This window comes from Faecalicatena contorta (genome assembly GCF_022835095.1).
Classification (GTDB): Bacteria; Bacillota; Clostridia; order Lachnospirales; family Lachnospiraceae; genus Faecalicatena; species Faecalicatena contorta.
On the sequence record NZ_BQNQ01000001.1, the window covers coordinates 3,630,910 to 3,688,580 of the forward strand.

General features: G+C 45.5%; 42 protein-coding genes, 1 tRNA gene and 3 rRNA genes (2 of these 46 only partly in view). 11 read left to right on the forward strand and 35 right to left on the reverse strand.

Annotated features, from left to right (window positions below; all coding sequences use genetic code 11):
* The 6 genes from MWG26_RS16345 to sstT form a co-directional block, all read right to left on the reverse strand.
* On the reverse strand, positions 1–2,553 hold the 5' portion of the coding sequence (locus tag MWG26_RS16345; protein WP_025656637.1) for an FtsX-like permease family protein. 75 nt of this gene lie to the left of the window's left edge; only the first 2,553 of its 2,628 coding nucleotides appear in the window; the start codon lies at positions 2,551–2,553; its stop codon lies off the left edge, out of view.
* Between the two features lie 13 nt (positions 2,554–2,566).
* The gene (locus tag MWG26_RS16350; RefSeq protein ID WP_025656636.1) at positions 2,567–3,232 is read right to left on the reverse strand and encodes an ABC transporter ATP-binding protein; all 666 of its coding nucleotides are present in this window, start codon (positions 3,230–3,232) and stop codon (positions 2,567–2,569) included.
* 308 nt (positions 3,233–3,540) lie between these two features.
* A complete protein-coding gene (locus tag MWG26_RS16355; RefSeq protein WP_025656635.1) occupies positions 3,541–4,572 on the reverse strand; it encodes a sensor histidine kinase in 1,032 nt (343 codons plus the stop codon).
* Positions 4,569–5,252, reverse strand: coding sequence for a response regulator transcription factor (locus tag MWG26_RS16360; protein ID WP_025656634.1), 684 nt, complete (start codon positions 5,250–5,252; stop codon positions 4,569–4,571). The genes MWG26_RS16355 and MWG26_RS16360 overlap by 4 nt, the downstream gene beginning before the upstream one ends.
* A 156-nt stretch (positions 5,253–5,408) precedes the next feature.
* On the reverse strand, positions 5,409–6,434 hold the full coding sequence (locus tag MWG26_RS16365; RefSeq protein WP_025656633.1) for an aldo/keto reductase: 1,026 nt from the start codon (positions 6,432–6,434) through the stop codon (positions 5,409–5,411).
* A gap of 110 nt (positions 6,435–6,544) precedes the next feature.
* Positions 6,545–7,768 (reverse strand): serine/threonine transporter SstT, encoded by a 1,224-nt coding sequence (gene sstT, locus MWG26_RS16370; protein WP_025656632.1) that lies wholly within the window; start codon positions 7,766–7,768, stop codon positions 6,545–6,547.
* 594 nt (positions 7,769–8,362) lie between these two features.
* On the opposite strand from sstT, the gene tsaA reads away from it, so the two are divergent.
* Complete coding sequence (gene tsaA, locus MWG26_RS16375; RefSeq protein ID WP_025656631.1) at positions 8,363–9,052, forward strand: tRNA (N6-threonylcarbamoyladenosine(37)-N6)-methyltransferase TrmO; 690 nt, start codon at positions 8,363–8,365, stop codon at positions 9,050–9,052.
* Between the two features lie 63 nt (positions 9,053–9,115).
* Here the strand turns inward: tsaA and MWG26_RS16380 are convergent, their stop codons facing one another.
* The 6 genes from MWG26_RS16380 to MWG26_RS16405 all read right to left on the reverse strand — a co-directional run bounded on the left by MWG26_RS16380 (position 9,116) and on the right by MWG26_RS16405 (position 14,333).
* Positions 9,116–10,285: a hypothetical protein gene (locus MWG26_RS16380; protein WP_025656630.1), complete on the reverse strand. Its 1,170-nt coding sequence runs from the start codon at positions 10,283–10,285 to the stop codon at positions 9,116–9,118.
* 11 nt (positions 10,286–10,296) lie between these two features.
* Complete coding sequence (locus tag MWG26_RS16385; protein ID WP_147324116.1) at positions 10,297–11,421, reverse strand: hypothetical protein; 1,125 nt, start codon at positions 11,419–11,421, stop codon at positions 10,297–10,299.
* 9 nt (positions 11,422–11,430) lie between these two features.
* Positions 11,431–12,285, reverse strand: coding sequence for an ABC transporter ATP-binding protein (locus MWG26_RS16390; RefSeq protein WP_025656628.1), 855 nt, complete (start codon positions 12,283–12,285; stop codon positions 11,431–11,433).
* The gene (locus MWG26_RS16395) at positions 12,272–13,045 is read right to left on the reverse strand and encodes a hypothetical protein (RefSeq protein WP_117441328.1); all 774 of its coding nucleotides are present in this window, start codon (positions 13,043–13,045) and stop codon (positions 12,272–12,274) included. Before MWG26_RS16395 ends, MWG26_RS16390 begins: the two co-directional genes overlap by 14 nt.
* Complete coding sequence (locus tag MWG26_RS16400) at positions 13,042–13,605, reverse strand: RNA polymerase sigma factor (protein WP_025656625.1); 564 nt, start codon at positions 13,603–13,605, stop codon at positions 13,042–13,044. The genes MWG26_RS16395 and MWG26_RS16400 overlap by 4 nt, the downstream gene beginning before the upstream one ends.
* 179 nt (positions 13,606–13,784) lie before the next feature.
* Positions 13,785–14,333, reverse strand: a complete 549-nt coding sequence (locus MWG26_RS16405; protein ID WP_025656624.1) for a PadR family transcriptional regulator — start codon at positions 14,331–14,333, stop codon at positions 13,785–13,787.
* 130 nt (positions 14,334–14,463) lie between these two features.
* Between MWG26_RS16405 and MWG26_RS16410 the strand changes: the two genes are divergently transcribed.
* Complete coding sequence (locus tag MWG26_RS16410) at positions 14,464–15,804, forward strand: MATE family efflux transporter (RefSeq protein WP_044927135.1); 1,341 nt, start codon at positions 14,464–14,466, stop codon at positions 15,802–15,804.
* Positions 15,805–15,985: 181 nt separating this feature from the next.
* Here the strand turns inward: MWG26_RS16410 and MWG26_RS16415 are convergent, their stop codons facing one another.
* Complete coding sequence (locus MWG26_RS16415) at positions 15,986–16,753, reverse strand: 4Fe-4S dicluster domain-containing protein (RefSeq protein WP_044927134.1); 768 nt, start codon at positions 16,751–16,753, stop codon at positions 15,986–15,988.
* Positions 16,743–17,129 (reverse strand): DUF3221 domain-containing protein, encoded by a 387-nt coding sequence (locus tag MWG26_RS16420; protein WP_025656623.1) that lies wholly within the window; start codon positions 17,127–17,129, stop codon positions 16,743–16,745. Before MWG26_RS16420 ends, MWG26_RS16415 begins: the two co-directional genes overlap by 11 nt.
* Before the next feature lie 1,247 nt (positions 17,130–18,376).
* On the opposite strand from MWG26_RS16420, the gene MWG26_RS16425 reads away from it, so the two are divergent.
* Positions 18,377–18,856 (forward strand): COG2426 family protein, encoded by a 480-nt coding sequence (locus MWG26_RS16425; RefSeq protein ID WP_025656622.1) that lies wholly within the window; start codon positions 18,377–18,379, stop codon positions 18,854–18,856.
* A gap of 431 nt (positions 18,857–19,287) precedes the next feature.
* Here MWG26_RS16425 and MWG26_RS16430 read toward each other — a convergent pair.
* The 4 genes from MWG26_RS16430 to MWG26_RS16445 all read right to left on the reverse strand — a co-directional run bounded on the left by MWG26_RS16430 (position 19,288) and on the right by MWG26_RS16445 (position 21,984).
* A tRNA-Trp gene (locus tag MWG26_RS16430) sits at positions 19,288–19,358 on the reverse strand.
* A gap of 419 nt (positions 19,359–19,777) precedes the next feature.
* Entirely contained in the window at positions 19,778–20,296 is a 519-nt protein-coding gene (locus MWG26_RS16435) for a methyltransferase family protein (RefSeq protein WP_025656621.1), read from the reverse strand.
* A 500-nt stretch (positions 20,297–20,796) separates the two neighbouring features.
* On the reverse strand, positions 20,797–21,459 hold the full coding sequence (locus MWG26_RS16440) for a hypothetical protein (RefSeq protein ID WP_025656620.1): 663 nt from the start codon (positions 21,457–21,459) through the stop codon (positions 20,797–20,799).
* Positions 21,460–21,558: 99 nt separating this feature from the next.
* Positions 21,559–21,984, reverse strand: a complete 426-nt coding sequence (locus tag MWG26_RS16445) for a DNA-binding domain-containing protein (protein ID WP_025656619.1) — start codon at positions 21,982–21,984, stop codon at positions 21,559–21,561.
* 296 nt (positions 21,985–22,280) lie between these two features.
* On the opposite strand from MWG26_RS16445, the gene MWG26_RS16450 reads away from it, so the two are divergent.
* Together MWG26_RS16450 and MWG26_RS16455 are read left to right on the forward strand one after the other, a co-directional pair.
* Positions 22,281–22,559 carry a CD3324 family protein gene (locus tag MWG26_RS16450; RefSeq protein ID WP_025656618.1) on the forward strand — a complete coding sequence of 93 codons (279 nt, stop codon included), beginning with the start codon at positions 22,281–22,283 and terminating at the stop codon, positions 22,557–22,559.
* A 219-nt stretch (positions 22,560–22,778) separates the two neighbouring features.
* Positions 22,779–23,351, forward strand: a complete 573-nt coding sequence (locus MWG26_RS16455) for a DUF1062 domain-containing protein (RefSeq protein WP_025656617.1) — start codon at positions 22,779–22,781, stop codon at positions 23,349–23,351.
* Positions 23,352–23,374: 23 nt separating this feature from the next.
* Here the strand turns inward: MWG26_RS16455 and MWG26_RS16460 are convergent, their stop codons facing one another.
* A complete protein-coding gene (locus MWG26_RS16460) occupies positions 23,375–24,838 on the reverse strand; it encodes a GntR family transcriptional regulator (protein ID WP_117441315.1) in 1,464 nt (487 codons plus the stop codon).
* Between the two features lie 334 nt (positions 24,839–25,172).
* On the opposite strand from MWG26_RS16460, the gene MWG26_RS16465 reads away from it, so the two are divergent.
* Positions 25,173–27,731 carry a hybrid sensor histidine kinase/response regulator gene (locus MWG26_RS16465; RefSeq protein WP_117441314.1) on the forward strand — a complete coding sequence of 853 codons (2,559 nt, stop codon included), beginning with the start codon at positions 25,173–25,175 and terminating at the stop codon, positions 27,729–27,731.
* 49 nt (positions 27,732–27,780) lie between these two features.
* On the opposite strand, the gene MWG26_RS16470 is transcribed toward MWG26_RS16465, so the two are convergent.
* Together MWG26_RS16470 and MWG26_RS16475 are read right to left on the reverse strand one after the other, a co-directional pair.
* A complete protein-coding gene (locus tag MWG26_RS16470) occupies positions 27,781–29,952 on the reverse strand; it encodes an RCC1 domain-containing protein (protein ID WP_117441313.1) in 2,172 nt (723 codons plus the stop codon).
* Entirely contained in the window at positions 29,949–31,577 is a 1,629-nt protein-coding gene (locus MWG26_RS16475; RefSeq protein ID WP_117441312.1) for a helix-turn-helix domain-containing protein, read from the reverse strand. Before MWG26_RS16475 ends, MWG26_RS16470 begins: the two co-directional genes overlap by 4 nt.
* 179 nt (positions 31,578–31,756) lie before the next feature.
* Here MWG26_RS16475 and MWG26_RS16480 point away from each other — a divergent pair, with 179 nt between their 5' ends.
* Positions 31,757–32,329, forward strand: a complete 573-nt coding sequence (locus tag MWG26_RS16480) for a TetR/AcrR family transcriptional regulator (RefSeq protein WP_044927123.1) — start codon at positions 31,757–31,759, stop codon at positions 32,327–32,329.
* Between the two features lie 99 nt (positions 32,330–32,428).
* Positions 32,429–34,150: a biosynthetic-type acetolactate synthase large subunit gene (gene ilvB, locus MWG26_RS16485; protein ID WP_025656613.1), complete on the forward strand. Its 1,722-nt coding sequence runs from the start codon at positions 32,429–32,431 to the stop codon at positions 34,148–34,150.
* A 6-nt stretch (positions 34,151–34,156) separates the two neighbouring features.
* On the opposite strand, the gene MWG26_RS16490 is transcribed toward ilvB, so the two are convergent.
* The 8 genes from MWG26_RS16490 to MWG26_RS16525 all read right to left on the reverse strand — a co-directional run bounded on the left by MWG26_RS16490 (position 34,157) and on the right by MWG26_RS16525 (position 43,717).
* Positions 34,157–35,089: a D-alanyl-D-alanine carboxypeptidase family protein gene (locus MWG26_RS16490; protein WP_044927131.1), complete on the reverse strand. Its 933-nt coding sequence runs from the start codon at positions 35,087–35,089 to the stop codon at positions 34,157–34,159.
* Between the two features lie 232 nt (positions 35,090–35,321).
* Positions 35,322–36,470 carry a sensor histidine kinase gene (locus MWG26_RS16495; protein ID WP_240285810.1) on the reverse strand — a complete coding sequence of 383 codons (1,149 nt, stop codon included), beginning with the start codon at positions 36,468–36,470 and terminating at the stop codon, positions 35,322–35,324.
* A complete protein-coding gene (gene vanR / locus MWG26_RS16500) occupies positions 36,460–37,155 on the reverse strand; it encodes a VanR-ABDEGLN family response regulator transcription factor (protein ID WP_025656610.1) in 696 nt (231 codons plus the stop codon). Before vanR ends, MWG26_RS16495 begins: the two co-directional genes overlap by 11 nt.
* A 476-nt stretch (positions 37,156–37,631) precedes the next feature.
* Entirely contained in the window at positions 37,632–38,945 is a 1,314-nt protein-coding gene (locus tag MWG26_RS16505; protein ID WP_243002539.1) for a uroporphyrinogen decarboxylase family protein, read from the reverse strand.
* A gap of 12 nt (positions 38,946–38,957) precedes the next feature.
* Complete coding sequence (locus MWG26_RS16510) at positions 38,958–40,001, reverse strand: substrate-binding domain-containing protein (protein ID WP_025656608.1); 1,044 nt, start codon at positions 39,999–40,001, stop codon at positions 38,958–38,960.
* A 40-nt stretch (positions 40,002–40,041) separates the two neighbouring features.
* Entirely contained in the window at positions 40,042–41,187 is a 1,146-nt protein-coding gene (locus MWG26_RS16515) for a uroporphyrinogen decarboxylase family protein (RefSeq protein ID WP_181969611.1), read from the reverse strand.
* Positions 41,178–42,713, reverse strand: coding sequence for a sugar ABC transporter ATP-binding protein (locus MWG26_RS16520; protein WP_117441310.1), 1,536 nt, complete (start codon positions 42,711–42,713; stop codon positions 41,178–41,180). Before MWG26_RS16520 ends, MWG26_RS16515 begins: the two co-directional genes overlap by 10 nt.
* A gap of 17 nt (positions 42,714–42,730) precedes the next feature.
* On the reverse strand, positions 42,731–43,717 hold the full coding sequence (locus tag MWG26_RS16525; protein ID WP_025656605.1) for an ABC transporter permease: 987 nt from the start codon (positions 43,715–43,717) through the stop codon (positions 42,731–42,733).
* 328 nt (positions 43,718–44,045) lie between these two features.
* On the opposite strand from MWG26_RS16525, the gene MWG26_RS16530 reads away from it, so the two are divergent.
* Positions 44,046–45,482: a sensor histidine kinase gene (locus MWG26_RS16530; protein ID WP_025656604.1), complete on the forward strand. Its 1,437-nt coding sequence runs from the start codon at positions 44,046–44,048 to the stop codon at positions 45,480–45,482.
* The gene (locus MWG26_RS16535) at positions 45,467–47,038 is read left to right on the forward strand and encodes a response regulator transcription factor (protein ID WP_025656603.1); all 1,572 of its coding nucleotides are present in this window, start codon (positions 45,467–45,469) and stop codon (positions 47,036–47,038) included. Before MWG26_RS16530 ends, MWG26_RS16535 begins: the two co-directional genes overlap by 16 nt.
* Positions 47,039–47,285: 247 nt before the next feature.
* Here the strand turns inward: MWG26_RS16535 and MWG26_RS16540 are convergent, their stop codons facing one another.
* A complete protein-coding gene (locus MWG26_RS16540; RefSeq protein ID WP_025656602.1) occupies positions 47,286–49,442 on the reverse strand; it encodes an LPXTG cell wall anchor domain-containing protein in 2,157 nt (718 codons plus the stop codon).
* 329 nt (positions 49,443–49,771) lie between these two features.
* Here MWG26_RS16540 and MWG26_RS16545 point away from each other — a divergent pair, with 329 nt between their 5' ends.
* The gene (locus MWG26_RS16545) at positions 49,772–50,641 is read left to right on the forward strand and encodes an AraC family transcriptional regulator (protein WP_025656601.1); all 870 of its coding nucleotides are present in this window, start codon (positions 49,772–49,774) and stop codon (positions 50,639–50,641) included.
* A 15-nt stretch (positions 50,642–50,656) separates the two neighbouring features.
* On the opposite strand, the gene MWG26_RS16550 is transcribed toward MWG26_RS16545, so the two are convergent.
* The 5 genes from MWG26_RS16550 to MWG26_RS16570 all read right to left on the reverse strand — a co-directional run.
* The gene (locus MWG26_RS16550) at positions 50,657–52,906 is read right to left on the reverse strand and encodes an alpha-galactosidase (RefSeq protein ID WP_025656600.1); all 2,250 of its coding nucleotides are present in this window, start codon (positions 52,904–52,906) and stop codon (positions 50,657–50,659) included.
* Positions 52,907–53,163: 257 nt separating this feature from the next.
* A 23S ribosomal RNA gene (locus MWG26_RS16555) occupies positions 53,164–56,060 on the reverse strand.
* A 180-nt stretch (positions 56,061–56,240) separates the two neighbouring features.
* Complete coding sequence (locus MWG26_RS16560) at positions 56,241–56,393, reverse strand: hypothetical protein (protein ID WP_244062757.1); 153 nt, start codon at positions 56,391–56,393, stop codon at positions 56,241–56,243.
* Between the two features lie 142 nt (positions 56,394–56,535).
* Positions 56,536–56,653 (reverse strand): 5S ribosomal RNA (rrf, locus tag MWG26_RS16565).
* An 87-nt stretch (positions 56,654–56,740) separates the two neighbouring features.
* Positions 56,741–57,671 (reverse strand): 16S ribosomal RNA (locus MWG26_RS16570) (it continues 697 nt past the right edge of the window).
* Together the 16S, 23S and 5S rRNA genes form the textbook arrangement of a ribosomal RNA operon.

Sequence of the window (57,671 nt, forward strand, 5' to 3'; positions counted from 1 at the left end):
AGATATCACAACCAGTATCATGCTCAGAATTATTGCCGGAAGGATCGTAATGCGATATGAGAAGGACCACATGGAAGGATTGGACAGAATCATTTTTAAAAGAGTCTGATCAACCGCTACTGAGAACACGATTCCCAGAACCGCTGCTCCTGCCGCATAAAGGCAGCCTTCCAGCATGAGCAGTTTTCTCAGCTGTTTTTTCGTCATTCCGATACTCTGCATTGTAGCAAATTCTCTCCGCCTTGCCAGAATACTGGTGCTCATCATGTTAATCAGATTCAGAATTCCTGTGATCCCAAAGATGAATGCAATGATTCCGCCGACCATATAGATCATGGTTTTTGAAGATTCTGCACTTGCCCTGGCCTTATCAGCCGACAGGTAGGTGAGGGACGGATTCTCCTGTATATAGGATTCCAGGAACTGTCTCATCTCGTCTTTACTCCCCTCTTCTACATCGAAAGTATACTTCATAACAGCCGGTTCCCGATAAAGCTCTTTCACTTCTTCCTGCGGGAGATACAGACAAGGCGCATCAATTCCCACATCAATCGAACTGCTTACACTGTATCCAAACCCTTCATCATCACTTGTAAGGGCTGCCTTTGCGATCACAGTATAGCTCTTTATTTCTTCCCCGTTTATACGGGCAGTTATGGTATCCCCTACGTTCATATAATTATAGTATTCTTCCAACACCTTTGTTTTTCTGTCAGCCTGCATTCCCAGAATGACACTTCCGCCCTCCATCAGCTTTTCATAAAGCTTATCAAAATCTTTTTCCCCCTCCGCAATCTGCAGATGTGCAAGCCCGGCCTTTTCCATTCCATATACATTGCAGATCGGATAATCATCTGCGCCCACCGAGACAAAGCGGCCATCCGGATCCAGGCCGGCCCTCTGCTCTGTTCCCTGCTCATCGAATACTTCAATATCCGAGATTTTCATGCCGTAATCATAAGTTACCTGCAGGTCTTCCAAAGTATTTTTATATACAACGCTTGCCCCCGTCACGCCTGGCATTTCCTTTACTGCCTGGACAGCCTCAGCGGGAACTGCCTGATCACGACGGATAAATCCTTTTAAATTGCTGCTTGTATCTACATGGGCAATCTCAAAGTCTGTACGTATCATCTCATTCACCTGACGCTCTACGTCCACACTTCCTGCTGCCGTACCCACCGTATTCAACATCACTACACTGAGCATCAACGAGACAACGATGAATGCGGAACGTCTTTTATTTCTTCCAAGATTCGCAAATGCCATCTGTCCGAGATTGATTCCTCTGGAATGTCTTTTCACCCTGGCATTTTTCCGTTTTTTCCCTTTTGTCTCCACATACCGGAATGCTTCCATGGGAGAGATATTGGATGCCATTCTTGCAGGCTTTCTCGTGCTGATGAATACAGTCAGCACGGCCAGGAACGCCGCTGCGATAAAGATTACCGGATTCGGGGAAACCGAAATCACAATGTTCTTATACTCCGTTGAAAGGATATCCATAATTTGGGGAAGTGTTACTTTTCCCACAAAGAATCCGATCAGCAGGCCCAGCGGGATTCCCATGCAGGACACCCATGCCGCCTGCCTGTTGATCAGCTGTTTTACCTGTTTTTTTGACATACCGATGGTCCGGTACAGGCCATACCGCCTTACTTCCTGCATGACAGCAATATCAAAAACATTATAGATCAGCAGATACCCGCAAAAGATAAACAAAACCACCAGTACTGCGAAAGCAGCACTCATTTTGGTGTCCATCCCCGGATTCGTTTCCTGGTTGATCACCGCCGGGATACTGTTTGGGGCGCCGATTTCCCTGGATCCGCCTATGGATTCTACGAACTCATCCAGCTGTTCTTCCATATTCGTTCTATCCGCCATCATAAAATCGGCCCAATATGTCCCTGCCAGTTCCGCATCTTCCCGGTAAGTATAAGCAAAAATCTCCGGATGCTCCTGCTTGAATGCCTCTGACACAGTCATGATACTCAGTTCGTCATGGGAACTTTCATACCATCCCGATACAACCATAGGAAGCTGATAATCCCTTCTGTGTACGGTGAATTCAATGACCACCTCTGCTCCCACTTCCGGTTTTACCCCCAGTTCCTCCAAAGCTCTATCGGATGCCACAATTTCATTGGCTTTCACAGGTTCTTCCCCGTGAGTCGGCTGGCAGAAGGTCAATTCCCGTTGTACGGAATTTTCCAGATCCAGCTCTATCTCATGTCTCACTGTATTTGTAAGAAAGCCTATCGGCATACGAAGTCCTAATTCACTGGCAATCCCGCTTTCTTTCAGTTTTTCATACTGTTCCTCTGTCAGATTCCGGATATCCGCATCCGCCTTGCTCATTTTCATAATCTGCTGGGTCATCTGCATGGACTCCATCGTTCCCAATGCAATCGTGGTAACGGAAGTAAACAAAACGGCCGTTAGTGCAATCGCCAGCACTGCCACCAGATTGCGGAAACGGCTTGCCAAGAAACTTCTTTTTGACAGCGTCTTCATGATCTTCAAATTGTCATTTTCAAAAGGTAATACCATCTCTCATGCCCTCCTATGCTGTGATTCTGCCGTCTTCGATCCTTATAATCCGGTCTGCCATCTGGGCCAGCTGGTCATTGTGGGTGATCATGACAATTGTCTGGTTCAGCTCATAACAGGTTCGTTTTAACAGCCCGATTACATCGGCGCTTGTTCTGCTGTCCAGGTTCCCGGTCGGCTCATCGGCCAGTACAATGGCCGGTTTTGATACCAGGGCGCGCGCAATCGCCACTCTCTGCTGCTGCCCGCCCGAGAGACTGCCGGGCATGTATTCGAGTCTGTCTTTTAGGCTCAAAAGTCCTGCCACTTCCTCCACGTAGCGTGCATTCACCCGGTTCCCGTCCAATTCCACCGGCATAATAATATTTTCATAAGCGTTTAGAATCGGAATGAGATTATAGTTCTGGAAAATAAATCCGATATTTCTTCTTCGGAAGACCGTAAGCTGTTCATCGTTCATTTTAGACAGCTCTTTTCCTCTCACCACCACGCTGCCGGATGTCGGTACATCCAGGCCGCCCATCATATTCAAAAGCGTAGATTTCCCGCTTCCGCTTGTTCCGACAATTGCCGCGAATTCACCCTCTTCCACACAAAGATCCACTCCATCCAGCGCCTTTGTAATATTTGGCTCCTCCCCATAATATTTTTTTAATCCAGTCACCTGTAATATGTTCATTTTGTTTTCCTCCTCTGACTTACTAAAGCCTATTATAATTGGCAATTGTCCGGGAATCCTCCTGGCTCTATGTATAATTTTGATTAATTTTACAGAAAAAGTCCCGGTTTCGGGACTTTTCATATCAAACAAAGCCGCTTGAACTTTTGAGGCTCAAACGACTTGATGCTACAATTTTTATTAAATTGCAATACTTGCTGCTGTTATAAAATATGTTACTTCCACCTCTTGTTGAGTCAAATTGTATATTAATCGAATTACACCTTTTCAACTATCAATAATTTTTATTATTCTATGCTTTTTATTCTTCATTCATTTGGTAAAAATACAGAAAAAACTGAACCGTTCCCCTGCCGTGAGCTAACCTTCACATAGCCTCCCTGAAGGGAAATGATCTCCCGCGTCAGATACAGTCCGATCCCTACGCCCTCCTCGTCATGCACCTCTTCCTCCCTGTAAAAGCGCTGGAAAATCAGGGCATACTGTTCTTCCGGGATCCCCTTTCCGGTGTCTGCAATGTCAATCTTCACATAGGCCTCCCAGCGTTCCACCGATACACTGATCATCCCCCCCGGAGGCGTATACTTCACCGCATTGTCAAGAATATTAAAGATGGCTTCCGTCGTCCATTTCCGGTCGTGGGACACCAGAAATGTCTCCGGGCAGTCCACCCGCACATCCATCTGCTTCTGTGCCGCCTTTGTAAATATGCCTCCCACAGCCTCTGCCAGCGTATCGTACAGATTCTGTGTTTTCTTCGTAAGCATAATAACTCCGGTTTCCAGCCGCGACGTCTTTACCATGGCCTGCACAAGAAAATCCAGCTTGTCAATCTGAGAAGCTAAAGCTTCGAGAAATTCGTTTCTCTCGCTTTCCGTAAGGCTGCCGTCATGCAGGGTCTCCTGGATCATCTTCAGGTTTGTAACAGGAGTCCTCGTCTGGTGTGAAATATCCGATACTAGGGACTGAAGCTCCTCCCTGGCCCTGACATTCTGCTCCTTCTGCTTTTGCATGACCTTGTAGAGCTGCCTGAGCCTGTGTACAATCCTGGCTAAAAGTGTCTCCTCCTCCATATAAGGTTTTTCCTGCAGGTTGTCCTCCGCCATTTCTTCTAAAGTGACACAGATCTCTGCTGTAAACGCAGATAATTTCTTCTGAAAAACAGCGGTTAGAGCAATTCCCCAGCAGACAGTGGCGGCTGCCGCGGCTGCTGAGCCAAACAAGGCGGTGCGGCTCCCGGTCAGAGCATAAACCGCAGTCAGGATCACTACATCTGTCAATATCACCCCACAGCTGATATAACGGACAATTCTGCCAAGGGACAGGCTGTGATAATTCATCTTGCTTCACCGCCCTTCCACATATAACCCATTCCGTATATCGTCTGAATATAGGTATGTTCTTTATTCTCAATCTTCTTTCTCAGCGCACTCAATGTGGTTGTCAGTGTATGGTCATCCACAAAGTTGCCATCTATATCCCACAGCCTGTCCAGCAGGATCTGTCTGGTAAGAACCTGCTTCCCGCTCTTGGCAAAAATTTTCAGCAGCTTCCATTCTTTTGGTGTAAGAGCCACAGGCACCTGTCCTGCCGTGCAGGTGTTCTCTGTGAAATCAATTGCCAGATACCCGTCATCGAACACATCCGATACCTGCTTTTTCTCTATGCGGCTCAGAATCGCAGCCACTTTCTTCTGAAATACTGCCACGGAAAAGGGTTTTGTCACATAATCGTCTGCTCCGCATTCGTAGCCCTTGAGCATATCGCTCTCCATATCCTGCGCCGTTACAAATATCACGGCTGCATCCTGCTTTTCTTTTATGGCCCGGCACACCTCGTACCCGTTCCCGTCCGGCAGGTTCACATCCAGCACAACCAGTGCAAATTGGTGTTCCACGGCAATTGCCTTTGCATCCGCCGCATTCATAACCGATTCCACCTCATATCCTGCACTTTTCAGGTTATAACTCAGGGTCATATTTAAAATCCTGTCGTCTTCCACGACCAATATTCTCTCCATTTTAACGCTGCTCCTTCATATCTCTATTCTATTCACCGTCAAGCTGTTTCTTATTATACATGTTTTCGTACCATAACAAAAGCGGAAGATCCCTCTCTGTTCTAGAAAGATTCCTCCGCTTTTTTGATTTTTAATTTTATAATCATTCAAATCATATCAAACTGTTATCTCGCCCGCCAATATCTTCTTATAATCTTCGTAGTTCTTTCTCAAAAGATTCGGCGTGTCCAACTCGTAGGGGCATTTTTTCCTGCACTGCCCGCACTGCATACACCCCTCTATTTTTTTCATCTTTTCCTGCCATTCCTCACTCAGCCACCCTGCCGAAGGAGCACGCCTTACCATAAGCGACATCCTTGCACAATTATTGATGACAATACCAGCCGGACATGGCATACAATAGCCGCATCCGCGGCAGAAATCTCCGTTCAGTTCTTTTTTCTCCTTCTCAATAAACGCCGCCAGCTCTTCATCCAGCACAGGGGCCTCTTCCATATATCCCAGCCATTCCTCCAGCTCTTCCATCCGCTGGACGCCCCAGATCGGAAGCACATGATCAAACTGTGACATAAACGCAGAAGCAGCGCGGGAGTTCGTAAGCAGACCACCTGCCAGCCCTTTCATCGCAATAAAACCCATATTGTTTTCCCTGCACAGCTCCACCAGTTCCAGCTCTTTTTCTGCGGACAGATAGCTAAGCGGATACTGCAGCGTCTCATAAAGCCCGGATTCAATACACTCCTTTGCAACATCCATTTTGTGCGCAGTCACTCCGATATGACGGATCTTTCCCTGCTCCTTAGCCTTTTGCATACACTCATACATTCCTGTGCCATCGCCGGGACGGTAACAAACATCCACGCAGTGGAACTGGTAAATATCTATGTAATCGGTCTGCAGCTGCTTTAAAGAAAGATCCAGCTGCTTCTCTACCTCTTCCGGCGTGCGCGCCATTGTCTTGCTTGCTATGTAAATTTCCCCGCGAATACCGGCAAAAGCGTTCCCCAGCTTTTCCTCACTGTCGCTGTATGCGCGTGCCGTGTCAAAAAATGTCATACCGCCTTCAAAAGCCCTCCTGAGAATCTTTACCGCATTCTCCATGTCCACCCGCTGAACCGGCAGAGCGCCAAATGCATTTTGCAAAACAGTGATCCCAGTCGTACCTAATGTAATCTGTTTCATCTTCATAGCCCGTTCCCTCCTCACATCTTCTTCATACGTCTATCATACATTTTTTCGCATAACCAAATACACACAGCATAGAAATTAAGACCTGCTGTCAAACAAATTTGTTAGAAATTAATTTCCCGTCCTTCCTTTCTCCACTGTCTGAGTTCTGCTGATGCAGAAAGCAGCAGATCCGAAGAAGAATTAAGTGCAGTCTCTACCGAGTCCTGTACAACCCCTATGATAAATCCCACACCCACTACCTGCATGGAGATATCGTCTGATATCCCGAAAAGGGAGCATGCCATAGGTATCAGTAACAGAGATCCCCCCGCTACCCCGGATGCTCCGCAGGCCGACAGGGCAGCCAGTACACTTAGAATTATGGCTGTAGGGATATCCACCGGAACCCCCATCGTGTGGGCAGCCGCCATCGTCATAACAGTAATCGTAATAGCGGCCCCGTCCATATTAATGGTAGCCCCCAGGGGGATAGAGACCGAGTAAGTATCCTTGTCCAGCCCCATCTCTTCGCACGCCGCCATATTCACAGGGATATTGGCGGCAGAACTCCTTGTAAAGAATGCCGTAATGGCGCTGCGCTTTAAGCATCTGAAAATCAGTGGGTATGGGTTCTTCCTGATGCACCAGTATACAAGAATCGGATTCGTAATAAAGGTAATGGCCAGCATGGACCCTACCAAAAGAACAAGAAGCTTTCCATATTCCGTAAAAATATTTAACCCACTGGTAGAAATCGTACGGAACACAAGGCCCAGAATCCCAAACGGAGCAAGATTGATAATCCATGTCACCAACGTAGAAACAGCGCCTGAAATATCCCTGAGCATGTTTTTCGTCGTCTCCGCCGCTCCCCGGAATGCAAGCCCCAGCAGTACTGCCCAGAATAATATCCCCAGGTAATTTGCATCTGCCAGCGAACTCACCGGATTGGAAACAACATTTAACAGCAGCGTTTGAAGTACTTCCGCCACTCCGCTTGGAGGCGCGGTATCCGTCACCGCCTTTGTCAGTGTCAGCGTGCACGGAAAAGCCATGCTCGCAAATACTGCAATGACTGCCGCAAGCAAGGTGCTGAACATATAAAGAATAATAACCGTCTTAATCACGCCTCCATGTGATTTTCCTGCATTGCAAAGCGAGCTCATGACAAGGAAAAATACCAGGATTGGCGCAACCGCTTTTAATCCCCCTACAAAAAGATCCCCCAGTATTCCGATTGCTGTTACGGACGGAATCAAAAGCCCCAGGGCCGCTCCTATGATCAGACCTCCCAGAATTCGCTTAACAAGGCTGATCTCCATCCATTTCTCAAACACTTTTTTCATCTTACTGCCACCTTCTTTAGAATACATTAAGTATAGCGCAGGAAAAGGTATATGGCAAACCTAAAATCAGGATTTAGTGACGAGCTTTAGTCTCGGCACGGATGGGCTTGCCGCTTACAGTCCGCTTGGCTGGTTCATCCGACTGGTAGGCAAAGACTCGTTCCTAAGGTGGAGCCCGAGACGGGGGAGGCGGATGGAATTGGCTATGCGTATCATGCATCTTGATTAAATGGATTTTAAGGCTTTTATGTATGGGAGCTTTGGGACTGTTTTTGAAGAAATCTATTTATTTAGTAACGATTATCGTGTGTAACTCCATATGTTTTTTTATTAATGAACCATACAATTTTTTAAATCCAGTATATTTACGGGTAACAAGGCGATCTAACACTTACACTTATATAAACGAATCACCAATTCTGTTCCATCCGTTGCTACCGTACGAGGGCCCCGCTAGCTCCCGGACTCACCTCGTCATTCGCGTCCGCCATCCGTCAACGAGTCTAAAGCTCGTTAACTAACTCCCGATTGACTGCGCCCCCTGCTTTATGTTACATTTTCTAATAGAAAAGCTATTGAAAGCGGGGCATATTCATGACTTCTCCTTATACCTTAAAAACAATTGCACATATCCAAAGCGATTTCCCGGAAAAATTCGGCATCCCCCGACAGAGCGGTCTCGTGGAATCCCTGAAGGCAAAGCTCATCTTTGAACCGGACTACCGCAATCCGGATGCCCTGCGCGGCCTGGAAGATTACTCCCATATCTGGCTTATCTGGGGGTTTTCCGAGGCCATCCGTGATGAATGGAGTCCTACTGTGCGTCCGCCAAGGCTTGGCGGCAATCAGAGAATGGGGGTGTTTGCCACACGTTCCCCATTCCGGCCCAATCCGGTTGGACTGTCCTGCGTCCGTCTGGAGGGCATCAGCACCACCCCTGATTTTGGCCCGGTTCTCCATATTTCCGGAGCCGACCTGATGGATGGAACCCCGGTCTTTGATATTAAGCCCTATCTGCCCTATGCGGACAGCCACCCTGACGCACAAGGCGGCTTCGGCAGCCGGCACGCGGGCTACAGCCTGAAGGTAGAATGCCCGCCTGCATGCCTGAAGCTTATCCCAGAGCAATGCCAGCCTGCGCTGATGGAAATCCTGGCGCAGGATCCCAGGCCTTCTTATCAGGAAGATCCGGCGCGCATCTACGGAATGAAGTACGCTGGTATGAATATACGGTTTTATGTTGAAAATGATGTGCTTCATATATGTGGGATTGAACAATTGTAAATTTCTATTCACGCGGTCATGCACAGGAACGATTGTAAGGCTGACCGGAAGCTTCATTTTCGTTCAGTTTATATTTCTTTTCTTCTCTGCCATATACTGTACCAGATTGGCAAGGACCCCCAGGCCCAGCACCACGGCAGAGATCATTGGCGCCATGTATTTTCCTCTGGTTATCTCTGCAAAATCCAATATAAAAAAGGTTCCGTAACATCCCGCCAGGATGACCAGCGGCAGAGACAGGGCAATGGCTGATATATAGTTTCTGCAGTATCTGGTAACGGCGAATAAGATCATTCCTGCTCCTGCTGCCATCATGGCTGTAAACAAAATACTCATGATACTCATAGTTCCTATAGACCATGGGAACCATCCAATGTAGCCGCTCGAAAAGGAAGACGCCGATGCATTCCAAAAATCTGTTACACGGTTAATTTTTGCGGTTATCAAATAAAATACGCTGGATATTCCGATCACCGCTAAAGAAGAAATCAGGCCAGCCGCCAGCTTACGGAGGTAATAGCCCCGCCCTTTCCTGCAGCAGTATTGAAGTGACGGCATTTCATTTTGATTCTCCTGTACCATATAGGGAAGAATCATAAATATCACTCCGATAATTACAAAAACTGACCAAAACTGAAGAACCTCAAAATTATCTTCCAATATTACAGATGGAAGGATCGTAAATACCTCCTGATTCCGTTCTAATACCCTCTGTCTCTGAAGACCGTCCAGTTCTTTATAAAAGGATGTTCCGTTTTCACTACCGTCCTCCTGCAGTGCCTCTGTCTTGTAAGCATCCAAAAACATATCATATACATTGATTTCTATTGTCTTGGTGAATTCCTCCGACACTTCGGCGTCACTGAAGGAATCATAGATTTCCATCCATAATGCCGTGTCCTCATCGGGAGTCAGACTTTCGCTCCCCAGGTTGAATTCCTGAAACGTATGGAAGCCATACTCCTGAAACAACGCATTCTCCGCTATCATCCGGTCAATGGCACTGGTTCCCTTTTCAGGAGCCTCACTTTTCATCTTTTCATATTCTTCCGGTGATATGGAAACCCCATATCTATCTGTAATAGCTTCTGCAATATCGGCAGTCTGATGGTAGCTACCCGGATGTATATTTACATACGGCCTTATAAACAGAAGAAAATACAGTATCCCAAAGCCCAGCAGACACAGCAGCTTCTTCCATGTCAGTATTTTTCTTATCTCCGTCCTTATCATATACACCCTCCTTATAAATCTTTCTTGAAAAACTGTCTCCGCACTCTGAAAGCTGCACATGCTATCAGAATGCCCCATAGAATAATCACAGTGGTTTCATAATATCTCGGCGAAAGAAAGGAGGCGCCATTTACCATCCAGTGCCCTGCTTTCCTGGCAAGATCAACGGGATTGTACTGCAGTATAAAATAAACGACGCTCCATTTTGGAAACAGAGATGTCACCGTATAGATACATGCACATCCAAACCCCAGCAGTATAAATGCCTTGAAACTATTTCTTCCCTTTGCCGAAAGCGTATACCCAATATAAGAAAAAAGCACCGCTGCGCAGACTGATATTAAAAATTCCAGGCCCAGGTATCCCGCAATATGAAGCGGGAACCAACTGATGACCGGAAAATAAGAATCCAACACCATCATGCTTCCAATGGGTGTCTTCCACAGTGGACCTAAAGGAAACATAAGAGCTGCCGCCAAGATCGTTACTCCCCATATGACAGCCGTAAAAGTGAGTCCGGCAAGTACCGCTGCCCTCCTCCTTTGATCCTGGCATTTTCTTCCCATTTTAGATGTATACTCAACGTATGCCGTCCCTGCCTGTAATGGTTCACTGACACGATGCAGCATAAAGAGAACGCCTGCCAGAATGCTTTCCAGCGTACAAGCCAGAGGAATCCATCTTGAAAATAATTCAAAAAAACCTCTGCTTCCCGGGACAAAGAAGTGTGCGGCAGCCTGATTCCGCCGATTTTCTGCCAGGATACCATCCAGCTTTTTATATTCTTCCTCCGCATATTTCTTTGCCCCGTCTTCCAGCATAAGGACAGAGGAAAAATTTTCTGCCAGATCGCTGCTGTTCAGTTCATTCGTCATATGCACTGTGCCATCCATTATCTGGCGCAGAGTGGGAATTCCCACTTCTTTCTTTTCCCCGGGTTCCAAAACTTTCAGGTATTGTTCTGCTGTATTTTCAACAACCGGCAGCCCCAGATCCTCCCATGCCTTCACACTCTTCTCCACAAGCTCCCTCTGGCCGCTGAAGTTTATCAGTATCCATGCATTTACTGCCATACTGCCAATGAGCAGCCCCCAGAAAATCGGGCTGAGCACTACGCGCATCCATTCTCTCCTCATATCTTCGCCTCATTCCTTGTAAGTGTATAAAAACACATCTTCCAAGCCAGCCTCACACTTTTTCCACTGCGGATTTCCCTGCTCCGCAATGAACCGCACCACAAAATGTCTTCCTTCCTGACGCTGGGAAAGAATTTGGTACTGTTTTTCCCAAAGATGCATCTGTTCCTCCCTGATTTCTGCCTCAAAGACTTTCCCATCCAGCATGGTGCAGAGATTTTCCGTAGTATCATTGGCGTATACCTGTTTCTCCTTCAGCATAATAATATGGTTGGCAATAAACTCCACATCCGAAACGATGTGTGTGGAGATCATAACAATCTTATCCCTGGAAAGGGAACTTAATATTTTTCGGAATCTCACACGTTCCTTGGGATCCAGGCCTGCCGTGGGCTCATCTAATATCAGGATCTCCGGATTTCCGAGTAGTGCCTGTGCGATCCCTACCCGCTGTATCATTCCACCGGAAAATTTCTTCATTTTCCTTTTTGATACCTCTGCAAGCCCCACCGTATCCAGCAGATGAGGAATCTCCCGCTGCAGTATTTTCCGGTCAATCCCTTTCAAAATACCGATATACTCCAGATAGCGCTCAGGTGTATAGTCCCTGTAATAGCCAAATTTCTGCGGCAGGAAACCGATCTTTTCCCGGTATGCTTCATCCAGCTTCTGTATCTCCCTGCCCTCCCACAGGATCGCCCCCTCTGTAGGAAAAAGAAGGGTAACCAGCAGTTTCATCAGCGTGGTCTTGCCGGCCCCGTTCGGCGCCAGAAGGCCATATATTCCAGGATGCAGCTCCAGATTAATATCTTTTAGCGCAGTAAAGTTTTGATATTTTTTTGTAACATGATTAACTTGCAGCATCTGCATACTCCTTTCTGAACGGCTGTCCTGTCATTACCAACAGCTGCCTGACGTGAACCACTGCCGCAACAGCACCAACAACAGCAAACAAAAGCACCGGAATCCCTTCCATCAGCCTTTCGTACCACGCAGCCGACATCTGAAAGAATACAAGATTGGCCAGAATCCAGCCGGCTCCCGCTGCTGCCCCCCATCCGGTTTTCTTCCCCCGTTCTATCCCCATGGCCAGGAGAAGGGAAAAAATCATCAGGGATGCAAAAGCCGTTGCCGCCAGCCGGAGAAAATCAGCCGAATACCGCACTGAGAGGACTGCCGCATAAATAAGGTTAAGGCCAATACCGATCAGGCTGTTTGAAAACATACGCGCTGTCATCAGGTGTAAAAAGGTATACTTGTAACTCATAAGCTGTTCATACGTCTGATTCTGCCGCTCTTTCACCAATGACAGATAGAACACCGAGGCATATAAGACAGGCGCCGCTGTAAATACGATGCTGCAGGCGCTGGCTAGGCCGGCGCCCACAATCCGTAATCCAATGTACATGAACGCTGCCGCAATGCAAAATGAGACAGACAGGATATCTCCCATGCCCGCGTACAGCTGCCCAAGTCCAATCCCCTGGAACAGATCCCACAGAAATGAATTTACTCCCTTATTTAGCGGCGTTTTAGTGAGCTCCTCCGCAAGCCTCATATTCTGTTCTTTTTCCTCTGCTTTTTTCCACATGGCATCTAAAAATTCTTTTTCCCTCTGTGTCATCCATTTTCCCTCCTTTTCCTCTGCAGCTTTTTCCTTGCTCTGTGCAATACTATTTTTATCTGCGCAATATTCTTTTCCATAACCGCTCCAATCTCCTGGTAGGACAGGCCCTCCACACAGAAAAGATAAAGTACACGCCTGTATTCTTCCGGCAGTTCCTCTATCCAATGTACCAGTTCGCAATACGCTTCTTTCTTCAAGTAAATATCCTCTGGCGTTGGCGGGGATTCCCCTGCACTCTCTGCCGTCCCCAGCTCCTCTGTTACATGGCGCCCTCTTCTCCTCAGTTCATCCAGCGATTTATGTTTGACTACTGCAAACAGATAGGTCCGAAACGTGCAGGCTTGGGGCAGGCGCTCCCTGTGCACATAAATATCGGCAAAACTGTCCTGTACAATATCCAAGGCAGTCTGCTCCTCTTTGGCATATTGTATGCAGAACCGTACAGCATCCCGATAATGCCTCAGCACCAGTACATCATAGGCCTGTTTCATATTTTCGTTTTTCACCAGCCCGATCAGCTGCCCATCCGTTTTTTTCTCCAGGTCTTTCAGATTCATTACGTTTTTCCTTCCGGTTGTAAAAATATCAAACAAGATTCGCTTTCTATCTATTAGTCGAATTAGATTTAGAAAAGTTACACTTTAGATCATAAAAATAAAAGTCCTGGTTCTATAAATTCAGGACTTTTATTTTTATTCTTTTTACAAGATTGATCATCACTTTTATTTCCACTCCTTTAGGAGGGCCTACTATCCTTTTCACTTATACTTATTTTTACAGATCCAATCCATGTTTCTATGGCCTGGGCCAGAATCATCTGCTGCCGAAGGACGGCTTTTCCGGTTTCAGGAATTTGGGGATTATCTTCTTTTTCTGTTATGTTTTCTTCAAGATAAGATTTCAATGTTTTTATGTTACTTTCTATACTGGTAAGACAGGCTTCCTGGTCTTGCAGGGAGAGGCTGTCCAGATTAACTATAACTGCATTGAAATCCAGAAATATGTTGACCGGCTGGGCGGCTATCTTATGCATTAGATTTTCGAATTCCGCTTCTCCGGACTCTGTCAATGAATAAACGGCTTTTTCCGCCATCTTTCCTTCCTTTACCATCGTGCCTTTGATATAGCCTTTCTGCTCCAGCTGTATGACTTTCTTATAGATTGAGGGCGTGCTGATCTTTACCCATTTGGATATGTTTCGGTATTCTACCAGTTTCTGAATGTCATATGCGCTTAACGGCTCCTTTTTTACCATCCCTAATACAATTAAATCTATTGTTGCCATAAATATCCTTCCTTTTCTTATTCGTCTTGACAATTACTATAAATTATAGTATTATCATTTTTATCGCTCGTTTGCTATAATTTATAGTACTTCATTTTACACTTTATGTCAAGTGGAAGGAGAATTTATTATGAAACAATATAACAAAAAAATGGAACTGCTTGGAAGCGCCCCTGTGTCAAAAGCGCTTTTCGCACTGGGGCTGCCCACCATGATTGGTATGATGGTGAATGCGCTTTATAATCTGGTGGATGCCTACTTTGTAGGAGGGCTGGGAACTACGCAGATGGGCGCCATTACTGTTGCATATCCCCTTGGCCAGGTTGTGGTGGGACTGGGACTGCTCTTTGGAAATGGCGCCGCTTCCTACCTTTCACGGCTGTTAGGGCGCGGGGAGAAAGAAGCAGCAGACAAAACCGCAAGCACTGCTATATACAGCAGTATCTTTGTAGGAGCGGCAGTCATTATATGCATCCTCATATTTCTGGAACCCATTCTGCGCCAGATAGGCGCCTCAGACAGTGTCATGCCTTTTGCGGTTACTTATACAAGTATCTACATTGCTTCCTCTATATTTAATGTCTTTAATGTCACCATGAACAATATTGTTTCCAGTGAAGGTGCTGCCAAAGCAACCATGTGCGTACTGCTGGCAGGAGCCGTGATCAATGTTATTTTAGACCCCGTCTTTATCTATGTTCTCGATCTGGGCGTAGGCGGAGCAGCGACCGCAACAGCCGTTTCGCAGTTTGTCTCTACTCTGATATATTTACTATATATATTCAGGAAAAAAAGTGTATTCAGTTTTAGTATCCGGAAATATTGTTTATCAAAAGATGTGATGTCAGAGATTTTGAAAATCGGGATTCCCACACTGGTATTCCAACTGCTGACCAGCCTTTCTATGACCATGATCAACGACGGGGCAAGGACCTATGGTGATTCTGCTCTGGCCGCGATGGGGCCTGTGACAAAGATTATGTCTGTGGGAAGTCTGATGGTATTCGGTTTTCTCAAAGGTCTGCAGCCCATCGCAGGCTACAGTTATGGCGCGAAAAAGTACGACCGCTTAAAAGAAGCCGTAAAGACTTCCATCCTGTGGGCAACTATCTTCTGCCTGATCTTTGGTCTTGCCGCCGCCATATTTTCTACAGCGATAATTTCTCTGTTTACAAAAAATGACCCGGAAATGATCCGGATCGGACAGGCGGCCTTAAGAGCAAACGGGCTTTCTTTTGTGCTCTTCGGTTTTTATACCGTATACTCCTTTCTGTTCCTTGCTATGGGAAAAGCAAAAGAAGGCTGCTTCCTCGGCGCCTGCCGGCAGGGCATATGCTTTGTTCCTGTTATCCTGATACTTCCAAGAGTTCTGGGACTGAACGGGATCCTCTATGCGCAGCCGGCTGCCGATGTAATCGCTGCAGCCATCACCATATTTATGGCTTTGCGCCTGCAAAAAGAATTGCAATAAAATGATGTTATACGATGTACTAGAGCGTATCTGAAAATTGCTTGTTGCAAGATGTTGTCCCAGTTTGTGGGATATTTACTGCCAAATACAGGAGGCGTAGTGGGCTGCGTTAACTGGATTTGGCAGTAAATAGACCGTGAAGCGGGGCGGCATATTGCGGCAATGAATTTTCAGACACGCTCTAGGATCCATGGGCCTGTGCGTGCCGAATTCCCTGTTCCGTAATGATGTCGTCTCCCCTGTACTTTTTGAGATCATCCCCCACAGGACAGACGTTCATACATACACCACAAGGCCAGTGATTTTCATTCTTAATGTCTACATGATGCTGCGTACAGGCGATTTTATCATAACTAAAGAGATTATTTTCTTTCTCTTCAAAGCAATGAACCGGACAAGCTTTCAGACATTTTTTACAGTGAATGCATAAATCCTTCTTCAACTGCGGATCTGGGCTGACTGGCGCGTCGGTCAACACGGAAACGATACGAAGGCGGGGACCGTATTCCTTTGTGATCAGATTGTGGCTGTCACCAAAGGTACCCATTCCCGCATAGTACGCTGCTACAACATGGGAAAAAGAAGCATTTGGGTTTTTCATAAGCACATCAATGGAGTAGTAACAGTCTCTCGGAAAGAACAACGCCCTGTATCCTAATTCTGTAGTAATATAATTAGTCAGCTTATATGCAATTTCATCCAGCACCCGGTTGCTGGTGTCATATAATTCCTGATATACCATGGAGGGGGTAGTGAACGTCATCGGGGCAAACAGCGGGATTCCCAGTACAATTACATTTTTAACCCAGGGCCAGGAATTCTGCGGCCAATATTCCGGATGCTGGATCGGTTCCGTTTCCCATTTATCAACGGAACAAACGCTCACCAGATTTGCGCCAAGATCTTTTGCTTTGTCAACGATTTGTTTTTTTATTAATTCATCTTTCATCGTCAGCTTCCCCTTCCTTTCCATTTTCTAATTTGGTACGGCTCTCCCCAGTATAAAGAATAGCATACACCTTCTCAATTCTTGCTGGATCGCTTTCCTCAATGTTACCATCGTAGTATACGGCTGCTTCGTCGCCAATCTGCAGATCCGTGGTGCTGTCTTTTCTTTCTACGTCCAAAGAGACCAGGATCTCCTGATTCTCAGCTATTGTTTCCTCACTTTCGCTTACCTCTAACCTTGCGTATCCGTCTTTTATCTCCAGCACGGTTCCTTTGATGCTTGGTTCATGGTCTATTATGTAGTTTATGTCTTTTGAACACCCTGATATACAGATGCTTAGGGCTATTGTGAGCAAACCAAATCGTATTTTTCTCATAATTATCCTCCCTGAATCCCAGACTGTTTCATCCTTGCATTATCTCTGCCAGCTGAATACAAAATTATATGTCTATTACAAGTTTTTCCTTAATTTGATTTTATCACTGCGAGATATAAAAGTCATTCCTTTTCTTCTGTATTAAGAATACTTATTATAATAGTCCGTACGATTCACACCTCACCTAAACTCTAAATCGGGATTTAGCGACGAGCTTTAGCCTCGGCGCGGATGGGGGCGCTCCATAAAGGGATAGCCGAAAACCTCCCGGAGAACATCCATGTCCTTTCAAAAACGCGGCCGCGGACCTAAGAAATTCTAGGCGGGAAACAGCCCGGAAAATGGAGCACCACTGACACATCACGAGAAATCCGATGATTTCTCGCGCTGGGTCATCTGATTTTTGGATTCGGAATCCAAAAATCTCTCCATTTTCCGGGCTGTTTCCCACCAAGAATTTCTAAGGTCCGCTTTGAGCGTTTTTGAAAGGACATGGATGTTCTCCGGGAGGCTTTCAGCTATCCCTTCATGGAGCTGGCGCATCCAACCGGCAGAAAAAAGCTCGTTTCTAAGGAGAGGCCTCAAGCGGGGGCAGCGTATGGTATTGAATTGGCGGGACTTTTATGCCCCCAGTAGGTGTACATAAGCAATGGGATACGGTTCCAGTATCAAAATAATTCAATACACATCTTGAAGATGAAAAGATACGCATAGCCAATCCACATCCGCTGCCCTGGTCCGGGACCCTACCCGGTTGGCGAGCTTTCCTGCCGATTGGATGAGCCAGCTTTATGACAGGGAGGCCGGGGAGGTGCTGGGGCTGTATATGCCGTTGCGATATGCTGGAGTGCGCTTAGTGATTCTTGAACAGCCGATGCCGGATAGGCGGGGAAAAACTTGATCTCCAAATCAAGTTTTTGCTGAACCCAGCGCGGGAAATCATCAGATTTCCCGTGATGTGTTCAGCGTACCCGCCTATCCGGCATCGGGTGTTCTAGAATCACTTAGCAGCACGGGTGCATATCGCAACGGCATATACAGCCCCAGTGCCTCCCCGGCCTCCCTGTCATGAAGCGTCCCCGTCCGTCGACTAGGCTAAAGCTAGCCGACTAAATCCCGATTTAAATGTAGAGTCCAGCCAGAAAAGTAACTGATTTTCCATTTTCTCATTTACAATATGCCTGCAAGCCTTTATAATTAGGACGAGTTTTTATATAATAGCATGTAAATGAATGGAGGAAAATATTTTGTTTAATAAATATTTATATGTCTTCTTAATCTCAATGGTACCGCTCATCGAACTGCGCGGGGCTATTCCTTATTCCCAGCTGTTCGGGCTTCCCCTGCTGCCGTCCTATATCATTGCGGTTATCGGTAATATGCTTCCTGTCCCTATTATTTTCCTGTTTGCAAGAAAAGTTCTGGAATGGGGATCTGATAAACCAGTGATCGGAAAGTTTTTTTCTTTCTGCCTTGAAAAAGGTCACAAGGGTGGTCAGAAGCTGAAAGAAAAAGCTGGAAAAGGACTGCCAATTGCCCTTCTTCTATTTGTTGGGATTCCGCTTCCGGGCACCGGAGCCTGGACGGGAACACTCGCAGCAAGCTTACTGGATATGGATTTCAAATCAAGCGTAATCGCGGTGATGCTGGGAGTGCTTTTGGCCGGAATCATTATGGGGGCGGCAAGCGCTGGACTATTTGGGGCCATTGGGGCACTGTTTGGGTAAGGTAACGGAAGTAATAAACTTGTTGGTTAAGGGGGGCTATGTCGGATCAGACATAAGTCTCCATTAAAACCTCACAGTCATTTCCAAGAAACGTTGTCGTGTTTTGAAATGATTGTGAGGTTTTTATAGTGCTTACGCATGGCTCTTTATAAAACTTTCTATGGAGCCAAGTGGAAAATACATAATTTTAAATAAAAAAAGGGGCAAGCCCGCATGGGCTTCCCCCCACTCACTCATGAGGAGCTTTGCACACTTTGGCACCGCCGCGATGCCGCCTTGCGGCTATATACCTTATCGCGGGGTGTGCATCCTCCCAGAGGTTTTTTATGATATAGGAAATTCCAGAGGCATTTCCTATATCATAAAAAAATAACAGTATAGATACAATTATCAATGTATCCACACTGTCACTCCTTCTAAAACTTTTCGAACAGGGGATGAGAGAATCGAACTCCCACCAAAGGTTTTGGAGACCCCTATCATACCATTTGACCAATCCCCTTTATAATGCGACATCTTTCTCAGTCACTTGATTATTATACCCAGCCCAACTCTATTTGTCAAGAAAAATCTCCATATTTTTCATATAAAAATCCCCTGATATTTTTCTGCAAACTTTCTTATACAAATGATAAATTAAATGTTATGCTTCCCCTAAAAGGAGGTATCAAAATGATATATATCAGGCCAATGAAAGAAGAAGATTGTGCTTACATTTATCGTAAAAATAAAAGAGCACAGCGATGCAGAACGAATCGTCGTACAGCCTGAGAGGGAGAACCGCGCATCCTGCGGAGTATTGCGCTCATGTGGCTTTGCTTATGATGATGTAAGTGATATCTATGTACTGCCTTTATGATCTGAACCCCCGGTCGGTTGTTCCAGTCAGCCGGAGCATGGAATACCCCCGCATTCATCCGGTCAAATATACCGTCTCACGCTCTTCATATATTGTATATACTTCTCACCAAATTTCTGTATGCACCATCTTTCCTCCGAAAGAATAATCCAATGAGCCGATATCTGAAACGCCAACACAAAAACCAAAAGCAACAGTGACTGCGTCAGTATAACACACCCCATAAAAAACACAAAATAAGCCACATACATTGGATTACGCGAAATCCGGTAAATCCCATTCGTATTCATCCCGTTCTCAGCAGGAGCCGCAAAATTAACCACCGATACCAGCAGTAAAATAACGCCTCCCAAGTACACCCCTGCTCCCACAGCAAAACTCCAGACTGGCATCCTCCTAACAGCAAGAAAAATCAAATAAACCAAAATAGCCACATTAGAAATCTGGTATACCCCGTAAGCCCCCTTCTCCCCTGCAGACAAAGGTGCAAAAAATGCAGCCCGCCGAACCGCCTCCTTATTCAGAATCGATAAAAGCCCAAAACGAATCAGAAAAAAAGGCACCAATAAAAAAATCCCCATACCGCCGCATCCCCCATATACATAACAACCATTCCACAACTCAGTCTAAACCAGCCTCACCTAATAAAAATCTACCATCTCATAACCGGCTAATCAAACCAATCTGCCAAAGCACCTTACAAAAATACTAATCTCCCTCCAAGAAAAAGTCAAGCACTACCGCCCACTCCTTCCGCCCGGATGTACCTAGCCTTCCAGGTGCGGGATTTCAGGCGTAGGCAAGGGAGGTTTTAACGCCGCTTTCTGTAAGCATAGAGAGCGCCCTACAAACACTTAGTAAAAACCATGCCGGATGGAGAGGATAAAATTTGCTCACCAAAGCAAATTTTAAGGCGGCCTGAGCCGCGCAATTCTTCAGAATTGCACGGTGAATGCCGCCGGGCCTTTCCATCCGGCATGGTTTTTACTTAGTGTTTGTCGGCACACGGACCGTTTACAGAAAGCGGCGTTAAAACCTCCCCTGCCTACGCCTGAAATCCCGCACCTGGAAGGCGCCCCCCTTACTCCAACACCTCTCTGGAGATCATCGCCTTATCCATTGCCGTCATATCATCCTCCGGGATCTCGTAGATATCCCCTTCTGTCTTATTGACATGCACCGTAATATTCTGAACCTCACCATACTGAATTCCCCCATCCACAGTTTTTTTCAGTATATCATAGTAAAGTTCATAAACACTGTTCTGCATATCCTTATCGGAGGGCATTTCCTTCCCGTTCATTACTTCATTTGCGACTTTTGTTGCGTAGTCCTTAGCCTGTTTCTGAAACTCGTCATATGTATCATCAAAAAGTGTAACCGGCTCAATTGACACGACAACAGTAAAGTTGCCTTCTTTATCTTCTACGGCTTCCCCTACTGAATACTTTACATTCTTTGTCAGGTTTTCAAACAACGATCTAAACTTTTCTTCCAGCTCATCCGGAAAGTCCAGAGATTCAAAACCTTCCATAGTGATATCCATCCGCTTTTCGAAAATCTTTTCAGCCGCCTCTTTAGACGATCCCGTTAATTCAATATACTTGTCCGTCTCGTTCTTATATGAGACATCCAATAGGGCCTGCGTATAACCGGCTGCATCAAACTTTTTCCCGCAGCCTCCCAACAGAAGCAGTGTCATTGCCGTCAGCAAAATGGCTGATATTTTTCTTTTTTTACTCATAAAATTTCCTCCTCATGAATGCTTGTCAGGTATTATAGCATGGCCTGTCCGGCAAAAAAAGTAAAATATTGGCAGCATTTCCAATAAATTTATTTTCTGCTACTGTACAGTCATCCGCAAGAGAAAACCTTCGATAAACTTTTTCGAGCTAATTCTTCCCGGCTCCCCAGACTGATCTTTTAAATTTCTCATTTTGATCCGAACCTGCCCAAAGTCAAACAGTAAATTGGCATAGTCTGCAAATATGGGATCATAGTAGTCCTCCGCGCCCATATGCGCAATATTATCCAAGGCCTTCTGCATAATTCTCCGGATTCTCTGCTCAAGCGCCTTTCTATTCAACTGAAGCTGTTCCTCCCCATACATCTCTCCTGCAACTTTTTCATATACCTCTTTTATTTGATAACTCTTTTCCTTTTTCTGAAACTCCATCACCGTGAATACAATCTTTTTCAGCTCATCGGTTCCCTTCATTCCCAGGATCCCGATATCAGTGCATATTTTCTGAAACCGGTCACCAAGCATGCGGAGAATATGGAAATGGAGGCTGGGGGAGTATTGAATTATTGGTTATGGCACGCTATAATCATGGATGATATGATCCTCATTTTCTTTTCATAAATGAATTTGAGGTTTCAACTTCTCGTACACTGCAATAAAATTTATATGTGTGGAGTTATTTAAGAAAGGAGGATTGAGAATTTATGCTTAATCCTATTGTTATTATTGCGTAAGCAAGGCTATCGCAATGGGTAAATATGAGTGGGTGTTGCGGATAGACCTTGCAGTTCCTGATAGACTAGTCACATTAGGAGTGTAATATGGGATACAAAAAAGCAACACACGTTCTGCCGCATGATTTACTTCTGAAAGTTCAGGAATACATTGACGGAGAATTTTTGTATATTCCCAGAATTTCTGATCATAAGAAAAGCTGGGGAGAAACAACATCAACCCGTCAGGAGTTACAAGATAGAAACCAACGTATATATGCTGACTACCTTGCCGGGAATCAAATGGAATTCCTTGCTGAAAAATATTTTCTATCTTTGAAGAGTATTCAGAGAATTATCGGGCAGTTAAAAAAAGAATATAATTGAGGGAAACGGGCTGGTATGTTTTATAATATATCAGCCCGTTTCTTATGTTCATTTATGAAAAGAGTATTGGGTTTGGTTCTGTATTGCGGGGTGATACAATTTATTTGCAAGAGAGTTTGCGAAAGTATGAAAAAAGACGAAGGAGGTAAAATTTATGAAAAAATGTTGTGAAAATCCGCCTTTTATTTTTTAGCTTAGTGGATCAGGAGGAATTACGGGATGCAAAAAATTGTTTGGGAGGTACAAAATCTTTCCCTGCTGCCTGTACTTAAATATTGTAAGAAATGCGGCAGAAAAAGTCAGTTTATCTGCTCCCGTCAATTTCGGGTAAATGCGAATCGCAGATGCCTGGACATTTGGTTGATTTACAAATGTTCTGACTGCAATACCACATGGAATGCAGCTGTTTATTCCCGTATTTCCGCACAAGCATTCAATCCGGCGCTGTTAGAACGATTTCATAAAAATGATAAAGATCTTGTAGAAGAATATGCAATGGATAGCCGCTTTTTACAAGAGAATGGCGCAGAAACCGGCCTGCCCGGTTATGCTGTTATTGGTGACTGTTTTTCTTTAAATAAGGCAGTAGAACTTAAAATCAAAAGTAAATATTCTCTTCCTGTTAAGATATCTTCTGTTGTGCGGGGCAAATTACAGCTTTCCCAAAAGGAATACCTGCATCTGATTACAAATGGGCAAATAAAAAGTGTTCCAGATCAGGATCTGAAAAAGTGCAAATTAAAGAAGGGTGTTACCCTTGTTTTTGATAAAAGGTTAGGCAGTAGCACATGATATCCCTTTTCCATAGCTTCCGTCTAGTATTTTTCTGGAATCCGAACATTAGCTGCATTATGAAACTTATATTTTTCTGCCATATGCTTCCTCATACAAACCAAAATGTAACGGTAACAATCTGCGATGCTATCTCCAAAGGAACCGGCGTTCCCTTCACGTAATTGCTGAAGCGCTGTATTGGCTTGCTTATTGAGACGTGAAAGCGTATGTTTCTTGGACGGATAATACGCAAAATGATGCCCCCATTCAAGAAGATGATTGGTTTCAGATAATATAACGTATAAAGGTTTTAAAGTGGTGTGTCTCATTATTGCTTCTAAAAGATCTGCTAAATGAATAGAATTTGAGGAATTAAATCTGTCTGCTAACTCGTCCAATTCTGCTCTGGTAATCTGCGGAGCCGCAGCTAAAGCCGCCGGCCGAATAATCATTACCATAAGCTGCAGGGCATGAAGGTAACGTAATGCCTTTTCTACATATCCGGAATTAAGAGCCAGCTGATAAAGCTTCGTGTCATCTGGTTCTATCACCATCGTACCTTTCCCATTTAACGTTTTTACAAAACCTCTTTGCTCAAGTTCTGACAATGCCTTTCTTACTGTCGATAAAGAGACACCGTACCGGCTGGCCAGCTGTTTTTCATATGGAAGATACATTCCAACAGAATATTCTCCAAGGCCAATTTTCCGATTCAACTCATCAACAATTTTTGAGTAATAGTAATCCTGACCGCGCATGGGATTCCACGAAAACGGCATACCAGTTTGTACCGGACATTTCGGAGTTGTGTCCGATAAATAATTTAGCGTACTCTCAATGTAACCCGTAAGCATTTGATACATATTTGATAACTGGTTGTACTTTGTGAGCGGATCATTGCCCTTTAATACATCTATTATTACACTGGTTACGGATATAGACCCCTGTGGAAAGTGCTTCGAGAAATAGGGGCAATCTTCTGTAAAAAATGTAAGCTTATTGTAAAGGCCGAATGTAGAATAGAGTTCGCTGAATAAAGGATTGCCACCTATTCTTAATATATCATATCCCAATTTAGAGGGAGGGCGCCATCCGCCAGCGGAACTTCCCAAACGCAAAACTTTTATAGCCTGGTTATAGTGAGGCATTATCTCCACATCACACCCCTGCAAGGAAAAAACCAGAAGTGAAGGCAGTATAAGGGCAAAAGTCTGATATACCTGTAAAATCCCTTCCTTTTGTCTTAAAATATCAATAACCGTATTTGACGGATTAGTCGTATCTTTTTTTGAAACAACGATTGGTGCAAGGCGAGGCTGAATTTCTACCAGCCCTTCCTCCCGCAATGCGTCAAAGACACGGTTAATAGTATATCTGCTTACATGAAACTGGTCGCAAAACATCCTTGAAGACGGCAAGGCGCTTCCAGGAAGTATCTGGCCCTCCAAAATGCACTGCTTAATTTCGTTATATACAAATGCAAATTTTGTTTCTTGTGGTTTCATAACTTGTCTCCTGTCTGTCTGAATTATATCATGAAGAACCGTTTTTGTCAGTATCAAATCGCCTCAACCTATATGCACACCTTACCAATATGGATATTGCCAGTATGCATGGATAACATTTATAATAAAACCGTGAAATTATTAGGAAAGAGTTTAAGCATCATGGAAAAGCAAAAAATCTTAATCATGGACGATTCAGAAATGAATCGCGCTCTTTTGGCAGATATCCCAGAAGAACAATATGATGCATCAGCTAAAACAGACTAAAAACCAAGTGACTATATGCATTCTGGACGAGAAAGAGAATAACATCTAAAAAGGAGGAATTACATCAATGGGAAACAGTCAGAAGAAGAATCCTACAACGCGCTTTCTTATAATTAGTTTTATTGGGCTTTTGATCTTTAGTATTATTATTTTCAGCCTGCTCGGAATTTATATGAGTCAAAAGAGTAAACAGGCCGTTTACGATATTGGAAAAATTTATATGTCCGGAATGAATAAACAAATGTCCAGGCACTTTGAAACTGTCATTAAACTGCGTTTTGATCAGGTCAGCGGCATTGTTTCCGTTGTCTCAACAGATAATAACAAGCAAGAGGAGCTATATGAGGAGCTCATTTACAGGGCACAAGTCAGAGGTTTTGACTATTTAGCACTTTGTTCTGCCGGTGGAGATTTTCAGACACTCTATGGACAATCCATACAGCCGCTTAACCCGGAACCTTTTGTAGAAGCATTATTGCAAGGAGAGCAAAGAGTTGCTGTAGGCGTTGATGCTGCTGGAAATGAGGTGGTATTGTTCGGCGTTGACGCTGCTTATCCTATGCACAATGGCGATAGGTGCACCGGCCTCATCGCAGCCGTTCCACTGGCATATATCACCGATTTCCTTGCCTTAGAGGATGAAGAGCAGCTGATGTATTATCATATTATTAGGCCAGACGGTAGTTTTGTAATACAAAACCCTAACACTGAGTTGTATCATATCTTTGAACAACTGCAAAGGCAGCTTGATTCCCCGGCAGATGAATTATCTAAAGAAAATTCTATTGAGAAATTTGGCGCTGCGCTAAAAAATCATGAAGAATATGCTACAACTTTTGAAGTAAATGGCGAAGAACGGCAAATCTATGGTATATCATTACCCTATTCTGAATGGTATTTAGTATCGGTAATGCCTTATAGTATATTGGATGATGCCATAAACAATCTGAGCAGCCAGCGTATATTCATGACATTATTGTCCTGTGCTTCTGTTTTAATCATTCTGACATTAATTTTTCTCCGGTATTTCTCCATAACCCGTTCTCAGCTGTATGAATTGGAGAAGGCCCGGCAGGCGGCTATTAAAGCGAACAAAGCCAAAAGTGAATTTTTAGCAAATATGAGCCATGATATCCGTACCCCCATGAATGCAATTGTAGGAATGACCGCGGTTGCCACAGCCCACATAGATGACCGGAAACAGGTACAGAACTGCCTTAGAAAAATCACATTGTCGAGTAAACATCTATTGGGGCTGATTAATGATGTTTTGGATATGTCTAAAATTGAAAGCGGTAAATTAACTTTAACAACAGAGCAAATTTCATTAAAGGAAGTTGTGGAAGGAATTGTTAACATTATACAGCCACAGGTTAAGACAAAAAAGCAAAATTTTGACATACATGTGGAAAATATCTTAACAGAAAATGTGTGGTGCGATTGCGTACGCTTGAATCAGGTTTTGCTGAATCTCTTATCGAATGCAACTAAGTATACACCGGAGGGCGGTTCGATACTATTATCACTTTCTGAAGAAAAATCTCCGAAAGGAGAAAACTATGTCCGAATTCATATCAAGGTCAAGGATAATGGAATTGGTATGACGCCAGATTTTTTAAAGAAAATATATGAATCCTACAGCCGTGCGGATGGAGCCAGAATACATAAAACTGAGGGCGCCGGTTTGGGAATGTCTATTACAAAGTATATTGTGGACGCAATGGACGGAACCATTGATATACAAAGCGAGCCTAATAAATGGACAGAATTTCTTCTCATGTTTGATTTTGAAAAAGCGTCTGCAATGGAAATGGACATGGTTCTTCCCCCTTGGAATATGCTGGTGGTTGATGATGACGAATTATTATGTAAGACAGCCACAGACGCGCTAAAATCCATCGGGATTAAAGCTGAATGGACATTAAGCGGTGAGAAGGCCATAGAATTGGTAAACCAACACCACAATAAGAAAGAGGATTATCAAATTATACTATTAGATTGGAAACTGCCCGGCATGAATGGGATCCAGGCTGCAAAAGAAATCCGGCGCAATCTGGGAGATGACGTACCCATCCTGCTAATTTCTGCATATGACTGGAGTGAATTTGAAGCCGAGGCCCGTGAGGCTGGTATTAGTGGTTTTATATCCAAACCGCTTTTTAAATCTACGCTGTATCATTCTTTGCGTCGGTATATGAACGTTGAAACGGAACATGGCCAGACATTGGGCCAAAGTATTGATCTATCTGGACGCCGTATTCTGCTTGCCGAGGACAATGAGCTTAACTGGGAAGTCGCAAGTGAATTGTTGTCCGACTTGGGCGTGGAGCTGGATTGGGCAGAAGATGGAAAGGTATGCCTGGATAAGTTCCAAAAATCATCGGAGGGTTATTACGATTTTATTCTTATGGACATACGAATGCCGCATATGACAGGATATGAGGCAACAGAAGCAATTCGGAGACTGAATCACCCTGATGCCCTATCCGTTCCAATTATTGCCATGAGTGCGGATACTTTTTCAGACGACATACAGCATTGCCTGGAGTGCGGTATGAATGCCCATATAGCAAAGCCGATCGACATTGTAGAATTAACCCGCTTATTAAAAAGATATTCCATATAAATCCAGTCCTAAAAAGCGCGTGTCCGGTCCGGAAGCGGCCTGGAGTTGCCTAGCCGCCCACCACCACCGCCACGAATCCGCTTCCCCCTATTGATATACCACAGGCATACATCTGCCCGTCGGTCTGCTGTATATATGTGCAGTGATCCATATATTCCCGGGCCTGTTCCGCGCCATAGAGAGGGTATTCTTCATAGTCTCTGTAGGCCAGCCGGTCGATCCACACGGCTTTCACCCCTTCTCTTACTTTTTTAGGGTCTGCAAGTGTATCCGCTTCTGCTTCAGAACCGCCGCACTGCCCGTATCGGTTATCCCCCCACATCCAAAGGGAATCATCTTCCCTTATGGCAGCCATGGCGTAACATCCGGCGGTGACATATCTGGCATGATCTGCAACCTGGACGGCCCCGTCCCATGATACCACCGTGTTTCCTGCTGAATCCAGAAGACTTCCCATACACCAGACCGTTCCATCATTTTTCAGGATGACGAGGCCGTATTCGCTGCAGTCTGCAAACGCCACGTCTTCCATAATCAGAGCCGGCGTCAGGGACTGGCCGGTACCCGGCAGATTACCTGCCCCCCATAGTTCGTCTTTATTGTTCAGATAGACCATAAACTCACTTCCCTGAGCCACATGTTTCACGTCCGGTGCCAGTTCCGTTATTCGGTAGAACCCTTTGGCCGTGAGATCGGATTCCGTATTGCCAAGCCCCAGCTCCCCGTGCCTGTTGGCGGAGATTCCGAATAACTTTCCATTTTCTATAAAGAAACGGCTTTCCTGATTTACCGTATTATTAGAATAACATTCATCCAGTCTCAGTTCTCTGGACGACAAATGTAAGGCACTTTTGTCTGGTGTAAAGACAAAGACAGAATCCTGATTTTCCTGTGTTTCCGTTGTTTCTGCGCTCTGCCCTTCCTCACCGCCGTTACCTTCCACATCCGTATCAGACTCCAGGGAGCTGCTGACCGGATCCTGGATATACCCGCCATAACTATTCTCCTGATCGATGCCGGATCCCTTTCCGGCATCGATCATCCAGTCTCTGTAAACAAACATAAATGCCCCCAAAAACAACAAAGCAAATGGAATTATCGCTGTTTTTAGATCCTCTTTCCAGGCAGATGTTCCTTCTTTTACAATATATTGATACTTTCCCCGGCCATATTTTTTCAAGATATTCCGAACCGCGCTGATTTCCGCTGTAGTCATACTATCTTTCCAGAAATACACCCTGCCCACATAAAAGGAAGATTCTTCTTCTCTTATTTCTTTCACCGCTTCATAAGTCTGACGGATTCTCTTATTCCCCTGCAGGAACTCTATACCGTTCTCATCGATTATAATGTCGGTTTGGTCTGCGCTCTTCTTTACCCGCAGCTTTATACTCACCGTGATGTAAGGAAATACTTTTACAAACAGCCTGAACAGTACGAGCACCGCCACAACGATTCTGAAAAACACGTTATAATTATCCGGCAGAAAAACACACATGCAGAGCAGTGATGTGAGAAATGCGCCCAGTATATGCCTTCTCCACTCACTGTAGCCGCGGCCTCTGTTATACTTCAGAGAAAGAAGCAGGTCATTTCTCTTCCGGGCACGTTTATTTCTATTGATATCTCTTGTATGCAAAATCTTCAGTTCCACTTTTTCCCCGCCCTGCTTTTCTTCATATTCATGAAAAATCCTGCAGTAATGCGCCATCTGATTCCTCACATACAAAATATCATCTCTGGAAAGATACCTTTTGTCCAGTCTGAGTTCCCGGACAGGCCCGGTGATCTGAAACGCATCTGCGTTTTCCTCCACGTCCAGTAGGTCATTATAATAGTAACACTCCTGTGCCCCTGAGACGTATCGAAGCAGAATATACTCTGTGTTAAATTGTCCTTTTAAACTTTTCTCTTCGAATTCCCTTATCCTGGCTTCTATACTATTTTTCTGCAGACTGACGGATATCCTTACCACAGCAGTCAGCAGCACTTCTGATATTACAGCCAGCAGAAGAATATAGCGTATTTGAAAGTGTTCCTTTGGTATCAGCCAGGCAAACAGCAGAAAGTAAATCAATATAATCCCCAGGCTGGTAAGGGGACCTGCCCATATTCCTCTCTTTTGGTTTAATATTCCGGCTCTCTGCCTGAGGTTCTGAGGCACAGTATCGTATACAAACCATTCTTTTGTATATTCTTCTTTTATTTGCTCTGTTATCATGGGGTGTCCTCCTTGTCTCCCGGAACATAGTAACTATATTCTTTCTTTTCCCTTGTATCAATTTCTTTTTTCATAGCCGGAGGATCGAGTCCCACACTTCCGTCTGTGCCATAACTCACCTGAAATGCCAGGTATGCCCCTTCTCCTTTCATAATCCGATACGTAGTTTCCCCCTCGGTCTCAGATTTTTCTGCCGGATGGTTTGGATCTATATACGTGTCCCGTGAATTGATTTTCATGAGATAGTCAAATCTGTCGCCTGCCATCAGTTCCATATGCTCAATCTGCCTGCTTACGTCGATCCCATTCACTGCCTGCCGTTTATCATTTTCCTCCATAGCGCATCTTGCAATCCAGAAAATATCTTCCGAATCAGTCACTACTTTGGCACTTCCATAAATATCTGCATCATAATTTGTCAACGCAGGATCCTCTTTTAAAATCGATCTCATCTCTTTTTGCAGATCTTTTCCCCTCTCTGTTTTGTCCATAGGCTCATATTCCGTGTCAAAGTCTATCGGCGCCTGGGTTTGATAGAACTGCATGGGGGCCGATTTATCCATGGTCACTCTGCATAATGTGATAGTTCCTCCTTCTTCCAGAAAATTGTTTTTTCCTATTACACAGCTCTCATCCAACACAATTGTCCACTGTGGAAGCCCGTTACGGCATAGGGCAACCGCCAGAGTTCCGAACTGGACACATTCATCGAATGTGTAGGTCTCTTCTGTCTGTGAGGCAGTGCGTATTGTGATGCCGTCTATTCCTCTTTCGATCTCCCAGCCTGCCAGGTTCTTTCCGATTCCATCCCATTTCCCGGTGATCACCGTGTACACATAATCCGAAGTAATTCCATTGCCTCTATCCCCATAAGTCAGGACATACTGGTGCACGTTTCCGTCGTCGGGAGAAGTATAGGTTACCGCACAGACATCATCAGCCAGCCACTGCAGCTTCATATCCCTGTCTGCGGTGTAAGGAAACTGGTCGGATACTTTGGCAAAACAGAGCCTCTGATTCAGATAGGTTGTGACCCTGCCTGCTTCCTCTTCGTATTTCATCACTGCCATGTGTTTCAGATCCGGTGATACACTGATCACAGACGACTGCCCTCCTCCCGAATGGAGCCCATATACCAGATTCATTAAAAAAAGGATGCCGCCTGCTGCCAGGCCGATATTCCTGATCCATTTCTTACGCACAAGCATGCCAAGACTGGCAGCTGCCATCACGATAATAAACCCATTTACGATATAAAACAGACTATCTATTATGTATTCAAAATGCAGCGTTCTTCCCACGATAAGATAGAACATCTGAAGAGCAAAAACGGCGAGAGCCAGGATACCTGTAACTGATCCCGTGATCAGGCGCCCTCTTTTCATATTTTGAACCGGCGGCAGTATCACCTGTTCTGTCTCTCTTTCCCCTCTCAGCAGCTCATCCACGCTGACCTCCAGCACACCTGCCAGCGTTTCCAGCACACTGACATCCGGCATTCCTCCGCCTGTTTCCCATTTAGACACGGCCTTATTCGTCACCCCCAGCCGCTCAGCCAGTTCTTTTTGTGTCAGTCCGATCTCTTTTCTTCTTCTGGCAATAAATTGTCCCGTCTTATTTTCCATCTCGTGCCTCCCAACCAAGCCTATTGTTTTCTTAATCATAATCATACCAGAAACCCCAGAATTTACAATACACGGGCCGTTCTACCCGGTCTACGGTGGGTAGAACGGCAAAATACAGTTGACAAACTGCATTTATGGGCATAAAATGATAGCAAGCACTTGCATGGAGGGAAGAAAAATTGGATGAGACCAGACAGAAAATAATCGATGCAACCATGTCCCTGATCCGGGATAAGGGATATGTTGCAACTACAACAAAGGATATCGCGCATATAGCCGGTGTGAATGAATGCACCCTATTCAGGAAGTTTAAAAATAAAAAAGACATTGTCATGAGTGGGATAGAACAGGAAAAATGGCGGGCCAATATTACCACTGATATCTTTCAGAATGTTGTATGGGAACTGCAGCCCGACCTGGAAATGTTCATGAAGGCCTATATGGACAGAATCACCCCGGACTTTGTTAATCTGTCAATCGGACTGAGGGCGCCTCAGCTTTATGAAGAGACTGCCCCGATGATTATGAAGATCCCTCAGGCCTTTATATCGACTCTTGTAGATTATTTGTACAAGATGGAGGAATTAGGAAAGATACCGCATGCAGATTTTGAGGGCATGGCAATGACTGTTTTCTCCGCAACATTTGGCTATACATTTTTAAAAGCCTCTTTTGATAATAAACTTTCAGAGATAAGCCCGGAAACATTTATAAAAAACAGCGTATCCGTATTTGTAAAAGGGGTCTCTTAAGACTGATCCGAGATAAACTGATAGTGGTACTGTATCGGCAGTGCCACTTTATTTAAAGTTTATGCATGCAAGTACATGCATTATAGGAGGTACAAACTTATGATAACAGGAGCAGAGTTATTTGTAAAAGCGCTGAAAACCGAAGATGTGAGCACTGTGTTTGCCTATCCCGGCGGGCAGGCAATCGATTTATTTGATGCCCTTTATGGGGAAGATACAATCGAGCTTATTGTACCAAGACATGAGCAGGGGCTGATCCATGCCGCTGACGGATATGCCCGTTCCACAGGGAACGTGGGGGTCTGCCTCGTGACAAGCGGGCCGGGGGCAGCGAACCTGGTCACCGGAATCGCCACAGCCAATTATGACAGTGTACCGCTTGTCTGCTTCACCGGACAAGTGCCCCGCTGCCTTTTAGGGAAAGATGCTTTTCAGGAAGTTGACATTGTCAGTATGACTTCCAGCGTCTGCAAATATGCTGTAACAGTAAAAGATCGGGAAGACCTGGGAGCAGCCATCCAAAAAGCATTCCATATTGCCAGAACAGGTAAACCCGGAGTCGCTGTAGTGGATCTTCCAAAAGATATCCAACGCGAATTAGGAGACAGCAGATACGATAAAAGCCATGCAGCCTGCAGCCCCCGGCCTGTCTGTCCCATCTCTGAGGAGCTGGCAGATAAAGCCATGACGCTCTTATCCCGCGCCCAAAGGCCATTATTCCTGATCGGAGGCGGCGTTCATATCAGCCGGGCAGAAAAAGACATGCAGCGGCTTGCCGAGATAACAGGCGTTCCAGCCGTCACCACCATTATGGGAAGAGGCGCAATTCCAACAACGCACGGGCTCTATGCCGGCAATCTTGGCATTCATGGCTCCTACGCCGCGAATATGGCTGTCAGCAGCTGTGATGTGCTCTTTTCGATCGGCACCCGCTTTAATGACCGTATTACGGGCAGGCCCGAAGAATTTGCACCAAATGCTTCGATTATTCATGTGGATATCGATTCTTCGGTCATATCCAGGAATATCCCCGCGAATCTCCCCATCCTGGCCGATGCCGGTTCAGCAATTCGTTCATTTACCAGACGGGCTGTAAATCTGCCGCTTGAAAACTGGATCCGGCAGATCCGCACATGGCAGAAAGAGCACCCTCTTGTGATGAAGGGAAGCGGTATCACACCCGCAAAAATCATCCGGACCATTAACAGTACCTTTCAAAAGTTGATTATAGCCACCGATGTCGGGCAGAATCAATTATGGGCTGCCCAGTATCTGGAGCTGAATGAAAAAAAGAAGATGCTTACATCCGGGGGGCTCGGCACAATGGGATATGGATTGCCCGCCGCAGTCGGTGCCAAGATCGGGAATCCAGACACCAGGGTCGTACTGATAACCGGAGACGGCGGCCTGCAGATGAACATTCAGGAAATGGCAACAGCCGTGGCTTATGAACTGCCGCTTATTATTTGTGTCTTGAATAACGGATATCTGGGCAATGTAAGACAATGGCAGGAAATGTTTTTTGGCAAAAGATATTCCGGTACATGTATGCGTTATAGAAAAAGCTGCCCCGCTGCCTGCTCTGCCCCGTCTGAACATTGTCCCGTATATACTCCGGACTTTATAAAGCTGGCGGAAAGCTATGGAGCAAAAGGAATCCGCGTAACCCGGGAAGAAGAGATTCTTCCAGCGCTTAAAGAGGCCGAAAGGTCCACGGCTGTGCCTGTCCTGATTGAATTTATGATCGAAAGAGAAGAAAACGTTCTTCCAATTGTCCCTCCCGGAAATGCTCTGGATGATATGATAGTATATTCTGGTTAAGCAGGGTCAGTCCCGCCCAACATCAGCGATTTCGTTATAAACAGTAACTGCGTCCAGAATGTGGTACTGCTCTGTCTCATGGGATCCCGGAGCATGTGCGGTGACCAGGATATACTCTTTTCCGTCCACCTCCGCCAGGCTTGCCAGACATAACCCTGCCTCGTCTGTGTAACCGGTCTTGCCGCCCAGAATTTCCCCGCTTTTAAGACCGGTATTCCCTGCGTTTTCAAACAAAGTGCTCCCTATGGTGAACCCTTCCGGATGCACATCCGTTGGCTGCACCGTATAACTTCTGGTTGTAAACACTTCACGGAATTCTGTATTTTTCAGTGCACAGGCAAGCAGAATGGACAGGTCCCGGACCGTTGTATAATGTTCTGCATCCTGAAGCCCGGTCGTATTGCTGAAATGTGTGTCATCCATCCCAAGTTCGGCTGCTTTTTGATTCATCAGGTCCACAAAACCCTGCTCAGATCCCGAAACCGCCTCTGCCAGAGTCAGGCAGCACTCTGCTCCCGAAGCAAGTATGACACCATATATAAAGTCCCTGGCCTTCGCGGTTTCGCCTGGTTCAAAACCAGCCATCGATGCATCCATCTGATAAAGATACTGGTAAAAATCGTATGGGCTGGTTATTAGCCCATCAAGATCAGAAACATTTTCAATCGCCACTAATGCGGTCATAATCTTGGTCAGGGATGCCGGATAGATCCGATCCCCTGCGCCCCTCTGGGCTATAGTTTCCCCATTCTTCAGTTCTGTCAATATTGCATTCGGACTGTTCAGCTTGTCCATGCTGATGTTCTCTGAATGCAGCTTACTGTTATTGACATGTATGCCCGGTTCCTGTCTTCTGATTACGGACAGCACCGATGTTGCCGCTACTAACAATAGTACTAGCAGGGCCAGTAAAATCAGTATCCGCCTCAGATATTTCATACGTCTTCTTTTTTTCCGCTGAATCTTGGAGCTTATCCGTATCTTATTTCTTTCAGTTTGATATCTTGCATCTTTTTCGTATTGTTTTCTGTCCAATTAAAATCCCTGCCTTTCTTAGAAAATTATACAAAATCCCGATATTAGATAATTTAATTTACTATTGATAATTTCCTAAGAAAAGTTAATATTTATTTTAATATACTATTACATTTCTTTAGCTTGTTAATCGTTTTCACAGGCAGGGGATACTTATAACAAAAGTCGTCAATTCCCCCTCGCTTTCTGCATGGATATCTCCTTCATGCAGAGTGATAATTTCTCTGGCAATTGCAAGTCCAAGTCCTGCACCTCCTGTATTTCCTGATCGCGCCTCATCTGTCCGGTAGAATATTTCAAAAATATATGGAAGCTTTTCTTTCGGTATAGTCTTTCCTTTGTTTCGTATAAAAATCTTAACATAGTCCCTTTCTGTCTCGGTCCGGATAACGATTGCGGTTCCCGGATAACTGTAAGACACGGCATTTTTCAGAACATTCTGAAACACTCTTGCCAGCTTTACAGCATCTCCATAAACCAGAATCCCCTGCCCGGTTTCAAGCTCGATCCGGTTGTCCCCCTGCTGAAGAATCGGGTAAAACTCATCGGCCAGCTGTACCAGCAGATAGGACAGATCCAGCGTCTCCTTTTCCAGCACAATTTGGTTCAGATTATACCTTGTAATATCAAAAAACTCCTGAATCAGCCCTTCCAGCTGAAGAGATTTGTCAAAAACGATTCTGGTGTATTTTTCCCGCTGCGCCTGCGGCATATCTTTTGCTTCATCCAGCATGCTTAAATAGCCGATAACGGATGTCAGCGGCGTCTTGAGATCGTGGGCCAGATAAGTGATCATATCATTTTTACGTTTTTCCTCCTCCTTAATCATACGGGTATTGCGCTCTATCTTATTCTTAATCTGTGACATCTGTACCGCAAGCTGTGCATATTCGGGAGGGAACACCAGATCTGCCTCTATTTCATGCTCCATAAAAGAGTGAATCATCTGACTGGATTTTGCCACAGCCTGACCTGCCATTTTCCGTCCATAAAAGGCGGAGATCCCCCGCACCAGAAACAGGCAGACCACCGCTGCAACGCAAACGGCCAGCAGAATAAGCATCTTAAATCTAGGCCAGTTCACCTCAGTTATCAGAATATCCTGACCTGACAGATGATCCGTTCCCATCCTGGTCCACGTATAATTATCCTGGAACCAATCCACAAAGCTGCCATTCCAGATATAATCCACAAAATAATAAATACCAAAACAGACGGCCAGTACCAGAACTAATAAAGCCGCCGTCTCGACCAGTCTTTTCATATTCTTTTCATTATCCTTCAATTTTATATCCACACCCCCAAACGGTCTTAATATACCTTGGCTTTTCAAAAGAGTCCTTCATCTTCTCCCGCAGATGCCGGATATGAACCGTAACTGTATTATTATTCTTCACATAATACTCATCCGCCCAAATCTGCCTGAAAAGACTCTCCGCACTCACGACCTCCCCCTTGTTCTCACAGAGAATGCGCAGAATATCAAACTCCGTCGGCGTCAGCGTCAAAGGCTCCTCATTCAAAGTACATTTATGAGTCTTCACATTCAGCATGAGCCCCGATACCATTATCACAGAATCATCCCGCTCAGCTCCATGATTATATCTTTTATAGCGCCTCAGCTGCGCCTTCACACGCGCCACCATCTCCAGAGGCAAAAATGGTTTTGCAATATAGTCATCTGCCCCCAGTGTAAGTCCGGTAATCTTATCAATCTCCTCGCTCTTCGCCGTCAGCATAATCACCGGGAAATGATACCGCTCCCTGATCTGCCTGCAAAGAGTAAAACCGTCAATCTCCGGCATCATCACATCCATAACAGCCAGATCCGGCGGCTCTTTTACAATGCATTCCCAGGCCTCTCTGGAATCATAATACTTATAAATAATAAAATCCTCATTCTGCAGATAGCACTCTACTAAATCCGCAATCTCCTTCTCATCATCTACAATTAAAATCTTCTCTCTCATTCATATCATCCTCCATCGCAAGCTAACTTCATTATAAAATCTCCTTATAAATATTCCCTTATAAAAATCTTATGAAAGTATGAAGACGTCTGGAGACGCCTGAAGGCGGCAAAGATGCAGGGGCGGCCCGGAAATGCCGTGGGTGGTTCAGGAGGCAGCCGCTTTGTGAAGGAACACTAAGGGCAAATCAGGAAAATCCTGGGGCACAGGCCGGATTCACTGAGAAAGCCTGATGCTTTCTCAGCTCAGCCGGCCTCGCAGATTGATTTTGTAAATCAATCTGCGTCCCCAGGATTTCCCTTATTTGTCCTAAGTGTTTCTAATCACACGCTAAAAGCCTCCTGAACCATCCACGGCATTTCCGGGCCGCCCCTGCATCTTTGCCGCCTTCAGGCTATGCGCTTCCTCGCGGAAGGAACCGGTGCAGTAGATCGGGTTGGATAGGCGGGAGTAGTGCAATGTAATATAATAATAATTTACTTATCCAGGCTGCCTCCAACCTCCTCCCGTACTATCTCCACCCATCTGCTTGCATTTTTAGGGTTTTTCCCTAGTGTATGGTTATCTTTCATAATGATCTCCGGCACACAGTCTCGTGTACATCTGAGTGCTTTTCTAATTTCTTTTCTTACGTACTCCTCGTCCATATGTGGTAAGGCAAGTGGCGTGAGTGTTGGTTTTACGGATGCTATGTATTTTTGCCCCAGATTTTCCGGTATGGTGGTCCAGTCAGACCACGGAGAACAGGATACACGCCGGAGATTGGGCAGCTTTTTTATGTATTTCCATCTTGGCTCGTAAGGCTCGCAGCACCCGGAACAATTTAATCCGAATCTCCTTGCTATTTTCTTGTGATAAGGGAATATGAATTCTCCGTACAGATCGGGATTGATTGCGGTGGTCTCCTGGCTTTCCACAAATCCCCACATGTTCTTTGCCGTCACTGCACCTGCTGTTTTATCCGGCACCTGCAGATCATCGGTATAGCCCAGTCCTCCGGAACCTACGTATGTTCCATCTTGGTTGTGAGCCAGGAGCTTATGCTCTTCCAGGAAATCCAGACGTCTCAGGACCCCTTCACACAACAGGTGCATGGTGCGGTGAACCGACTCCGGCTCTGAGAGGAAGTCACACATAAAGTCCTCCAGACCGCGCAGGTTAATATAATCCATTGTCAGTCCCAGGCTCCACCACCAGTCTGTTTTTCTGCGGACCCGGAGAATACCGTCAAATAATTCGTGTGCCAGCTCCATTACCCGCTCTGATTCTTCGTAATCAATGAGCAGCTCCGGATAATGGATTCCTGGCAGATCTTTCTCATAATCGTTCAGAACCGGAACCACTTTGTAAGCTCCGCCTGCCTCACCGCCTGCTTTTTTCAGTGCGGGGCCCCAGCCGGTATCGCTGTAGGAATAAGGAACATCGAAATAGTTTTCAATTACCTTATCATCTTTCAGCTGTTCAAACCAATAGATCTGCTTGCGCAGATGCATTTCCCAGACTCTTGCAAGCGGATCTTCACAGAGCAGGATATTGCCGGGTATGCATTCATTCCAGCCATTCTCCGGGTCAATAAATACAACAGGCTCGGAGGTTTTCAGATCATTGTGTGCCCTCCACAGCTCTGCCTTTTCCTTTTGAACCGGCAGGGCGGCAATCTGCGCCGTCCTGTCTCCCAGTTTCTTCAAATGCTGCTTTTCTTTTTCACTGAACAAAAATGAAGTACCTATTTCTTTGATTTTAGGAATGCCGGAAGCAGTCTGCATCGCAGCAGGATCTTTTTTCCCCATAGCTTCCTCCTTCTATTTCCAGGTCTCGGGAACCCTCATATCTGTATTATACGTTTCAATATTTTCCTTGGTAACAAGCATTGTTCCGGAATCATTGAGCATATTTTCCGGTTTTGCGCCATTATCAATGTAGTCCAGGAGCCATTGGGATGCCTGGTAGCCTTTCCGATAGAAATTCTGTGTCATGGTTCCGTATATGATTCCTTCGCGGATCCCATCCAGTGTTTCGTCGATATCGTCAATCGCCATTACCACAACCTGATCTTCCAGCCCCATTTCTTTTACTACTTTCGCAGCAGCTGCTCCGCCTTCTCCTGTCACAGCAACAGCAACATTGGTCTCTGGATACGTATTAAATACGTCCTGCCATTTCTGTACTGCGGTCAGTGTGTCTGCGTTGGTCTCAACAACCGTCATTTCCTCGTAATCCCCAGCCTCTTTAAAAGTCTTGCGGTAGCCTTCGATCATGTCCATAGCAACGGTATTCGTAAATGCTGTCGTTGCGTAAGCCGCCTTCGGTGTCTCCCCCGCCAGTTTTTCAAGGATTCCATTCGCCCCCGCGGTTCCAAGATTCACCGGGTCGGTCCCTAGATAGGCAAGTCTTGGCGCATCCGGGATATCAGAGTTCACAACAACTACAGGAATTCCCGCTTCATCGGCTTTTTTCAGAACCGGAACCATCGCCTCCGGATTCAATCCCTGGGTGATAATTCCATCTGCTTTCTCAGCAATTGCAACCTCGATCTGCTTGATCATTTCATCCACATCGATTACGGATGGTCCAACCCAGTCCCCCCGGAAACCGAATTCTTCGGCCGCATCGTCAAATCCTTCTTTCGCCGCCAGCCATACCGGGTGTGCGATCAGAGGTGTGACAAACACGAGATGTTTTGCTTCTCCACTGGTTTTGGTGCTGTCCTCCTCATTTTTTCCTGCACCCTCTTCCGTTTTGCCGTCTTCTGTTTTCTGGACAGGCTCTTTCGATGTACTGCTGCATCCTGCTGCCAGTCCGATCACCATAAATAATGATAGTAAAATCGCCATCGTCTTCTTCATATTTTTTCCTCCTTATTTGCAAAGGGGCAGACCCCTTTCGTTATTCCACATTATTTTTCATCGGATAAGCCCCGTACATTTCCCAGCTTTGAAATATCTCCAGAATATTCTGAGGCGGGCAGTTTGCCTGTATATTATGTCCTGAACCAAACAAATATCCACCGCCCGGCCCAAAATCGCATATTTTCTGACGAACGTCTGCGCGTATCTCATCCGGGCTCAGATGGAACACGCCCTGGTTATTCAACCCGCCATGCAGAGACATCCTTCCGTATGTCATCTTCTTCAGTTTCTTAGAATCCATATCATATGCATTGGCCTGGAGCGGCTGGACAATATCCACGCCCCAGTCATAAAAATCATCCAGGCACCATGTCACAGAGCCGCAGGAATGGTAGGACAGTTTTGCGTCTGATTTTGTCTTCATAAACTGAATCAATTCTTTAAACCGGGGGCCCACATTTTTGCGGAACTCTACCGGATTGATCAGCGGGCCGCTCTGATCGCCCCAGTCATCTCCGGCCCACATGATATCGATATATTCCCCGATCTCCTCCAGGTATTTTCCCATAAATGCCTTCCAATAATCCAGGATCATGTCCAGCAGATAGTTTGCAAACTTAGGATCTGCAGCCGTATCCAGCATAAAATTCTCCATCCCGCGAAGCACCCATGCACTGTAATATAGGGCGGGGTATGTCCCTGCTACAATGGCATAATCGGTGTTCTCACGAAGCCATTCTGCCTTTTTCCTCAGACCTTTAAACCTGGCCGGGTCTTCCGGGTCCGGCATCTTATATGCACGCAGATCCGAAATAGTCTCGGCATCTGCGAGGGGATTTTTCCGGCTGTCGCAGTAGAATTCGGTTCTTATGTAACCGGCTCCGAATTCGTCCCTCCAGGATCCGTCTTCCTCCTCATGGTATTCCCAAAAGGAGGGCGGATTGCAGAAAATATAGCGGGTATCCACATGGAATTTCTGCAGGATGGCCTCGGAAGGCCTTGCAAGGCGCTGTACCGCATCGCTTATAACAATCTCCTCATTCATTCCCAGATAATCCAGCAAATTTCTGTAGGCTCTTTCATGGATCCCGGATACCGTGCTCATTCCCCAGTCTATCGGAATCCTGTCCGGCTCCTTGAAGTTCAGGGCCATATTTACTCTTTCTCTCGGTGTCATACACATTCTTTTTCCTCCTTTCCGAATGCGGCCGCATGCAGGATATCCTGCTGCGTCACATATTCCGCCGCCATCTCGGCACTGATATATCCCCTGCGCAGTACCAGAAGCCGGTCGCATATGCTGATCAGTTCGGGCAGTTCTGAGGAGATCACGATGATACCCATGCCTTTTTCCGTCAAGTCCTTCATGATCTTATATATCTCTGCTTTAGCACCAATATCGATTCCACGAGTAGGTTCATCTAAAAACAGGATATTTGCTTTTGAAAGCAGTGCCTTTGCAAGTATGACTTTCTGCTGATTTCCTCCGCTCAGTGTTGTAATGCCAGTATCAATAGAAGCAGCTTTGACTTTCAGGTAGTTAAAATATTCTTCTGCCGCCGTATTCTCCCGGGTTTTGTCGATAAATCCCCTCCGGGAGAGGCGTTTCAAAGCACACAGTGTCATATTTTCTTTGATGCTCATAGTCCCCACAAATCCATCTCGTTTCCGATCCTCGCTCAACATGATTATGCCGGCATGTATGGCTTCTGAAACGCTCCGTACCGGAGTCTCTTTTCCATTGATAAAAATCTTACCTCCTTTCCTTGGCATTGCACCGGCAACTGCTTTCAGAAGCTCGCTTCTCCCGGCTCCCACCAGCCCGGCAATTCCCAGAATCTCCCCGGCATGCAGTGTAAATGATACATCTTCTATGATATTTTTGTGGTAAGCATAAGGATGCAGTACTTTCATATGCTCTGCCCGCAATATCTCTGCACCTTTTTTCTCTGTCTTTTCTCTTTTGAAGATGTCCAGTTTATTTCCAACCATATCCAGGATAACCTGATTCGGAACTATCTTTTCTTTTGGGTACTGTCGAATGTACCTCCCGTCTCTCATGGTAATGACCCTGTCAGAAATCTGAAACACCTCATCCAGTTTATGCGATATGTAGATGCATGCGATTCTCTCTTTTTGGAGTGCACGCAGCACCTCCATCAGATGTTCCGTCTCCTCCTGAGTCAGTGCGGCTGTCGGCTCATCAAGGATCAGGATTTCAGGCTTTCTGACCAGTGCCCTGGCGATGCAGACGAGCTGCTGCATGCTGGCGTTCAGGCTCCTTGCATTCAGTTTTGTATCCAGAGTTACATCCAGCTGCTGCAGCGCTTCCCTTGCTTCTACATGGAGCCTCTTCCAGTCTATAAACCCGTTTTTCTTTTTCGGCCAGCGTCCGAGCAGTACATTTTCCCCGACGGATAAGTCCAGCTCCACATTCAGCTCCTGGTAGATCATGGCAATACCTGCCTTTTCTGCATCCAGTGAATTTTTTGCGTCCATCCTCTTCCCCTTAATCAGTACCTCTCCCTCGTAAGTGCCGGATGGATAATTGCCCGCCAAAATCTTCATAAGGGTAGATTTGCCGGCTCCATTTTCACCAACGATCGAAAGAATTTCTCCTTCCTTTAGATCTACAGATACATCGCAAAGAGCCGTAACGCCCGGAAATCTTTTGTAAATATGGCGCATCTGCATGACTGTATTTTCCATGGTATCTCCCTCCCTGCCTAGTCTGTCCTTTTCGTTCCGGCACGCTGCATAGCATCTCTCTTATACTGGTCCAGCATAACAGCCAGAACAAGTATGAACCCAACCACAAAGTTCTGCCAGTAAACAGACACCTTTAAAATTGTCATGGCATTCGACAATACGTTCATAAACAGCGCTCCGATTGCAGTGCCGAGTATAGTTCCGATACCGCCGTTCGTACTGGTGCCCCCGATGATGACCGCGGCTATAACCGTCATTTCATAACCGGTTCCTCCGTTTGGCTGTGCGGATCCCAGCCTTGAACTCATCATGATTCCTGATAATGCCGCAAGGGTACTTGTGATACAGTAACAGATAATATAAGTCCGGTCTAGATTGATTCCGGACAGCCGTGCCGCCTCTTTGTTCCCGCCCACTGCATAAATGGAACGCCCCACGGTTGTCTTCTTCAGGAAAATATGTGCCGCTGCCCCCAGCACGATACAAATAAGGATAACCTTGGGGATACCCAGAACATCCTGCTGTTCTATGGTCTGAAATGCAGCCGGCAGAGGATAAATAGGAACCCCTTCTGTTACTATATAAACGATACCGCGTGCCATATACATCATTCCCAGCGTCATAATCAATGCCGGAATCCTGCATTTTACTATGATGATTCCGTTGAGGAATCCGATCAGGAATCCCACCCCGCATCCCAAAATCATTGCCAGCCAGATCGGGGCCCCCAGATTCACCATTCCCATTCCGCTGACACATCCGCCCAAAGCAAGCACTGATCCTACCGATAGGTCCAGTCCCCCCGCGATCAGTACGAAGGTCATGCCAAGCGCCGTAATCAAAGTGAATCCAGTAGACCGCAGCACGTTGAATACGTTGGCCATACTTATGAACGCTGGATTAACCAGCGCTATTATCACCATAAACAATATGGTAGGGATGATGACTCCACTCTCCTTCATTTGAAATACTTTAATTGCTGCCTTTTTTATCCGTTGGCTCATCTCGCATTCCTCCTTTACGCTGTAGTACTAGTACTAATTCAATCATAGCATTGGGAGTACGCACTTACACTTGAACAAAATTGACAGCACTGTTTTATTTTTTATATCATTCTGATCATTTGCACTTTTTTGCCGGATTTTGCTTCTGTCAAAAAAGTGCAAGTCTTCCTTTCTATACAAGTGAATTTTCTATCTGTTATAATAAAAGTACTTATTTTTAAGCGTTAGCTGAAAATCTACTCCTCAGGGGCTTGTGTTACGGTTTCCCCTTGGGTATACTTATTATACTCTTATATAAACAAATAATCTCGAAAGGATTTGAAATATTATGAAAGAAAATAGACGATATCTAGGTATACGTACCAAACTTTACGTTTTAATTATTCTTTCTCTTCTGATTCCTGCCTGTGTGCATGGATTCTCCTATATCCTTCAGCAAAAAACTCTTTCCAGCTATCAGGCGGCATTGGAAAGCCAGATAACACTGAATGACTTTTTTGTGAGCAATCGTGATATACACGAGCTGTTTGAAAATTTTATGCTGCACCCTTCCTCAGAGAATAGAATTTCCTATGAGGGAGAACTGGGCTATGCCAAGGAGCGTCTGAGCCACGTACTTTATAATTTTCCGGATGGTGTTTACTATGATAAAATGCGGGATCTGGAGAATATGCTGGAAACCTTTGAATCACAGGCCTCAGATGTAATCGCAAAGATCGGCAGTGTCCCGCAGTCCGAACTGCTCTCCCAGACACAGGATGTACTTTATACCAATAATCTGATTGACTATACTTACAAAAAATATACTACATATCAGGCCGAGTCTATTTCCATGGAGACCAGCAGGCTCCTCCGGACTATGAAAGTCAATAACCGGCTCTGTAATCTTGTTTTTGCTGCAGGCCTTCTGTTTCTCTGCATCGCAGGGTATCTGACTACCAGGAAGATCACCCGGCCGCTTTTGAATGTGGTCAGCAGCGCAAAGGAACTGGCCAGCCGCCGTTTTGATATTCCGGATATCTATGTGGATACGAACGATGAGATGGAGATACTGGCCAATGCCTTTAATAATATGAAAAACAGCATCAACGGTTACATTTCCCAGATCAACAGACAAGCCCTGATGCAGGAAACCAGTCTCAAGGCGCTGCGCAATCAGATAAATTCTCATTTTCTATTCAATACTCTGAACCTGATTTCCCGAAGTGCATACTTTGAGGGAGCTCCTCAGACAATTCAGTTAATCGACGCCACCACCGATATGCTGCGCTACAGCCTTTACAAGACAGAAGATGCGGTTAACATCCGGGATGAACTGTCTTTCGCAGAGACCTATATCTTTATCCAGCGGATGCGTTTTGTAGATCATCTTTCGTTTGAACTGCAGGTAGACGATGAGCTTCCCAATATCTTAGTTCCTTCTTTTATCATACAGCCATTAATAGAAAATGCAATTATGCATGGAACCTACAGCAAACCTGAACCCTGCCGCATTCTGACGGCCATCTGGAAAATGAAACATTCTCTCCTTATCCTGGTGGAGGACAATGGCACCGGTATAGAGAAAGACATGATCCCATCACTTTTGTCAAAGGAGTATTCCCCGCCGCAGGGCAGCCACGGTATCGGCCTGAAAAATGTCCGGGAAAGGATCGGGCTTTTTTATAAACGGGACGACATTATTTCTATATATAGTGAAAAAGGGAGTTTCTTTCGGGTAGAGATCGAAATACAAGAGGAGGATTTTATATGGGATACCGATTAGTAATTGCAGAAGATGAAGAGTTGGAGCGTTCCGCGCTGCGGCTGATTATCCGGACTCAGCTTCCACAGTACGAGATTGCCGCGCAGGCAGCCAATGGTGTGGAGCTGATGGAGATGTGTCGGGAATACAAGCCGGATGTTGTACTGATGGATATCAGTATGCCGGTTCTAAACGGACTCGATGCCATGAGGCAGCTCCAGGCTTCTTATCCTAATCTGGAATTTATCGTCCTCTCGGCACATGCTGATTTTGAATATGCTAAGACAGCCCTTCAACTGGGTGCATTCGATTATCTGACAAAACCTATAAAGACAGATGTCCTATTATCAGCACTAACCAGGCTGGCTGAAAGAATACGCAGCAATACCATAGACAGCTGCCGGGACGACCACTTGAATGAGCAGATCCGGCTGGCTCTGCCCCAGTTGGAATATAATATTGTCCAGTCGATTATCACCGATACTGTCACAGACCTGGATCTTAGACGATTTCAGGCCCGCTTTCGAACTGAGAATGCCTGTTTTCTGTGCGCCACAGCTTCCCTTCTGCAGATACAGCAGCCGGCATTTTTTCATCAGGATGAATTACTATCGGAGATCGGCCGGCAACTGGATCTGTGTACCAGGGAGTCCATTGTACAGGATATCGGCATCTGTCATATCTTTATACTATCCGTGGACCAGGACCAATTTTCCAGGAATATCCCTCAGTTCACGTATGAACTCCGCTGCCTTTTATCCGCTGTATATCAGAAACACCGCCTGGATCAGGTCTGCCTGTATATCAGCCCAGCTGTTTCTTCTCTTTCGGAACTCTCGACAGAATTTAAAGCACTAAACAAAAAAATGCTGAAAGGCCACCGCCAGGTTGTCCTCTCAGCACCCAATGGCTCTGCCAAAATATATGCCTTGGAGACAGAGCTGAGCCAGTCTGTTTCTAAAGGAGACAGTGAAAAGAGCCTGGAGAAAGCCAAACTCCTCTTCCAGGCCCTGTTGGAGCAAAGTAACCGTACCCCTGCACTATTATGTGATAACCTCCGGGATTCCCTCGGTGCCCTCAAAAGGCATCTCACCACGATGGATAGTGGTTCCATCCTGATCTCCGGCCTCTGCAATGACCTGTTGTCAACCATTTCTCCCAGGCAGAATACCGACTATATAAAAATAGCATTTTTAAACTTTATCAAAGCATGTTGTGACTGTTGCGAAGGGAACGAACCAAAGGACACCGATGACATAGATATCAAAAAAATTATTACATATATAAATAGTAATTACACAAGTGACTTTTCACTTGAACAACTGGCCATGGAACATAAAGTTAGTCCCTCTTATTTGAGTAAAGCGCTGAAACACCAACTTGGAATGAACTTTATCGACTATATCACAAAGCTGCGCATAGACAAAGCAATAAAACTGTTGGAACAATCTGATAAAAACATAAAAGAAATCACATTCGCAGTGGGGTATAATAGCCAGACCTACTTTTGCAAGGACTTTAAGAAAATAGTAGGTATCAGCGCAAGTGAATACAAAGCAGGGGTCAGACCCTTTTGAGCACCATTTTCAGAATATTCTTAAATTATATTTTAATCTGCGGCTTTGCCGCAGACCTGCCTGCAGGGCATGTTTTACGTGGTGCCCTTTGGGTATACATTCATCTGCAGCTTTAACGCAGACCAGACCGCAGGACATAAGTCACAGTGTGCCCTTTGGGTATACATGAATCATACATTATGGCGCTGTCGTGAAATAGATAAGTATTAATCATCCATTATATACCGCTTTACCGCTTCAAAAACACCTAACGTTTCCTCTTCCTGTATGCCAGCATTAATACGGCCATCCCAGATATCAGAAAGGCGCCAAGAATTATTACGAACTGTGTATTATCCCCGGTCTTCGGTGTGCTTTTGTCTTTCTCAAATGTAACAGATATCTTATGATTATCCTGGACGTCTGTCAACGTATACCGGTTATTCTTCATTGTTACCTCTCTGCCGTCTACCAGAACCTTTGTCACACGGTATCCTCTATTTGGAGAAAATGTAAATTCGCAGCTCTTCCCCTTCTCTACATCCACGCGGCCGTTCGGATCTATTTTCCCATTTGCCCCGGCCTCCGCAGTTATAGTATATACGGTTACCTTTTTCTCAATTATATTAAATGATGTACTGACCGACTTTTTGTATTCTGTTTCTTTCCATCCCTTACCGGTGTACTCTTCCATCTGAAATCCTGCCGTCAGTTCGTAACTTCCAAGTCTTGTGCATTTGAATTTCACTGTATATGGAGGGTTTTCCCAGCTTTTTATTGCTCCCCCCCAGGTCCATGTCTTTGGCGCCCATCTTGTATCTCCCACTGCGGGAGAAGTATTTTCCATACCAACACCGACTGCTGTGGCAGTCCATACAGTTTCTGCCTCATAAGTTCCACCATGTTCGATTCCGGTTATCTTCACACCGTCAGAACTTATAGCTGTCCTATATTTTACCGTTTCGCTGGGAAGGCTCTCCATTGCTTTATCCGGATCATATTTAGCACGTGTCATAAATTGATATTCAGTATCTGGCTCCAGCCCGGCAAATTCCGCATTCTCCTGCCAGCTGATTGTACCGTCTGCCATTCGCATTCCATACTCCAGCTTATCATCTGTGATAAGCACAATAGAAGTATCGGAGCGTTTCAGAATCTTTGGTGCCAAAGCCGCTGCTGCTGCATTCTCCAATGTTGCCACATGAAGTATGTCACTATTCTCTCCCTGCATCTGTAGCTTTTCGTCTATCTTACGCCGAACAACAAATTGATATTCTGTACCTGGAGTCAGGTTGTCAAATACACCCGTGGTATTCCATTCAATGTCTGTCCCGGAACCCAGCATCCCAAATTCCATATTGTCCGGATTCTTCTCCATTTCCGGTACTTTTAACGATATACTCGTATTCGTTCTGTCGGCCGCTTCCGGAGTATATTCTGGTTTATCCGGCGCAGTTCTCTTTGTCCTCGTATCGATTGGTTCGTTACTGCCGCTTGCGAGATAAGTTACACCTTCATATTTTCCCGCTGCAATCCTTAGATAACACTGATAGGAAGTATCCGGTGTCAGCTTATCAAATCTGGGATCTGCCTGAAAATCTGTTCCATTGATACTGAATTCGTAGTTATACTTTGGATCTGCATTTTGGGGCAGTTCCAATGTAACCTCAGTATCTTTTACTTCTTTAACGATTGGAGCCTCCGGAGCTGTAAGCGGTGACGCCGGGGCTTTTGTAACACCTTTATCTTTTTTTTCATCTGCTGGCTTTTTAGCCGAATCCGGAAAATTTTGGCTGTCATCTGCTTCTTTTATAGTATCGTCAGACAACTGCTTATTAGCATCAAAAGTATCTTTAATACCTTCCGGCGGTTTTTCTGTTTCACCCGCCGAATTCTGTACCTCATCCGTTGGACTCAGCTTCGCCTCTTCTCCTTCGGAATTCTGATTACCGTCCGTCAGTTTCTTAGTTTCATCTGACAAAGCATCCGTAACTTCAGATGGATCAAGCGGCTGGTTCTGTGGGGTATCCGTTACCACATCCGCCGCAATTGCATTTGTTGCAGCCGTATTTTGATATAATATAACATCTTCTCCGGCATGACGGCATGCAAAACTGTATTGTGTCCCGGACTGCAGCCCGGCAAAAACCACCGTTCTACTTGCCTTATCATACTGTCCGGTCTCCGCCCACTTCCATATCCTGGCATTGTCTTTCTCTGTCTCAATGGCATATTCAAAATCTTGTTCTGTTCGCAGCTTGATGCTATCTGTTGTCTTTTCTATTACTTCTGGTTTCTGTACACCGGTATTCTGCTTCACATTTTCCGTCTCTGCAGATACCGGAAATGCAGGAAGCACCCCCGCCGCACCTATTAAAACAAAAGTTAACAGGAAAGCCAATCCTCTTCTACTGTTCCTTTTCATGAAATCCACCTCCTTTAAGATTATGTTTGAATCAAATATTGACAGATAAAGATACTCTTTTTTATATTATATCAGAATTTACTGATAAATAAATTAATTTTTATTTAAATTCAACATTGGGGTCAGACCCCTTTGCACTCCATGATACATTTGCTTGACAGTAGGTGGCAGACAAGTTAAGATAATCATAAAAAATCTATGCTCCAGACCAGCTGCAGCATTAACATTCATTGAATTTACATCCATTGAGTAGATAACGAATCCGCATGCATTGACCGCCATATTTAGAGCGATTATGCTCATAAGCTTAGTAAAGGAGATCCCAGCAAATGTACACATTTACACAATTAGAAATTCATAATAACCGACATTTTTACCCGCTGTTCTGTGGTTGTCAGTCCTGCAGCCCCTCTTACTCCTTTGGTCCTGCAATGCGGGAATATTATTTGTTTCATTTCTGCCTGGACGGAAAGGGAAAGTTTTTTGCGGGTAATATCTGCCACCGTATCCAAAAAGGACAGGGGTTTCTTATCTGTCCCGGAGATCTGACCTTCTACCAGGCGGATGATAAAGAGCCCTGGACTTATCTCTGGATTGCAGTAGAGGGAGACATGGTGAAACACCATCTCTCCCTCTGCGGCCTTTCGCAGGAAACCCCTGTCATCGCCTGTCCTTACGTTCAGGAGCTGCATAATATTATCCTGGATATGTTGGAACATTATGATGCAGATTACAGTAACGAACTCTATAATCAGGGACTTCTATATCAATTTTTTTCTTATCTGGCTAAATCACCAGGCGTATATAAGCCAAGTGAGCAGCACACGGAAAGCCAGTACATTGCAAAAGCAATCGAATTTATTAAGGTGAATTATCAGTCTCCAATTACGGTACAGCAAATTGCAGACTATGTTTCATTAAACCGCTGCTACCTGTCCACCCTGTTTCAAAAAAATGTCCATTTCTCTCCGCAGCAATTTTTGAAAAAATATAGGATTACCAAGGCTTCTGAACTACTTGCAAATACCGATCATCTAATCCGGAATATTGCATTTTCCTGTGGATATACCAGCGAACTGGCTTTTACAAAAGCCTTCCGACAGGTAACCTCATTAACCCCCAGTGAGTACCGTAGGAGAAATAAACTTACGTCACGCACTATATGTACAAAGAACCCTCATGAAGATGATACTTATTAGCAATTCTAGAAATCTTTAGGTATAGTATTTATGAAAATAATAAATACGTGACTGATAGTCCCCATTTACTCCATTATAAAAGCTGCTGTCTTCGCCGCAGGATTCATCTGAGAGGTTCCATCCTGCGCGGAGGAGTTCATCCCCATAATATATACCGTTCTTTTCACTGCATTCCGTCTGGTACAGCATATTCTCGTCAAGTCCCTGAAGTCTGAGACGGCGGTATCCTACGTTCACTTCCTGGAGTACTCTGTAATATCCCAGCAACGCCTCTGTTTGATCTGGTGAAACTACCATCCATGCTGTTTCATTCCCGTCCCCTTCAAATGGGCTGATTAAACGGTAAAAGTTTCCCTGCTGGATAAGCTTGCGGTGCTTTTTCATAAATTGAACTTGATTTTTTATGGTATCTCTTTCTTCCTCCGTTAGTTCATTTAAATCCAGTTCATATCCAAAGGTGCCGAAATAGGCCACATTTGCCCTGCTGTTCATTGGAACGTTACGATGCAGCTGATGATTCGGAATCGCCGAAACATGAGATCCCATGCTGCTCAAAGGATAAACCATGGATGTCCCATATTGGATTTTAAGACGTTCCATTGCATCTGTATCATCTGAAGTCCAGCATTGAGGGGCGTAATAGAGCATCCCTGGATCGAATCTGGCTCCACCGCTTGCACAGGATTCAAATAGAACTTCAGGGAATTTTTCAACAAGCCGCTCATACAGCCTGTACACTCCGAGTATATACTGATGATAAACTTTTCCTTGCTCGTCTGCATTCTTCCCCGATGAAAAGACCTCCGTCATACAACGGTTCATATCCCACTTGATATAGGAAATGTCCGCCTCGGTCAGGATTTTTTCCATCATTGAATAAATGTAGTCAACGACTTCCTCTTTTGAAAAATCAAGAACCATCTGATTCCTGCCATAGGATATGTACCTGCCTGGCGTCTTCAGAACCCAGTCGGGATGCATTTTAAACAATTGGCTGTCTTCATTTACCATTTCCGGCTCAAACCACAGCCCAAAATCCATTCCCAGAGCCTTTACTTTTTCTGCAATCCCGGTTACACCAGCCGGAAGTTTTCTTTTATCAGGATACCAGTCTCCCAACGAAGACGTATCATCATCCCGCCTGCCAAACCATCCGTCATCCAGCACAAACAGCTCTATCCCCAGTTGTTTAGCCGTATTCGCCAGTGCCAGTATCTTTTCTTCATTAAAGTTAAAGTAAGTAGCTTCCCAATTATTAATCAGGATAGGCCGCACCCTGTCACGCCATACTCCCCGTGCCAGCCTTGTCCGATAAAGTTCATGATACGTCTGGCTCATACCATTAAGGCCCGCATCGGAATAGACCATAACTGCTTCCGGAGTCTGGAAGCTCTCTCCGTCCTGTAGGCTCCATTGGAAACCACTTGGATGTATTCCCATCAGTACTCTTGTCACATGATATGTATCTACTTCGGCCTGTGCGAGAAAATTGCCGCTGTATACAAGGCTGAACCCATATACTTCACCACTATTTTCGTCTGTGCCTGGCCTTTTTAAAGCAAGAAATGGATTATAATTATTACTGCTGCACCCTCTCATACTGTATATGCTCTGGATACCATGCTCCAGTTTCCTGTTCCTGACTGCCCGTTCTCTTGACCATGCACCAGTCAGCTCAACCATTTCATAATCCATATCCGGAAGATCCAGGCTTGAACTCATCGCAGTGTTCAGCCTGATTCCCTCCGGCAGACCACATTCAAATCTGGCATTCCTCGTAATCACGGGATAATCCCGATAGATCGTATAAGTAAGTACTAGCCGCGTACGTATCAGGCTGTCCTCAAGTTCAACCTCAAGCGTCTGGGCCTCTTCATCTAACTCTGTATATGTAGCAGGCAGTTGCTCTAGCTTCGGCTTCCCAACGTAAATCTTATGACTCCGATACACAAACTCTGTAATCCGGCTCCCGTTAGCCTGTTCTATTTCATATGCCGGATATCTCATATCTCCATGTCCAAATAATGGATACTCCTGCCTAATATGTTCCATACTAAAACTCTGGTCCCCCGGGAAAGCACACGCTGACATGGGACGCTTTTGCAATTCAAGTAAGTGGCCAAAACTTTCCCGGTCTCTCAAAGACTTTCCAAAATAAAGTTGTCCTAATTCACCATTTTTTAGAATAGTCATAATGTAACTTATCTTATCATTGCATAAATGAAACTCTCTTGAATCCTCATGAAAAATAATACTTGCTGTCATAAACCACAACCTCCTTTTGTTTTGAGATTATAGCATATGAGGCAGATCCATACCTATCCATTTGTTAGATTTATATATTGTGAGTGTTTGTTCTTAGGGGTCAGACCCCTTTGCGCACCGTTTTCTGAATATTCTAAACATAACAACACTTTACACAACAAAAAACGATACCTTCCGGTACCGTCTCCTCATTCCATATATATATCTTCAAAACTGCATACAAAGAATTAAATCCATCCATTATCCTATCACCTTGCTTGGTTATGCCCTCGACCTATTAGTAACAGTCAGCTCCATGTGTTGCCACACTTCCACCTCTGCCCTATCTACCTCGTCGTCTTCAAGGGGTCTTACTAACTTGACGTTATGGGATATCTCATCTTGAGGGGGGCTTCACGCTTAGATGCCTTCAGCGTTTATCCCTTCCCGGCTTGGCTACTCTGCTATGCCCTTGGCAGGACAACAGATACACCAGCGGCCAGTCCAACCCGGTCCTCTCGTACTAAGGTCAGCTCCTCTCAAATATCCTACGCCCACGCCGGATAGGGACCGAACTGTCTCACGACGTTCTGAACCCAGCTCGCGTACCGCTTTAATGGGCGAACAGCCCAACCCTTGGGACCTACTTCAGCCCCAGGATGCGATGAGCCGACATCGAGGTGCCAAACCACTCCGTCGATGTGAACTCTTGGGAGTGATAAGCCTGTTATCCCCAGGGTAGCTTTTATCCGTTGAGCGATGGCAATCCCACTTTATACCACCGGATCACTAAGTCCTACTTTCGTACCTGCTCCACCCGTCGGTGTCGCAGTCAAGCCTTCTTCTGCCTTTGCACTCTGCGAATGGTTTCCAACCATTCTGAGAAGACCTTTGAGCGCCTCCGATACCCTTTCGGAGGCGACCGCCCCAGTCAAACTCCCCACCTGACATTGTCCCCCAGCCGGATCACGGCTGATGGTTAGAAACCCAATACTGCAAGGGTGGTATCCCAACAGCGGCTCCCTTACGACTGGCGTCATAAGTTCTCAGCCTCCCACCTATCCTGTACATGCAATACCGAATCCCAGTATCAAGCTGGAGTAAAGCTCCATGGGGTCTTTCCGTCCTGGCGCAGGTAACCAGCATCTTCACTGGTACTTCAATTTCACCGGGTGCATTGTTGAGACAGTGCCCAAATCATTACGCCTTTCGTGCGGGTCGGAACTTACCCGACAAGGAATTTCGCTACCTTAGGACCGTTATAGTTACGGCCGCCGTTTACTGGGGCTTAAGTTCAAAGCTTCGCTTGCGCTAACCTCTCCCCTTAACCTTCCAGCACCGGGCAGGCGTCAGCCCATATACCTCACCTTTCGGTTTTGCATAGACCTGTGTTTTTGCTAAACAGTTGCTTGGGCCAATTCTCTGCGGCCTCTCGCGAGGCACCCCTTCTCCCGAAGTTACGGGGTCATTTTGCCGAGTTCCTTAACAATGCTTCTCCCGTCGGCCTTAGGATTCTCTCCTCATCCACCTGTGTCGGTTTACGGTACGGGTTTTAACTGAACAATAGCGGCTTTTCTTGGCAGCTAGCTCACGCACTTCGCTACTTTAGTTCGCTCCGCATCACGTCTTCGGATTGCATACCGGATTTGCCTGATATGCTCCTACCACGCTTGCACCGGATTTTCCACTTCCGGCTTGCGCTTTCTCTCTGCGTCCCCACAGTTCTGTCAGTTAAAAGTACAGGAATTTCAACCTGTTGTCCATCGACTACGTCTTTCGACCTCGCCTTAGGCCCCGACTTACCCAGAGCAGATCAGCTTTACTCTGGAAACCTTAGATATTCGGCCGGAAGGATTCCCACCTTCCTCTCGCTACTCATTCCGGCATTCTCTCTTCTTAACACTCCACTGCTCCTTACGGTACAGCTTCGCCGCAGTTAAGAATGCTCCTCTACCAATTGACATTCATCAATTCCTAAGCTTCGGCAGTGTGTTTCAGCCCCGGACATTTTCGGCGCAGGACCTCTCGACTAGTGAGCTATTACGCACTCTTTCAATGGATGGCTGCTTCTGAGCCAACATCCTAGTTGTCTTCGAAATCCCACATCCTTTTCCACTTAACACACATTTTGGGACCTTAGCTGTAGGTCTGGGCTCTTTCCCTTTTGACCATCCAACTTATCTCGGACAGTCTGACTCCCATACATCATCTACACGGCATTCGGAGTTTGATATTCTTTGGTAAGCTTTGACGCCCCCTAGGAAATTCAGTGCTCTACCTCCGCAAGACTTGAGTATGAGGCTAGCCCTAAAGCTATTTCGAGGAGAACCAGCTATCTCCGGGTTCGATTGGAATTTCTCCCCTATCCACACCTCATCCCCACCCTTTTCAACGGATGTGGGTTCGGTCCTCCATTGCCTTTTACGGCAACTTCAACCTGGACATGGATAGATCACCCGGTTTCGGGTCTACTCCGACTGACTATATTCGCCCTATTCAGACTTGGTTTCCCTTCGGCTCCGGGCCTTCGGCCCTTAACCTCGCCAGCCAGCGTAACTCGCCGGACCGTTCTACAAAAAGTACGCGGTTGCACATATAAAGTGCTCCCACAGTTTGTAAACATATGGTTTCAGGTTCTCTTTCACTCCCCTCCCGGGGTCCTTTTCACCTTTCCTTCACAGTACTATGCGCTATCGGTCACTAAGGAGTATTTAGCCTTACGGGGTGGTCCCCGCTTCTTCCCACAAGGTTTCTCGTGTCTCGTGGTACTCTGGATACCGCCATGTCATGTTGGATTTTGCTTACGGGGCTTTCACCCTCTCTGGCCAGCTTTCCCAAAACTGTTCTGCTATCTTCCATGAATCAATTATGCGGTCCGAACCCCAGGGTGCACGCACCCTGGTTTGGGCTCTTCCGGTTTCGCTCGCCGCTACTTCCGGAATCACATGTTGTTTTCTCTTCCTCCGGCTACTTAGATGTTTCAGTTCACCGGGTTCCCTTCCTTAACTTATGGATTGGGTTAAGGATACTGGAGGTCTGCTCCAGTGGGTTTCCCCATTCAGAAATCTCCGGATCGATGGGTATTTGCCCCTCCCCGAAGCTTATCGCAGCTTATCACGTCTTTCATCGGCTCTTAGTGCCAAGGCATCCACCATACGCTCTTATTAGCATAACCAACTTGCCTTCTCTCACGGGTTGGAGATCGGGCGACACATATCTAGCGTGATATGCGTTGGCAATAGGTTCCTCTTATTGAACTGCTAATGTTCAATAAAATTCAATTTTTTCCGTTCGTTTTTTTCGAACTAGTTAATGTTGTTAACATTACCTCGGATGTCTTGATTAAATAAGATATTTAATCTGTCGTATTATCGCTTATCAGTAATAATACAACTTCTCTTTGTATGCAATTTTCAAGGTACATATCCAGATGTTCCGCTTCCGCTTCCCACCCGCTGACTGCTTTATCAGTCATTACATACACGAATTGTTTCGTATATCTAATCACTGGTAAAACCAGCTATCATAACAGCACTGCCCTGCTGATTGGGTTGGCGTTGATAAGTTGTTGCTTATCCTTGCCGGTATCTATATAATCAACATTTATATAATACTGACGGCGCTTCCGTCATCCTGTTATTCTTTTTTAGATTTGGCGGCCACCTACTCTCCCACATCGTCTCCAATGCAGTACCATCGGCCGTCTGGGTCTTAACCATCGTGTTCGGGATGGGAACGGGTGTTTCCCCCAGGCGCATCGCCACCAAAATATTTTGTTATGTGAGCATGCCCTTTCAGGCACTCTCTTGATAACTAAACAATAGACAACATACTCTTTACTTCTTTCTTCCTTAGAAAGGAGGTGATCCAGCCGCACCTTCCGATACGGCTACCTTGTTACGACTTCACCCCAGTTATCGGTCCCACCTTCGGCAGCTCCCTCCCACATCACTAAGCACGACTTGTGACTTGTTCTTTTATCGAATGTTATGGAATCCACAGATGGCTTCCATAACCACTGAACAGTCATGCTCACTGATGTGGGTTGGGTCACTGACTTCGGGCGTTACCAACTCCCATGGTGTGACGGGCGGTGTGTACAAGACCCGGGAACGTATTCACCGCGACATTCTGATTCGCGATTACTAGCGATTCCAGCTTCATGTAGTCGAGTTGCAGACTACAATCCGAACTGAGACGTTATTTTTGGGATTTGCTCCACCTCGCGGCTTCGCCTCCCTTTGTTTACGCCATTGTAGCACGTGTGTAGCCCTGCTCATAAGGGGCATGATGATTTGACGTCATCCCCACCTTCCTCCAGGTTATCCCTGGCAGTCTCTCTAGAGTGCCCGGCCAAACCGCTGGCTACTAAAGATAAGGGTTGCGCTCGTTGCGGGACTTAACCCAACATCTCACGACACGAGCTGACGACAACCATGCACCACCTGTCTCCCCTGTCCCGAAGGAAAAGCACCATTACGCGCCGGTCAGGGGGATGTCAAGAGCAGGTAAGGTTCTTCGCGTTGCTTCGAATTAAACCACATGCTCCACCGCTTGTGCGGGTCCCCGTCAATTCCTTTGAGTTTCATTCTTGCGAACGTACTCCCCAGGTGGCATACTTATTGCGTTTGCTGCGGCACCGAATGGCTTTGCCACCCGACACCTAGTATGCATCGTTTACGGCGTGGACTACCAGGGTATCTAATCCTGTTTGCTCCCCACGCTTTCGAGCCTCAACGTCAGTCATCGTCCAGTAAGCCGCCTTCGCCACTGGTGTTCCTCCTAA

Coding starts and splice junctions, on each gene's coding strand:
- MWG26_RS16350 (WP_025656636.1), bottom strand. CDS start 3,232: ATGAACATATTACAGGTGACTGGATTAAAAAAATATTATGGGGAGGAG.
- MWG26_RS16355 (WP_025656635.1), bottom strand. CDS start 4,572: ATGAATTATCACAGCCTGTCCCTTGGCAGAATTGTCCGTTATATCAGC.
- MWG26_RS16360 (WP_025656634.1), bottom strand. CDS start 5,252: ATGGAGAGAATATTGGTCGTGGAAGACGACAGGATTTTAAATATGACC.
- MWG26_RS16365 (WP_025656633.1), bottom strand. CDS start 6,434: ATGAAACAGATTACATTAGGTACGACTGGGATCACTGTTTTGCAAAAT.
- sstT (WP_025656632.1), bottom strand. CDS start 7,768: ATGAAAAAAGTGTTTGAGAAATGGATGGAGATCAGCCTTGTTAAGCGA.
- tsaA (WP_025656631.1), top strand. CDS start 8,363: ATGACTTCTCCTTATACCTTAAAAACAATTGCACATATCCAAAGCGAT.
- MWG26_RS16380 (WP_025656630.1), bottom strand. CDS start 10,285: ATGATAAGGACGGAGATAAGAAAAATACTGACATGGAAGAAGCTGCTG.
- MWG26_RS16385 (WP_147324116.1), bottom strand. CDS start 11,421: ATGAGGAGAGAATGGATGCGCGTAGTGCTCAGCCCGATTTTCTGGGGG.
- MWG26_RS16390 (WP_025656628.1), bottom strand. CDS start 12,285: ATGCTGCAAGTTAATCATGTTACAAAAAAATATCAAAACTTTACTGCG.
- MWG26_RS16395 (WP_117441328.1), bottom strand. CDS start 13,045: ATGACACAGAGGGAAAAAGAATTTTTAGATGCCATGTGGAAAAAAGCA.
- MWG26_RS16400 (WP_025656625.1), bottom strand. CDS start 13,605: ATGAATCTGAAAGACCTGGAGAAAAAAACGGATGGGCAGCTGATCGGG.
- MWG26_RS16405 (WP_025656624.1), bottom strand. CDS start 14,333: ATGGCAACAATAGATTTAATTGTATTAGGGATGGTAAAAAAGGAGCCG.
- MWG26_RS16410 (WP_044927135.1), top strand. CDS start 14,464: ATGAAACAATATAACAAAAAAATGGAACTGCTTGGAAGCGCCCCTGTG.
- MWG26_RS16415 (WP_044927134.1), bottom strand. CDS start 16,753: ATGAAAGATGAATTAATAAAAAAACAAATCGTTGACAAAGCAAAAGAT.
- MWG26_RS16420 (WP_025656623.1), bottom strand. CDS start 17,129: ATGAGAAAAATACGATTTGGTTTGCTCACAATAGCCCTAAGCATCTGT.
- MWG26_RS16435 (WP_025656621.1), bottom strand. CDS start 20,296: ATGGGGATTTTTTTATTGGTGCCTTTTTTTCTGATTCGTTTTGGGCTT.
- MWG26_RS16440 (WP_025656620.1), bottom strand. CDS start 21,459: ATGAGTAAAAAAAGAAAAATATCAGCCATTTTGCTGACGGCAATGACA.
- MWG26_RS16445 (WP_025656619.1), bottom strand. CDS start 21,984: ATGCTTGGTGACCGGTTTCAGAAAATATGCACTGATATCGGGATCCTG.
- MWG26_RS16450 (WP_025656618.1), top strand. CDS start 22,281: ATGGGATACAAAAAAGCAACACACGTTCTGCCGCATGATTTACTTCTG.
- MWG26_RS16455 (WP_025656617.1), top strand. CDS start 22,779: ATGCAAAAAATTGTTTGGGAGGTACAAAATCTTTCCCTGCTGCCTGTA.
- MWG26_RS16460 (WP_117441315.1), bottom strand. CDS start 24,838: ATGAAACCACAAGAAACAAAATTTGCATTTGTATATAACGAAATTAAG.
- MWG26_RS16465 (WP_117441314.1), top strand. CDS start 25,173: ATGGGAAACAGTCAGAAGAAGAATCCTACAACGCGCTTTCTTATAATT.
- MWG26_RS16470 (WP_117441313.1), bottom strand. CDS start 29,952: ATGATAACAGAGCAAATAAAAGAAGAATATACAAAAGAATGGTTTGTA.
- MWG26_RS16475 (WP_117441312.1), bottom strand. CDS start 31,577: ATGGAAAATAAGACGGGACAATTTATTGCCAGAAGAAGAAAAGAGATC.
- ilvB (WP_025656613.1), top strand. CDS start 32,429: ATGATAACAGGAGCAGAGTTATTTGTAAAAGCGCTGAAAACCGAAGAT.
- MWG26_RS16490 (WP_044927131.1), bottom strand. CDS start 35,089: ATGAAATATCTGAGGCGGATACTGATTTTACTGGCCCTGCTAGTACTA.
- vanR (WP_025656610.1), bottom strand. CDS start 37,155: ATGAGAGAGAAGATTTTAATTGTAGATGATGAGAAGGAGATTGCGGAT.
- MWG26_RS16505 (WP_243002539.1), bottom strand. CDS start 38,945: ATGGGGAAAAAAGATCCTGCTGCGATGCAGACTGCTTCCGGCATTCCT.
- MWG26_RS16510 (WP_025656608.1), bottom strand. CDS start 40,001: ATGAAGAAGACGATGGCGATTTTACTATCATTATTTATGGTGATCGGA.
- MWG26_RS16515 (WP_181969611.1), bottom strand. CDS start 41,187: ATGTGTATGACACCGAGAGAAAGAGTAAATATGGCCCTGAACTTCAAG.
- MWG26_RS16520 (WP_117441310.1), bottom strand. CDS start 42,713: ATGGAAAATACAGTCATGCAGATGCGCCATATTTACAAAAGATTTCCG.
- MWG26_RS16525 (WP_025656605.1), bottom strand. CDS start 43,717: ATGAGCCAACGGATAAAAAAGGCAGCAATTAAAGTATTTCAAATGAAG.
- MWG26_RS16530 (WP_025656604.1), top strand. CDS start 44,046: ATGAAAGAAAATAGACGATATCTAGGTATACGTACCAAACTTTACGTT.
- MWG26_RS16535 (WP_025656603.1), top strand. CDS start 45,467: ATGGGATACCGATTAGTAATTGCAGAAGATGAAGAGTTGGAGCGTTCC.
- MWG26_RS16540 (WP_025656602.1), bottom strand. CDS start 49,442: ATGAAAAGGAACAGTAGAAGAGGATTGGCTTTCCTGTTAACTTTTGTT.
- MWG26_RS16545 (WP_025656601.1), top strand. CDS start 49,772: ATGTACACATTTACACAATTAGAAATTCATAATAACCGACATTTTTAC.
- MWG26_RS16550 (WP_025656600.1), bottom strand. CDS start 52,906: ATGACAGCAAGTATTATTTTTCATGAGGATTCAAGAGAGTTTCATTTA.